The sequence below is a fragment of the Rhodobacter ferrooxidans genome (genome assembly GCF_000176015.1).
In the GTDB taxonomy this organism is placed as follows: Bacteria; Pseudomonadota; Alphaproteobacteria; order Rhodobacterales; family Rhodobacteraceae; genus Pseudorhodobacter_B; species Pseudorhodobacter_B ferrooxidans.
This window is the reverse complement of sequence record NZ_ACYY01000007.1, coordinates 55,711-110,966: the sequence shown is the minus strand read 5'-3', so window position 1 is coordinate 110,966 and position 55,256 is coordinate 55,711. Positions and strand designations below refer to the sequence as shown.

Annotated in this window: 53 protein-coding genes, 2 tRNA genes and 1 riboswitch (2 of these 56 only partly in view); of the genes, 15 read left to right on the top strand and 40 right to left on the bottom strand. The window is 66.7% G+C overall.

Features of this window, described 5'->3' with window-relative positions:
• Positions 1 to 1,818, bottom strand: partial view of a hypothetical protein gene (locus RSW2DRAFT_RS18260; RefSeq protein WP_008029518.1) — the 5' portion only. The gene continues 543 nt to the left of window position 1, outside the view; 1,818 of the gene's 2,361 nt are visible here — the first part of the coding sequence; its start codon is at positions 1,816 to 1,818; the stop codon falls past the left edge of the window.
• Between the two features lie 138 nt (positions 1,819 to 1,956).
• Here RSW2DRAFT_RS18260 and RSW2DRAFT_RS07230 point away from each other — a divergent pair, with 138 nt between their 5' ends.
• Entirely contained in the window at positions 1,957 to 2,640 is a 684-nt protein-coding gene (locus RSW2DRAFT_RS07230; protein ID WP_008029516.1) for a thiamine diphosphokinase, read from the top strand.
• Between the two features lie 180 nt (positions 2,641 to 2,820).
• Positions 2,821 to 4,191, top strand: coding sequence for a polysaccharide pyruvyl transferase family protein (locus tag RSW2DRAFT_RS07225; protein ID WP_008029515.1), 1,371 nt, complete (start codon positions 2,821 to 2,823; stop codon positions 4,189 to 4,191).
• A gap of 280 nt (positions 4,192 to 4,471) precedes the next feature.
• Here the strand turns inward: RSW2DRAFT_RS07225 and RSW2DRAFT_RS07220 are convergent.
• The 8 genes from RSW2DRAFT_RS07220 to RSW2DRAFT_RS07185 form a co-directional block, all read right to left on the bottom strand.
• Positions 4,472 to 4,546 (bottom strand) — tRNA-Glu (locus RSW2DRAFT_RS07220).
• Between the two features lie 73 nt (positions 4,547 to 4,619).
• Positions 4,620 to 6,365: a single-stranded-DNA-specific exonuclease RecJ gene (gene recJ, locus RSW2DRAFT_RS07215; RefSeq protein ID WP_008029513.1), complete on the bottom strand. Its 1,746-nt coding sequence runs from the start codon at positions 6,363 to 6,365 to the stop codon at positions 4,620 to 4,622.
• 176 nt (positions 6,366 to 6,541) lie between these two features.
• Entirely contained in the window at positions 6,542 to 7,507 is a 966-nt protein-coding gene (glpX, locus tag RSW2DRAFT_RS07210; protein ID WP_008029512.1) for a class II fructose-bisphosphatase, read from the bottom strand.
• An 82-nt stretch (positions 7,508 to 7,589) separates the two neighbouring features.
• Positions 7,590 to 8,876: a homoserine dehydrogenase gene (locus RSW2DRAFT_RS07205; RefSeq protein WP_008029511.1), complete on the bottom strand. Its 1,287-nt coding sequence runs from the start codon at positions 8,874 to 8,876 to the stop codon at positions 7,590 to 7,592.
• Between the two features lie 92 nt (positions 8,877 to 8,968).
• Complete coding sequence (locus RSW2DRAFT_RS07200; RefSeq protein WP_008029509.1) at positions 8,969 to 9,256, bottom strand: hypothetical protein; 288 nt, start codon at positions 9,254 to 9,256, stop codon at positions 8,969 to 8,971.
• A gap of 120 nt (positions 9,257 to 9,376) precedes the next feature.
• Entirely contained in the window at positions 9,377 to 10,933 is a 1,557-nt protein-coding gene (locus RSW2DRAFT_RS07195) for a trimethylamine methyltransferase family protein (protein ID WP_008029507.1), read from the bottom strand.
• A 120-nt stretch (positions 10,934 to 11,053) separates the two neighbouring features.
• Entirely contained in the window at positions 11,054 to 11,749 is a 696-nt protein-coding gene (locus tag RSW2DRAFT_RS07190; protein WP_008029506.1) for an HAD family hydrolase, read from the bottom strand.
• A gap of 57 nt (positions 11,750 to 11,806) precedes the next feature.
• Positions 11,807 to 12,088, bottom strand: coding sequence for a DUF3572 domain-containing protein (locus RSW2DRAFT_RS07185; protein ID WP_008029504.1), 282 nt, complete (start codon positions 12,086 to 12,088; stop codon positions 11,807 to 11,809).
• Between the two features lie 135 nt (positions 12,089 to 12,223).
• On the opposite strand from RSW2DRAFT_RS07185, the gene RSW2DRAFT_RS07180 reads away from it, so the two are divergent.
• The gene (locus RSW2DRAFT_RS07180; protein WP_008029500.1) at positions 12,224 to 13,600 is read left to right on the top strand and encodes a diguanylate cyclase; all 1,377 of its coding nucleotides are present in this window, start codon (positions 12,224 to 12,226) and stop codon (positions 13,598 to 13,600) included.
• A 31-nt stretch (positions 13,601 to 13,631) separates the two neighbouring features.
• Here the strand turns inward: RSW2DRAFT_RS07180 and RSW2DRAFT_RS07175 are convergent, their stop codons facing one another.
• The 4 genes from RSW2DRAFT_RS07175 to RSW2DRAFT_RS18255 form a co-directional block, all read right to left on the bottom strand.
• A complete protein-coding gene (locus RSW2DRAFT_RS07175) occupies positions 13,632 to 14,138 on the bottom strand; it encodes a periplasmic heavy metal sensor (RefSeq protein ID WP_008029499.1) in 507 nt (168 codons plus the stop codon).
• 2 nt (positions 14,139 to 14,140) lie between these two features.
• Positions 14,141 to 14,488, bottom strand: coding sequence for a hypothetical protein (locus RSW2DRAFT_RS07170; protein ID WP_008029498.1), 348 nt, complete (start codon positions 14,486 to 14,488; stop codon positions 14,141 to 14,143).
• A gap of 1 nt (position 14,489) precedes the next feature.
• Complete coding sequence (locus RSW2DRAFT_RS07165; RefSeq protein ID WP_040671777.1) at positions 14,490 to 15,089, bottom strand: RNA polymerase sigma factor; 600 nt, start codon at positions 15,087 to 15,089, stop codon at positions 14,490 to 14,492.
• A gap of 78 nt (positions 15,090 to 15,167) precedes the next feature.
• Positions 15,168 to 15,740, bottom strand: a complete 573-nt coding sequence (locus tag RSW2DRAFT_RS18255) for an EF-hand domain-containing protein (protein WP_008029494.1) — start codon at positions 15,738 to 15,740, stop codon at positions 15,168 to 15,170.
• Positions 15,741 to 15,921: 181 nt separating this feature from the next.
• On the opposite strand from RSW2DRAFT_RS18255, the gene RSW2DRAFT_RS07155 reads away from it, so the two are divergent.
• Positions 15,922 to 16,680 carry a hypothetical protein gene (locus RSW2DRAFT_RS07155; protein WP_008029492.1) on the top strand — a complete coding sequence of 253 codons (759 nt, stop codon included), beginning with the start codon at positions 15,922 to 15,924 and terminating at the stop codon, positions 16,678 to 16,680.
• 39 nt (positions 16,681 to 16,719) lie between these two features.
• Positions 16,720 to 17,397 (top strand): NUDIX hydrolase, encoded by a 678-nt coding sequence (locus tag RSW2DRAFT_RS07150; RefSeq protein ID WP_008029489.1) that lies wholly within the window; start codon positions 16,720 to 16,722, stop codon positions 17,395 to 17,397.
• A gap of 76 nt (positions 17,398 to 17,473) precedes the next feature.
• Here RSW2DRAFT_RS07150 and RSW2DRAFT_RS07145 read toward each other — a convergent pair whose 3' ends face one another.
• The 5 genes from RSW2DRAFT_RS07145 to RSW2DRAFT_RS07125 form a co-directional block, all read right to left on the bottom strand.
• Complete coding sequence (locus tag RSW2DRAFT_RS07145; protein ID WP_008029487.1) at positions 17,474 to 18,370, bottom strand: fatty acid desaturase; 897 nt, start codon at positions 18,368 to 18,370, stop codon at positions 17,474 to 17,476.
• A gap of 72 nt (positions 18,371 to 18,442) precedes the next feature.
• Complete coding sequence (locus RSW2DRAFT_RS07140; RefSeq protein WP_008029484.1) at positions 18,443 to 18,790, bottom strand: hypothetical protein; 348 nt, start codon at positions 18,788 to 18,790, stop codon at positions 18,443 to 18,445.
• A 9-nt stretch (positions 18,791 to 18,799) separates the two neighbouring features.
• Entirely contained in the window at positions 18,800 to 19,318 is a 519-nt protein-coding gene (locus RSW2DRAFT_RS07135) for a lipocalin family protein (RefSeq protein ID WP_008029483.1), read from the bottom strand.
• Positions 19,306 to 19,872, bottom strand: coding sequence for a hypothetical protein (locus tag RSW2DRAFT_RS07130; protein ID WP_008029481.1), 567 nt, complete (start codon positions 19,870 to 19,872; stop codon positions 19,306 to 19,308). Before RSW2DRAFT_RS07130 ends, RSW2DRAFT_RS07135 begins: the two co-directional genes overlap by 13 nt.
• A gap of 70 nt (positions 19,873 to 19,942) precedes the next feature.
• Entirely contained in the window at positions 19,943 to 20,980 is a 1,038-nt protein-coding gene (locus RSW2DRAFT_RS07125) for an aldo/keto reductase (RefSeq protein WP_008029479.1), read from the bottom strand.
• A 106-nt stretch (positions 20,981 to 21,086) separates the two neighbouring features.
• Between RSW2DRAFT_RS07125 and RSW2DRAFT_RS07120 the strand changes: the two genes are divergently transcribed.
• Positions 21,087 to 21,737, top strand: a complete 651-nt coding sequence (locus RSW2DRAFT_RS07120) for an ImuA family protein (protein WP_008029478.1) — start codon at positions 21,087 to 21,089, stop codon at positions 21,735 to 21,737.
• A 66-nt stretch (positions 21,738 to 21,803) separates the two neighbouring features.
• Complete coding sequence (gene metG, locus RSW2DRAFT_RS07115; protein ID WP_008029476.1) at positions 21,804 to 23,522, top strand: methionine--tRNA ligase; 1,719 nt, start codon at positions 21,804 to 21,806, stop codon at positions 23,520 to 23,522.
• A gap of 24 nt (positions 23,523 to 23,546) precedes the next feature.
• Here the strand turns inward: metG and RSW2DRAFT_RS07110 are convergent, their stop codons facing one another.
• The gene (locus RSW2DRAFT_RS07110) at positions 23,547 to 24,395 is read right to left on the bottom strand and encodes a sugar phosphate isomerase/epimerase family protein (protein ID WP_008029474.1); all 849 of its coding nucleotides are present in this window, start codon (positions 24,393 to 24,395) and stop codon (positions 23,547 to 23,549) included.
• 248 nt (positions 24,396 to 24,643) lie between these two features.
• Here RSW2DRAFT_RS07110 and cysK point away from each other — a divergent pair, with 248 nt between their 5' ends.
• Positions 24,644 to 25,618 carry a cysteine synthase A gene (gene cysK, locus RSW2DRAFT_RS07105; RefSeq protein ID WP_008029472.1) on the top strand — a complete coding sequence of 325 codons (975 nt, stop codon included), beginning with the start codon at positions 24,644 to 24,646 and terminating at the stop codon, positions 25,616 to 25,618.
• A gap of 4 nt (positions 25,619 to 25,622) precedes the next feature.
• Here the strand turns inward: cysK and RSW2DRAFT_RS07100 are convergent, their stop codons facing one another.
• The 14 genes from RSW2DRAFT_RS07100 to RSW2DRAFT_RS07040 form a co-directional block, all read right to left on the bottom strand.
• Entirely contained in the window at positions 25,623 to 26,156 is a 534-nt protein-coding gene (locus RSW2DRAFT_RS07100) for an NADH-quinone oxidoreductase subunit B family protein (RefSeq protein ID WP_008029470.1), read from the bottom strand.
• A 10-nt stretch (positions 26,157 to 26,166) separates the two neighbouring features.
• Positions 26,167 to 27,678, bottom strand: a complete 1,512-nt coding sequence (locus RSW2DRAFT_RS07095; RefSeq protein WP_008029468.1) for a hydrogenase large subunit — start codon at positions 27,676 to 27,678, stop codon at positions 26,167 to 26,169.
• 9 nt (positions 27,679 to 27,687) lie between these two features.
• Positions 27,688 to 29,139 carry a hydrogenase 4 subunit F gene (locus RSW2DRAFT_RS07090; protein WP_008029466.1) on the bottom strand — a complete coding sequence of 484 codons (1,452 nt, stop codon included), beginning with the start codon at positions 29,137 to 29,139 and terminating at the stop codon, positions 27,688 to 27,690.
• Entirely contained in the window at positions 29,136 to 29,798 is a 663-nt protein-coding gene (locus tag RSW2DRAFT_RS07085; protein ID WP_008029464.1) for a hypothetical protein, read from the bottom strand. The genes RSW2DRAFT_RS07090 and RSW2DRAFT_RS07085 overlap by 4 nt, the downstream gene beginning before the upstream one ends.
• Positions 29,798 to 30,760, bottom strand: coding sequence for a respiratory chain complex I subunit 1 family protein (locus RSW2DRAFT_RS07080; protein WP_008029462.1), 963 nt, complete (start codon positions 30,758 to 30,760; stop codon positions 29,798 to 29,800). Before RSW2DRAFT_RS07080 ends, RSW2DRAFT_RS07085 begins: the two co-directional genes overlap by 1 nt.
• Positions 30,751 to 32,763, bottom strand: a complete 2,013-nt coding sequence (gene hyfB / locus RSW2DRAFT_RS07075; protein ID WP_008029459.1) for a hydrogenase 4 subunit B — start codon at positions 32,761 to 32,763, stop codon at positions 30,751 to 30,753. The genes RSW2DRAFT_RS07080 and hyfB overlap by 10 nt, the downstream gene beginning before the upstream one ends.
• Positions 32,750 to 32,920: a hypothetical protein gene (locus tag RSW2DRAFT_RS17905; protein WP_156790664.1), complete on the bottom strand. Its 171-nt coding sequence runs from the start codon at positions 32,918 to 32,920 to the stop codon at positions 32,750 to 32,752. The genes hyfB and RSW2DRAFT_RS17905 overlap by 14 nt, the downstream gene beginning before the upstream one ends.
• A gap of 113 nt (positions 32,921 to 33,033) precedes the next feature.
• On the bottom strand, positions 33,034 to 34,545 hold the full coding sequence (locus RSW2DRAFT_RS07070) for a DHA2 family efflux MFS transporter permease subunit (RefSeq protein WP_008029457.1): 1,512 nt from the start codon (positions 34,543 to 34,545) through the stop codon (positions 33,034 to 33,036).
• Positions 34,546 to 34,557: 12 nt separating this feature from the next.
• Positions 34,558 to 35,646: an HlyD family secretion protein gene (locus tag RSW2DRAFT_RS07065; protein WP_008029455.1), complete on the bottom strand. Its 1,089-nt coding sequence runs from the start codon at positions 35,644 to 35,646 to the stop codon at positions 34,558 to 34,560.
• Positions 35,643 to 36,128, bottom strand: a complete 486-nt coding sequence (locus RSW2DRAFT_RS07060; RefSeq protein WP_008029453.1) for a MarR family winged helix-turn-helix transcriptional regulator — start codon at positions 36,126 to 36,128, stop codon at positions 35,643 to 35,645. The genes RSW2DRAFT_RS07065 and RSW2DRAFT_RS07060 overlap by 4 nt, the downstream gene beginning before the upstream one ends.
• Before the next feature lie 97 nt (positions 36,129 to 36,225).
• Positions 36,226 to 36,301 (bottom strand) — tRNA-Ala (locus RSW2DRAFT_RS07055).
• A gap of 72 nt (positions 36,302 to 36,373) precedes the next feature.
• The gene (gene trxC / locus RSW2DRAFT_RS07050; protein WP_008029452.1) at positions 36,374 to 36,820 is read right to left on the bottom strand and encodes a thioredoxin TrxC; all 447 of its coding nucleotides are present in this window, start codon (positions 36,818 to 36,820) and stop codon (positions 36,374 to 36,376) included.
• Positions 36,821 to 36,870: 50 nt separating this feature from the next.
• The gene (locus tag RSW2DRAFT_RS07045) at positions 36,871 to 37,191 is read right to left on the bottom strand and encodes an AzlD domain-containing protein (RefSeq protein ID WP_008029450.1); all 321 of its coding nucleotides are present in this window, start codon (positions 37,189 to 37,191) and stop codon (positions 36,871 to 36,873) included.
• The gene (locus RSW2DRAFT_RS07040; RefSeq protein ID WP_008029449.1) at positions 37,181 to 37,903 is read right to left on the bottom strand and encodes an AzlC family ABC transporter permease; all 723 of its coding nucleotides are present in this window, start codon (positions 37,901 to 37,903) and stop codon (positions 37,181 to 37,183) included. The genes RSW2DRAFT_RS07045 and RSW2DRAFT_RS07040 overlap by 11 nt, the downstream gene beginning before the upstream one ends.
• A 100-nt stretch (positions 37,904 to 38,003) precedes the next feature.
• On the opposite strand from RSW2DRAFT_RS07040, the gene RSW2DRAFT_RS07035 reads away from it, so the two are divergent.
• Positions 38,004 to 38,663, top strand: coding sequence for a glutathione S-transferase family protein (locus tag RSW2DRAFT_RS07035; protein WP_008029446.1), 660 nt, complete (start codon positions 38,004 to 38,006; stop codon positions 38,661 to 38,663).
• A 61-nt stretch (positions 38,664 to 38,724) separates the two neighbouring features.
• Here RSW2DRAFT_RS07035 and gcvP read toward each other — a convergent pair whose 3' ends face one another.
• The 5 genes from gcvP to gltX form a co-directional block, all read right to left on the bottom strand.
• The gene (gene gcvP, locus RSW2DRAFT_RS07030) at positions 38,725 to 41,565 is read right to left on the bottom strand and encodes an aminomethyl-transferring glycine dehydrogenase (protein ID WP_008029445.1); all 2,841 of its coding nucleotides are present in this window, start codon (positions 41,563 to 41,565) and stop codon (positions 38,725 to 38,727) included.
• A gap of 4 nt (positions 41,566 to 41,569) precedes the next feature.
• Entirely contained in the window at positions 41,570 to 41,929 is a 360-nt protein-coding gene (gene gcvH, locus RSW2DRAFT_RS07025; RefSeq protein WP_008029444.1) for a glycine cleavage system protein GcvH, read from the bottom strand.
• A gap of 10 nt (positions 41,930 to 41,939) precedes the next feature.
• Positions 41,940 to 43,064: a glycine cleavage system aminomethyltransferase GcvT gene (gene gcvT, locus RSW2DRAFT_RS07020; protein ID WP_008029442.1), complete on the bottom strand. Its 1,125-nt coding sequence runs from the start codon at positions 43,062 to 43,064 to the stop codon at positions 41,940 to 41,942.
• A 151-nt stretch (positions 43,065 to 43,215) separates the two neighbouring features.
• A riboswitch (glycine riboswitch) is annotated at positions 43,216 to 43,317 on the bottom strand.
• A gap of 74 nt (positions 43,318 to 43,391) precedes the next feature.
• Positions 43,392 to 44,714: an MATE family efflux transporter gene (locus RSW2DRAFT_RS07015; RefSeq protein WP_008029439.1), complete on the bottom strand. Its 1,323-nt coding sequence runs from the start codon at positions 44,712 to 44,714 to the stop codon at positions 43,392 to 43,394.
• A 121-nt stretch (positions 44,715 to 44,835) separates the two neighbouring features.
• On the bottom strand, positions 44,836 to 46,161 hold the full coding sequence (gene gltX, locus RSW2DRAFT_RS07010) for a glutamate--tRNA ligase (RefSeq protein ID WP_008029438.1): 1,326 nt from the start codon (positions 46,159 to 46,161) through the stop codon (positions 44,836 to 44,838).
• A gap of 83 nt (positions 46,162 to 46,244) precedes the next feature.
• On the opposite strand from gltX, the gene RSW2DRAFT_RS07005 reads away from it, so the two are divergent.
• Both RSW2DRAFT_RS07005 and RSW2DRAFT_RS07000 read left to right on the top strand, forming a co-directional pair.
• On the top strand, positions 46,245 to 46,667 hold the full coding sequence (locus RSW2DRAFT_RS07005; RefSeq protein WP_008029436.1) for a metallopeptidase family protein: 423 nt from the start codon (positions 46,245 to 46,247) through the stop codon (positions 46,665 to 46,667).
• 76 nt (positions 46,668 to 46,743) lie between these two features.
• On the top strand, positions 46,744 to 47,670 hold the full coding sequence (locus RSW2DRAFT_RS07000) for an MBL fold metallo-hydrolase (protein ID WP_008029434.1): 927 nt from the start codon (positions 46,744 to 46,746) through the stop codon (positions 47,668 to 47,670).
• A 38-nt stretch (positions 47,671 to 47,708) separates the two neighbouring features.
• Here RSW2DRAFT_RS07000 and RSW2DRAFT_RS06995 read toward each other — a convergent pair whose 3' ends face one another.
• Complete coding sequence (locus RSW2DRAFT_RS06995; protein WP_008029430.1) at positions 47,709 to 48,305, bottom strand: NAD(P)H-dependent oxidoreductase; 597 nt, start codon at positions 48,303 to 48,305, stop codon at positions 47,709 to 47,711.
• 333 nt (positions 48,306 to 48,638) lie between these two features.
• Between RSW2DRAFT_RS06995 and RSW2DRAFT_RS06990 the strand changes: the two genes are divergently transcribed.
• Positions 48,639 to 49,619: a 1-phosphofructokinase family hexose kinase gene (locus RSW2DRAFT_RS06990; RefSeq protein WP_008029428.1), complete on the top strand. Its 981-nt coding sequence runs from the start codon at positions 48,639 to 48,641 to the stop codon at positions 49,617 to 49,619.
• A 67-nt stretch (positions 49,620 to 49,686) separates the two neighbouring features.
• On the opposite strand, the gene RSW2DRAFT_RS06985 is transcribed toward RSW2DRAFT_RS06990, so the two are convergent.
• Positions 49,687 to 51,345, bottom strand: a complete 1,659-nt coding sequence (locus RSW2DRAFT_RS06985) for an NAD+ synthase (protein WP_008029426.1) — start codon at positions 51,343 to 51,345, stop codon at positions 49,687 to 49,689.
• A 159-nt stretch (positions 51,346 to 51,504) separates the two neighbouring features.
• Here RSW2DRAFT_RS06985 and RSW2DRAFT_RS06980 point away from each other — a divergent pair, with 159 nt between their 5' ends.
• The 3 genes from RSW2DRAFT_RS06980 to RSW2DRAFT_RS06970 form a co-directional block, all read left to right on the top strand.
• Positions 51,505 to 52,983: an MORN repeat-containing protein gene (locus RSW2DRAFT_RS06980; RefSeq protein ID WP_008029423.1), complete on the top strand. Its 1,479-nt coding sequence runs from the start codon at positions 51,505 to 51,507 to the stop codon at positions 52,981 to 52,983.
• A gap of 328 nt (positions 52,984 to 53,311) precedes the next feature.
• A complete protein-coding gene (locus RSW2DRAFT_RS06975; RefSeq protein ID WP_008029421.1) occupies positions 53,312 to 54,889 on the top strand; it encodes a 2-isopropylmalate synthase in 1,578 nt (525 codons plus the stop codon).
• 312 nt (positions 54,890 to 55,201) lie between these two features.
• Positions 55,202 to 55,256 carry the beginning of a rod shape-determining protein gene (locus RSW2DRAFT_RS06970; protein ID WP_008029419.1) on the top strand. The gene runs 983 nt beyond the window's last position, so 55 of the gene's 1,038 nt are visible here — the first part of the coding sequence; its start codon is at positions 55,202 to 55,204; the stop codon falls past the right edge of the window.

Genomic DNA, 55,256 nt, shown 5'->3' with positions numbered 1-55,256 from the left:
CCCGAGGTCGCTGCGATAGGGGTCCATGCGGGCGTCTTCGGACTGCGCCGGGGCACCACCGGCACGGCGGTCGGCGATGGTGGCGATCACCGCCGCTTTCAGATGCGCGATGGCCGACAGGCGGCGGCGGTTTTCCGGGCCTGCCATTTCGGTATTGGTCTGCGCGATCAGCCGGTTGACGGCGGCATCACTGGCGGTTTCGTCCAACTGGTCGGCGGGGGCCGCGGGACGCACCGGCCGCACCGGCGACACCGGACGGGCTGGCAACACAGGACGGGCTGGTACCACCGGCGCCAGGTCGCGTTCCAGTTCCGCGAGTTCGCGTTGCAGATCGGCCTCGGCCTCGGCCGACAGGGTGGCGGCGTCGGCTGCGGCTTCGGGCGCGGGGTGTTGCGCGGGTGCAGCGGCTTCAGCGACGCGCGCTGCCGGTTCGGCGCGGCGGATCTTGATCACCCGGGCGCGGGCGCGCTGGGCCTTTTCCGAGATCTCGGGTTTGGCATCCTCCACCGGGGCGGCAGGGACTGCGGCTTCGGCGGGGCCGGCATCAAGGGCGGCCAGATCTTCCATATCCTCGGCGGCGATGGCTTCGTCCATGGCTTCGACCGGGGCAGTTTCCGCAGCAAGCGCATCTTCGCCGGGCAGCAGGTCGGCGGCCAGATCGACGGTCGTCACATCCTGCGCCACCACCAGATCGGCGCTGTGGTCGATGCCGTTTTCGGGGTTCAGATCGGGCAGATCGGGGCCAAGATCGTCGGGAGCATAGGCTTCGGCGTCCAGATCGTCAGCGTCCAGATCGTCAGCGTCCAGATCATCCCGGTCGGCATCAGTCCAGCTTTCGTCCGGCCAGTTGCCTTCGGGCATATCGTCTTCCGGCCAATCGGCATCGGCCAGATCACCGGCGAATTCGGCGGGGGCCTCGGCTTCGGCCAGGGCATCGCCGCTGGTCTGCGCAGGCGCCATCAGCACACCAAGGCTGGCCAGCAGGGCGGCGTCATCGTCGGCAGCGGTGGGCGCAGCCTCAACTTCCACAGCCATCGGAGCGGCCTCGGCAGGCAGATCGGCAAGCGCGGGCAAGGCCTCGGCAACCTCGGGGTCTGCTTCGGCCAAGGCTTCGACCTCGGCGGGCACTTCTGCGGCGAACTCCTCGGGCAGCGCCTCGTCGGCGGCCAGCATGTCCTGCAACTGGGCGGCGTCTTCTTCCGGCAGCGCAACCGGCGTGGCCTTCAGATCATCCAGCGCAAAGCCGCCGTCTGCGAAATCGGCGGGTTCAGCGATGTCGGCGGCGTGCTGGTCTTCGCTATAGTCGGTTTCCGGGGCAGCCACGGCGGCGGGGGTGGCCTGGGCCACAGCATTGCGGATGCGCAAAAGCTTGGCGGCCACACTGTCGGCAATCGCGGTTTCCGTCGCAGTCGGCTGCGGATCAGCGAGGGTCGGCGCCGGCATGATTGGCGGCAGGGCGGTCTGCGTCGGCGGTGCCTCGAAGACCGGGGTTTGCGGCGCAGCCAGACCCGGTTGAACCCCCAGCCCGGCCCGCGGCACCGGTGGCGCTTCGGGGGCCAGATCGTCCCCGGCGCGCAGGATCACGCCATTGTCCTGAATCTTGGCCTCGACCCGGCGGTGAATCTCGCGCTCGGCGATCTTGTGCAGCATCGCGGCGTCGGGCGTCGGCGGCTCTGCCCCGAAGTAGCGGTCTTCGGCAGCGAGGTCACGGAAATACTCGGCGATGGCCTTCATCGTGTTGAAGGGGTCGTCAAACCCCTCCAGGGTGCACGAAAAAGTGCCATAGGACACCGTAAGGATTTTACTGGCTCCGATCATCGGATGCTCGCCTTCTACAAACTCTGGCCTTCAGATGACCCCTGATTGTGTTCAATTCCATGGACAGATAGGGGTAATTTGAAGGATTGATTATGTCCCGCGGCCCGGCACTTTGCCTTAATTGAGAACAGTATCCGCATGAATCACCCGATTGTCGAATCTTCTGAGGGGGTGACGCTGCTGGCGGGCGGACCTTTGCGGCGGCGCGATCTGGCGCTGGCGCTGGCGCGGGCACCAAGGCTGGTGGCGGCGGATGGCGGGGCAGACCGGGCGCTGGCGGTGGGGCGGCGGCCCGAGGCGGTGATCGGTGACATGGACAGCCTGACGCCGCAGGGCCGGGCGGCGCTGGCGGGGCGGCTGCACGAGGTGCCGGAACAGGAGAGCACCGATTTCGACAAGGCGCTGCGCAGCATTGCGGCCCCCTTCGTGCTGGCCTTGGGCGTGGCGGGCGGACGGATCGACCATGAGCTTGCGGTGCTGAACGTGCTGGCGCGCCGTCCCGACCGGGTGTGCCTGTTGATCGGGCCGGAAGATGTGGTGTTTCACGCACCCGCCACGGTGACGCTGGCCTTGCGGCCCGGCGACCGGCTGTCGCTGTTTCCGCTGGCGCCGGTGACCGGCGAAAGCGACGGGCTGCGCTGGCCGATCAAGGGGCTGCGCTTTGCGCCGGGCGGGGTGATCGGCACCTCGAACGAAGTGACCGACGGGCAGGTGCGCCTGCGCTTCGACGCGCCGGGGATGCTGGTGCTGCTGCCCAAGGCGCGGCTGGACGCGGCGCTGGAGGCGCTGGTGCCGGGTTGGCGCAAGGCTGCCAAGCACTGACCGCTTGCGGTGGATGGGCAACCCGCGCGGGATTTGCGGATTGTCCGGTCGTTTCCTGCCGTGCACAGCGGCGCAGCGGCTTTGGCCTCATTGAGGGGTCAGCGGCGACCTGATATGCAGAAGCCTGATCGTCGCCGTGCGGCCAGAGCTTCCCGCCAGTGACAGCAACAAGGGTGCAAGATGAAAGCGGTTATCCTGAATTTCACTGGTGGCCGCGAAAACTGGGGATGCCAAGCCACCAGTTGGGGGCTGCATGGCTTCCTGATCCGTCATCTTTCGCCATTGGGCTTGCGGGATCTTTCGGTCGTGCCCTACCCGCCACGCCACTGGATCGACAACGTGATCGAGCGCAAGCACAAGGCCCGGATTGCGGCGATCCAGACGGCTGCTGCCCCAACTGAAGATGATCTGCGCTTTCTGGAAAAGCTCGCAGCCAGGCGGTTCGGCGCGATGCTGAACCGGGTGCGGGACGCGGACGTGGTTTTCTTTCAGGGCGAAGGCACCATGGGCCCTTCAAGGCTGTTTGGGCGGTTGAACTTCTTCACCCTGCCGCTGCTTGCCCGCCACCTTTACGGCAAGCCGGTGTTCAGCCTCAACCAGTCCTTCGTGGTCGATGGTCCCGCAGCGGCGATCAAGGCCGGCACGATCTTCGGCAGCTTCGACATGGTGGCTCTGCGCGAATCCCGCTCGTATGCGCTGGCCCGGTCGCTGGGTCTTGACGCGGCACTTTTGTGCCCGGACATGGCCTTTGTGGCACCCGAGGCCGACAAGCCGCTGCCCGGACGTCCGATGAAGCCCGGCTATTTCTGCATTACCGGGTCGGCGGCACTGTCCAGATATGACATCGGGGCCTATCTGGCGGGCCTGAAACGCATCGCCGATGCGCAAGGGCTGAACCCGGTCTTTGTCTATTCCGCCGCCGGTGACCGCGCGCTTTACGACAGCGCCATCGCGGCCTGGGGGCCGGGATCGTGCGCGGTGATCTCGTCGCGCGAGGTGGCGGACTACCGGGGGCTGCTGCCGGTTCTGCGCGGGGCTGCCCTGGTGGTGGGCGGGCGCTATCACACGACAGTGGCGGCGCTTTCCCAGCACACGCCGGTCATTCCGACCGCCGGCAATTCCCACAAGTCCGAGGGGCTGTCGGCGCTTCTTGGAATGAATTTGACGGTCGTGGACCACGACCGGCCCGAGGCACTGGCCGCCCGGGCCAAGGAACTCCTGGCCGACCGCGACGCCACGCAAAGGCAGGTGGCTTCGGGAGTGGCGCGGGTGCGGACGCAGATCGACGGTTTCGGGGCCTATCTTGCGGCCGCAGTCAAGGCCCGGCTTGAAGGCAACCCGATGCCCCTGCCGCCGCCCGAGTTGCAGCCGATGCCCGAGGCCCAAAGCAGCACCGCCAGCAACGACGCGGTCTATCGCGGGCGCGGCGGCTCCGGTCTCAAGCGACGGCTCCACCCCACGGATGTCCTGCGCGCGGTCGAGGACATGCACCGACGCCTGTCGCTGCAGCATAACCTTGCCGTTTACGACGTGCCGACACAGCGGTTCTGAACCCGGGACGGGCCGCAAAACACCGCGACGCCACTGCGGCGGCAGATATGGCGCTTCGTGCCCTTGCTGAACCGAAGCGAGACGGCGCAGTTTCAGTTGGTCCCGTCAGAACGGGCCAGGCTTTTTGTGGTCGTCGCCGGAGCGCCGTTGGACGAGACAGGAAGAAACGGCAGTGAAGCACGGCCAAGAAACTCAACGCCAGCCGGCGGGAAAACGGCGGGCTGCGGAAACGGGTTTTCTTGAGTTTTTGTTCAACATCCAAAATTGAGATGTATCGAAGTGGCAGCCCGTAGGGGAGTCGAACCCCTCTTACCAGGTTGAAAACCTGGTGTCCTAACCGATAGACGAACGGGCCACACGTCGGTGCGGGGGTGTCTAATTCGGCAAGGGCTGACTCGCAAGAGGGAAATTGCGCAAAGCCGCTTTTGTCAGGCGCGGGCGGCGTCTTCCAGGCGCAGTTGCACCTTGTTGCGGCCGCCATAGCTGTTGATCTCCAGCCGCCCGGCGAGGTGGAACCGCGCGGCACCGGGGTTCTCCAGCATTGGTCCCAACGGGCCGTCGAAGGCGCCGAAGGCCACGGCTTCCAGTCTGGCGCCCAGCCCGTCGCTGAAGCTCAGCCGCAGGTGGCTTTCGCCCATCCGCCGGGCCGAAACCGCCTGATCGGCAAAGGCGAAACGCGGCGCGGGGCTGGCGGCACCGTAAGGCCCCGCCGCCTCCAGCTGCTCGACCAGCGCCATGGTCGCGGCACCGGGCATCAGCAAGCCGTCGATGCGCAGATCGGCGGGGCCGCCCTGCCCTGCCCCCTGCTTCGCCAGCAACGCGCCCAGCCGTTCCATCGCCGGTTCAAGCTGCGCGCGCGAAAGGCTTAGCCCCGCCGCCATCTTGTGACCCCCACCCCGGCCGATCAGGCCTTCCGAGGCCAGCCGCTGAATCGCCGCCCCCAGATCGACGCCCGAGACCGAACGCCCCGAGCCCTTGCCCTCGTCGCCGTCAAAGCCGATCACCACGGCGGGGCGGTTGGCGCCCTCTTTCAGCCGCGCCGCCACAATGCCGACGACGCCCGGATGCCACCCTTCGCCCGCCGCCCAGACCAAGGGGCCATCAAAGCCCCGCGCCTCGGCCTGCGCCAAAGCAGAAGCCCGCACCGCAGCCTCGATCTCGCGGCGTTCGGTGTTCAGCACGTCCAGCCGTTCTGCCAGCGCCGCCGCCTCGTGCGGGTCGTCGGTGGCAAGCAGCCGCGCGCCGAGGTCAGCCGCCCCGATCCGCCCGCCGGCATTGATCCGCGGCCCCAGCAGGAACCCCAGCGCATAGGGCGTCGGCGCCTGATCCATCCGCGCCACATCGGCCAGCGCCTTCAGCCCGATCCGTTCGCGCCGCGCCATCACCCGCAGGCCCTGCCGCACGAAGGCGCGGTTGACGCCCAACAGCGGCGCCACATCCGCCACTGTCGCCAGCGCCACCAGATCGAGCATCGCCATCAGGTCCGGCCCCGGCGTGCCCTCGGCCCGCAACTGCCGGTTGGCCTCGACCAGCAGCAGAAACACCACCGAGGCGGCGCAGAGATGGCCAAGACTGCCATCCTCGTCCTGCCGGTTGGGGTTGACCACGGCAAGGGCCGGCGGCAGGGTTTCTGCCCCCAGATGGTGGTCCAGCACCAGCACATCCGCCGCTTTCGCCGCAGCGATCGGCTCGTGCGAAAGCGTACCGCAATCGACGCAGATGATCACATCATGCGCCGCCGCAAGGGCCGCCATGGCGGGGGCGTTGGGGCCATAACCCTCGTCGATGCGATCGGGGATATACAGCGTCGCCCCCTGCCCCATGGCGCGCAGCCAGACCAGCAGCAACGCCGCCGAGGCGCCGCCGTCAACGTCATAATCGGCAAAGACCGCGATGCGCTGGCGCGCCTTCACCGCCTGCACGAACCGCGCCGCGGCCTTGCCCATGTCGCGCAACGACAGCGGGTCGGGCAGCAGATCGCGCAGGCTGGGGGCAAGATAGGCCGCCGCCTCGCCCGGCGCCACGCCGCGCTTGACCAGCGTGTGACACAGGGCCAGCGGCAGATGTGTGACCTGCGCCATCGCCTCGGCCAGCCGGTCCTGCTCGGTCCCAGGACCGACCCAGCGCCGACCGGTGGCCGAGGCCTCGACATTCAGGAACGCACGATTGGTCATGCCCCCAGATGCCGCAGCGCGGGCCGCTCTTCAAGCCCTTCCGGGGCTTTCATCGCTTTCTCCTTTGCGCAAATATCCCCGCCGGAGGCTCTTGCTTCCGACACAGACGCTCCGCGGGGGACATTTTTCCAGAGAAGAAAGCGAAGACGGCGGTCACGCCGGATGAGCGGCGGAAATCACTTCACCGGGCTGCGGTAGGTCATCCGCCGCACCGAGCCGGTTTTCGAGCGCATCAGCAGGGTTTCGGTGGTCACCCAGCCCGGTTCGCGCTGGATGCCGGCCAGAATAGAGCCTTGCGTGACGCCCGTGGCGGCAAAGATCACGTCCTTGGTCACCAACTCGTCGCGGCTATAGATCCGGCCCAGATCGGTGATCCCGGCCCGCCGTGCCCGCGCGCGTTCATCGTCGTTGCGGAACAGAAGCTGGCCATACATCTGCCCGCCCATGCATTTCAGCGCCGCTGCCGCCAGCACGCCTTCGGGTGCGCCGCCCGAGCCCATGTACATGTCGATGCCGGTCACTTCCGACTCGGCGCAATGGATGATCCCCGCCACGTCGCCATCGGTGATCAGCCGGATCGCCGCCCCGGTGGCGCGCACTTCGTCGATCAACGCCTCATGGCGCGGCCGTTCCAGAATACAAACGGTGATGTCCGATGCCTCGCAGCCCTTGGCCGCTGCCAGCGCCAGCACCCGCTCGGTCGGCGACATCGCCAGCGTCACCACGTCCTTGGCAAACCCCGGCCCGATCGCCAGCTTTTCCATGTAGACATCCGGCGCATGCAGCATCGAGCCGCGCGGCGCCATGGCGATCACCGTCAGGGCGTTGGGCATGTCCTTGGCGGTCAGCGTGGTGCCTTCCAGCGGGTCAAGTGCTATATCCACCGCCGGGCCATTACCGGTGCCGACCTCTTCACCGATGAACAGCATCGGCGCTTCATCGCGCTCGCCCTCGCCGATCACCACCACACCGGCGATGTCCAGCAGGTTCAACTGTTCGCGCATGGCGTTGACGGCGGCCTGATCGGCGGCCTTCTCGTCGCCATGGCCGATCAACCGGGCCGACGCCAGGGCTGCCGCTTCGGACACCCGCGCCAGGCCCAGAGACAGCATACGGTCGAGAAATTCCTTGGCGTCGGTCATGGGGCGTCCTTTGGGTGTGATGATTCGCCCCCCTCCTAACGCGCGCCCCCCCGTTGCCGCAAGGATGGTCGCGCTAACGGCGTCAGACTTCCTCGATGCGCAGCGCCACCGGCTGGCCCACCAGCACGCCGGTAGCAGCAAACAGGCCCATGGCATGATTGATATCGTCGCGGGTGGCCTTGTGGGTGACGATCAGCACCGGCGCCTGCGCGCCCTCGTGGCCATACTGCCGCATCCGGTCGATCGAGATCCCGGCCTCGCCCAGCGCCGTGGCGATCTTGGCCAGCGCACCGGGTTTGTCCAGCAGCACCATGCGCAGATACCAGGGCGCGGGGGTGGCGGTATGGGCGGCAATCGGGGTGGCAAGGCGGGTGGCGGGCACGCCGAAGGTCGGCATCCGTACGCCGCGGGCAAGGTCTATCACGTCGCCCATCACCGCACTTGCGGTTGGACCCATGCCCGCCCCCGGGCCGCGCAGCACGATCTGGCCCACCGAATCGCCCTCCAGCACCACCATGTTGGTGCCGCCCTGCAACTGGCCCAAGGGGTGACTGTCGGGCACCAGGCACGGCGTCATCCGCTGCTCCAGCCCGCGCCCGGTCATCTGCGCCACCCCCAGCAGCTTGATGCGGAAGCCCATGTCGGCGGCGTGGCGGATATCGTCGATGGAAATCGCACCGATGCCCTCCAGTTCCACCGCGTTGAAACTGACCTTGGTGCCAAAGGCGATGGCCGCCAGCAGCGACAGCTTGTGCCCGGCGTCGATGCCACCGACGTCCAGATTGGGGTCGGCTTCCAGATAGCCCAACTGCCGGGCTTCCTCGAACACCACATCGTAAGGCAGGCCCGCCGACTGCATCCGGGTCAGGATATAGTTGCAGGTGCCGTTCATCACCCCCATCACCCGGCGCATGGCGTTGCCGGCAAGGCCTTCGGTCAGCGCCTTGATCACCGGGATGCCGCCGGCCACCGCCGCCTCGAACCGGATCACCCGACCCGCGGCTTCGGCCGAAAGCGCCAGCGCATGGCCATGATGCGCCAGCAGCGCCTTGTTGGCGGTGACCACATCTTTTCCGGAAGCAATCGCCGCTTCGGTGGCCAGCCGCGCCGCCCCTTCCGATCCGCCCATCACCTCGATGAACACATCAATATCGTCGCGCCGCGCCAGAGCCACCGGGTCGGCCTCCCAAGCATAGCCCGACAGGTCGGCGTCGCGGTTGCGCGTGCGGTCACGGGCCGAGACGGCGGTGATCACGATGGGGCGACCGGCGCGGGCGGCGATCAGATCGGCATGGGCCTGCACGATCTTGACGACGCCGATGCCAACCGTGCCAAGACCGGCAAGACCAAGACGCAAGGGGGCAGCCATCACTGATCTCCAAACCTGTGCCCGCCACGGCGGCGGGCGTCGCCGCGGGTGTTAGCCGTTTGCGCCGCGGCTTGCAACGCGAGGATAAGCGGTCAGGCGGTGCCGCGGGCGATCACCGCGGCCAGATCGGCGCGGGTGGCGGGGTCTTTCACCGCCCCGCGCATCGCCGCCGCCCGCGCCCGCAACGCCGCGGCCCGGGCGGCGACCGAGGCGCCGATCTGCGGCGTGATCACCCCTGCATCGGCCTGCGCCACCAACTGATCCAGCGGCAGGATCACCGGCACAGGCCCCAAGGCCACCGGGCTTGGCCCAAGGTCGGGGGTCTGGCCGCAGGCGGCTAGGGTCAGGCTGCACAACAGGATGAGGCGGACAAACGGCATGGGCAACCTGCGAAAGGGTTGGCCGACCTTAGCCCCACGGCCCCTGCCCCGGCAAGGGCCAGCGCCTGTCAGGCAAAAGTGGAAAGCGGTTTTGCCGTCCGACAGGCGAAGAATCGCAAGCTAGAAGTCGGTTGGTGCGCCGCCCTCTTGCTTGCGCCGCGCGACGAAGCGTTGCAACTCCTCGCGGTGATCCTCGTTCATCGCGGGGGCCTCGAATTCCGCGATGATCTGTTTATACAGCCGGTGCGCCCGCTCCACCGTCCACACCGCGCCGTCGATCTGCCAGGCCTCGTAATTGCGCCAGTCCGACACCATCGGCGCATAGAAGGCCGTGGCATAGCGGTCCTGGGTGTGCTGGCAGCCGAAGTAATGCCCGCCGGGGCCGACCTCGCGGATGGCGTCCAGCGCGATGTCATCATCCGCCGTGGCGGTGATCGAAGGCTCGAAATAGCGCTGGATCATCTGCAGGATCTCGCAATCCATGATGAACTTTTCAGGCGAGGCGATCAGCCCGCCCTCCAGCCAGCCCGCCGCGTGATAGACCATGTTGGTCTGGCTTTGCACCGAGGCCCAGAGGCTGTTGGAGGTTTCCCACATCGCCTGCCCGTCGGGGATATTGGCGGCACAAACCCCCGAGGACCGCAGCGGCAGCTTGTAGAACCGCGCCAATTGCCCGGTCATCTGGGTGGCGCGCATGTATTCCGGGGTGCCGAAAGCCGGGGCGCCGGATTTCATGTCGACGTTCGAGGTGAAGGTGCCGATCATCACCGGGCAACCCGGCTTGATGTATTGCAGCAGGGCAATGGCGGAAAGCCCCTCGGCCAGGCTGAGTGCCACCGCCCCCGCCATCGTCACTGGCGCCATGGCGCCTGCCAGCGTGAACGGCGTCACCACCACCGGCTGCCCCCGCCGCGCCAGCCGCATCGCGCCATCCAGCATCGGGTAATCATGCTTCAGCGGCGAAACCGAGTTGATGTTGGTATACATCCGCGGTTTGGCATCAAACTCGGCGTGCGTCAGGCCACCGGCGATCCGCACCATCTCCATCACATCCTCGACCCGCTCGGCGCCAAGGCTGTAGGCATGCACCACCTTGTCGGTCAGCGTCAGCTTCTCATAAAGGCAGTCCAGATGCCGCACCGAAGGGTGGATGTCGATCGGCTCCACCGGATAGCCGCCAGCCACATGGATGCAGTTGAAATACTGCGTCAGCTTGATGAATTCCTTGAAGGTCTCGAAATCGCCCGACCGCTTGCCGCGCTCCATGTCCCAGGCGTTGGGCGGGCTGGAGACGTTGACGAACACCATGTGCCGACCACCCAGGATGATCTCGCGCTCCGGGTTGCGCGGGGTGATGGTGAATTGCGCGGGCGCGCGCGCCAGCATCGCCATCACGAAGGTCTCGTCCATCCGCACATTGGTGCCGTTGACGATGCAGCCCGCCTGTTTGAAAATCGCCACGGCATCGGGGTGCAGGATCTCGATGCCGATCTCGGACAGGATGCGCATCGCCCCGCGATGGATCGCCAGCACGCCATCGGCATCCAGCGGCTCGGTCGGGCGGTCGGTGTTGACCGGGATGCGCCAGGACATCTGGTCCAGCACCGCGGTTCCGGCGCGGGTCTTGTGCCCGGCCCGGCCACCAGAGCGGCGCTTGCGGTTGGTGTCGTCGTTCATCGCTGGCCCCTTGTCCGCCCCGGCGGTCTGCGCCCGGTTGGCTACAGGATGGACGAAAGGCCACGGCGTTGGACAGTTTGTGCGCGACGCAAAAGCGTCGTTTTTCGGGTGACGCCGAGTTTAGCGGGCGCCCAGCCCGTCGATCCAGCCGCCCAGCGCCGCAATGTCGGGCAGCACGGCATCGGCATGCGGCGCCAGTTCGGCGGCCCCGGCGATGCCGGTCAGCACCGCCACGCAGCGCATCCCGGCAGCGCGACCGGCCTCCATGTCGTGCCGGCTGTCGCCCACCATCACCACGCGGGCCGGATCAAGCTGCATCTGCCGCGCAAAGGCCAGCAACATGCCAGGGCCGGGCTTGCCGCCATGGCCCGAGTCGTAACCCGCCACATAGTCGAACAGACCGGCCACGCCATGATTGGCCAGATGCTGCCGCGCCGCCGCCTCGGCATCGTTGGTGGCCAGCCCCAGCGCCAGCCCGCGGGCGCGCAGATCGCCCAGCACGGCCAACAGCGGCACCGCCTCGGCCATTGGCGCGCTGACGGCCAGATCGTTCATCCGGTCGGTCAGCGCCTGATGGTCGCGCCCCGGCAGGAACGGCAGCAGCCGGGCGGCGATTTCATGCGCCGTGGCACCGATCACCGGGCTATGGGGTGCGAAATCGCGGGCCTGCGGGTCATAGCCGATGGCTTCGGCCATCTGTGCTGAATGAGCCTCGTTGCGCGCCAGTTCCGCCAGCAGCCGCGCCGACCAGTCGGCCCAGCTCAGGCGAAAGTCGAACAGAGTGCCGTCCTTGTCGAAAATCACGCCATCAATCATCGCGGCCCCCGGTTGCGCGGGCCAGACTGCCGCCTTGGCGGGCGGATTGCAACCGGATCAGGTCCAGTTGATCTGCTGCCCCCCCGGCAAGGCGGCGCGGGCCTGCATCGGCGCGTCATAGCGCAGGCTGCAGGCGTCGCAAAACGCCACCACCCAGGCATCGTCCATCAGCAGGAAATCCAGCACCGCCGCCAGAAAGGCCGGATCGGTGGCCCCGCGCCGCAAATCGTCGCTCGCGGCCCCGCTGGCGTTCAGGAACAGCGGCAACACCTCTTCGTGACCGGCGATCCAGCTTAAGGCCTGCAAGGCCAGCGTTTCAGCGGTTTCTTGCCGATTCATGCAGTTATCCCCAGAGTTGCCCCGGATTCCTCACCAGAAACTGACGGACGTATTAACATACGGAAAGGAAATCTTAACTAGTTCCGGATCAAACTGCCGTAGAACTAACCTAGGGTAAAGCGGGCATCATCGGCCATGGTTGGCAAAATCCTCATAGTTGACGACGTTGCGACCAATCGCATCGTCTTCAAGGTCAAGCTGGGGGCGGCATGCTATCAGCCGATTCTCGCGGCTGACGGGGAAAGCTGCCTGCGGCTGGCGCACGAGGCGGCACCCGATCTGATCCTGCTGGACCTGATGCTGCCCGACCTGACGGGGATCGAGGTGCTGACCCGGCTGCGCGCCGATCCGGTGACCTGCGACATTCCGGTGGTCATGATCTCGGCCAGTCAGGACGAAGACGCGCGGCTGGCGGCGCTGGCGGCGGGGGCCGACGATTTCCTGACCAAACCGATTGACGATCTGCTGCTGCTGGCGCGGCTGCGCAACCTGCTGCGCGCCCGCGAGGCGGTGACCGAACTGGGGCCGCGCGGCACGCATCTGCACGCGTTGGGCCTAGCCGAGGGGCGGGCCGATTTCGTCGGGCCGGGCTGCGTGGCACTGGTGGCCGAACGCACCGAAACCGGGATGCGCTGGCGCAAGGATCTGACCGGCGTGCTGCATGACTCGGTTCTGGTGCTGTCGCGCGAGGCGGCGCTGGTCGAGGGCGGCAATGGTGCGGCCCCCGACGTCTTCGTGATCGACGCCGATCTGGGCGGGCCGGGTGGCGGCTTGCGGCTGATGTCGGAACTGCGCAGCCGGGCTGCCACCAAACATGCGGCGATCTGCATCGTGCGGCCGGTGGTCTCGGTGGAATCCACCGCCATGGCCTATGACCTGGGTGCCAACGACGTGTTCAGCAGTGCGGTCCCGCCGCGCGAAATGGCGCTGCGGTTGCGCACCCTGCTGCGGCGCAAACGGCTGGCAGATACCATGCGCGCCTCGGTGCAGGACGGGCTGCGGCTGGCGGTGATCGACCCGCTGACCGGGCTTTACAACCGCCGCTATGCCTTGCCGCAACTGGCCGCCATTGCCGAACGGGCGCAGGAAGCCGGTCAGGGTTTTGCGGTGATGGTGATTGATCTGGACCGCTTCAAGGCGGTGAACGACCATTGGGGCCATGCCGCGGGCGATGCCGTGCTGGTCGAAGTGGCCGAAAGGCTGACCGAAAACCTGCGCAAGACCGACCTGCTGGCCCGGATCGGCGGCGAGGAATTTCTGGTGGTTCTGCCCGACAGCGACCTGACCGACGCCCGCGCCACCGCTGAACGGCTGTGCGCGGTGATGCAGGAACGCCCGATTCAGGTGCAGGGCGGCAGCCTGTCGGTGACGGTCTCGATCGGGCTGGCGATCAGCAACCCGGCGCGGCAAGTCGAGCCGGTGGCCGATATCGTGGACCGCGCCGACCGCGCGCTGATGCTGGCCAAGGCCAATGGCCGCAACAAGGTGACGATCAGCCGCTCGGCGGCGTGATCGTTTTCCTGCAAATGCAAAGACTTGCGGCTCAGGGTTTGGGCGGCTTGATCCGGCGCAGGCCACGCTCCAGCCGGTCGGCAAAGCCGCGGCGCGCCTCGGGCGTCATGGCGGCGATGTGATCGGCCATCAATTGCTGCCCCAGCGCCAGCGTTTCCGCCGTGCGCTGGTTCTGCCGCTCCATCGCCGTGGCAAGCCTGGCTGCGTCGAACGGCTCGGCCCGCAGCACCTCCAGCAACTCGGCAAAATCGGCGCGGCGGTCGCGGCGGGCAGCGCGGAAATCCGGCATCCGGGCAAAGAACGCCCGGCGCAGGGCGGCGCGGTCGTCGGGTTCGAGGGCCTCGGTGAACGGGCCAAACCCCGGATCACGCAGCATCGCGTCGGGTCGGCCATGCCCGGTCAGCAACGCCCCACCAATCATGCCGGCAATCCCGAGGTTTATCGCCAGCGATACCGCCAACGCAATCCGCAGCCAGCGGCTGGAGGTGGCGGGAACCGGGGCCGGATTGGGCGGGGTCGGGTTTGCGGTGTCGGCCATGCTCAGCCCTCCGTCAGAAAGTCGTCGATGCTGGGGAACAGCTCGACCTGATCCACAGCGGTGTCCTGCCACAGCACCTCGGTCAGCGCGGTCAGCGGTGCGGGCTGCACAAGGCCGAAGAACAGCCCGGCAAGGGTGGCGCTGCCCAGACCCGCCAGCCCGGCACCGCCACCCACCGCCGCCACCAGCACCGACCAGAAGCCTTTGGCCGGGGGGGCACGCCGCGGCGAAGCCGGCACCGGCTGGTTGTCCAGCGCGTCCTGCAACACCCGCGCCATCAGGGCGGGCGAGGCGTCGGGCGCATCGGCCCGGGCCATGGCAAACAGATCGTCCAGATCCTGCGCGTCCATCTCAGTCGCCTTCCTCATATCCCAGATCGGCCCGCCGTCCGGCCAGCAAGGCCGCCAGCGCCCGTTTGCCGCGCGCGGTCAGACTTTCGACCGCCTCGACGCCGATGTCCATCACCTCGGCAATCTCGGGGTTGGTCAGCCCCTCGATATGCCGCAACACCACCGCCTGACGCTGCCTGTCGGGCAAGGCGGCAAGGGCGGTTTCCAGCGCCGACAAGCGCTGCGCCTCGATCAGCCCCAGCACCGCGGCGGGGGCGGCGTCGGCCACCTCGGGCGCGTCGTCCAGCGCAGAAGTACCGCGGCGTTGCCGGGCGCGCAGCCGGTCGGTGCACAGGTTGGTCACCACCCGGTAAAGCCAGGTCGAGACCCTGGCCTCGCCCTGCCGCCAGTCGGGCGCCACTTTCCACAGCCGCAGCATCGCCTCTTGCGCCATGTCCTCGGCCTCGGCCCGGTCGCCCGACAGCAGCCTTGCGGCATAGCCCAGCACCCGCGGCGTCAGCCGCAGCGTCAGGGCACGCGCCGCCGCACGGTCGCCATTGGCATAAAGCACCAGAAGCGCTTCGTCCGAGGCTTCCAAAAGGGCGTCAAAGGGCATCGTCATGTTGCCTTTGGCTTAGCTGCAAACCGGTTGCCCGGCAATCCTGCCCTGCCCGGCTTGCACCGGACAGAGCGTTTTCACTCAGTTGTTGCCGAAGTTGAACCAGCGGTGGCCGCGGCGCATGTGATCGCCCATGTCGCCGTTCATGTCGCCCATCATGTCCCGCCCCATCTGGCCTTGCTGCATCCGGGCCTGCGCGGCCTCCATCTCGGCCTTGCTGATGGCACCATCCTTGTCGGTGTCCAGCATCGCCAGCATCGGCGCGGGGGCCGGACGGGTGGCCATCTCTGCCGCCGTCAGCAGGCCGTCGCCATCGCTGTCCAGCCGCGCCACCATCTGCTCGGCGCGCTGGGTGGCACGGGCCTGCATCTGTGCCAGGTCCATCGCCGCGAGTTCGGCCACGCTCATCTTGCCATCCTTGTCGGCATCGGCGGCCGTCACCTGCGCCGCATGATGCGCGGTCAGTTCGGCTTGCGTGACCTTGCCATCCTTGTCGGCGTCAATGGCATCAAAGTTCAGCGCCAGCATCGGGCCACCCATCATCTGGGGGCCACCAAAGTTGCCGCCACGGCGGTCGGCCAGGGCAGCGGTGGACAGGGCGGTCGCGGTCACGGCGGCCAGGGTAAGCACGGTCAGAACGGATTTCTTGGTCATCTTGCTCTCCGGGTCTGGGGGGGCGCGGCACAGGTCTGTGCGGCCTTGTGAAGATGAAACGCCGCAGGACGGCGGTTCCGTCGCGAAGCTTGTGGAATAGCGTGGCAGGGGGCCAGGGGCTTTACTTGACCCCGACGCCATGCGATTTGCGGCAAGCAAGTCAAAGGGAGGGGTCGGGCGGATGGCCGCGGAACGGATGATGCGGAAATTCGTGGTGTCGGCGCCGCGCAGCGGGCTGAACTGGCTGCGGTTCTGCGTCGAGGATCTGACGGGTATCAAGACCCCGGGCATTGATCTGCTGATCGCGGGCGCACCGGGCGGTGAAGTGGCGTTCCGCCGCTCGCATGATGCGTTAAGCTGGTCGCGATCGAAGAAACCGATCGGGCCGTGGGAGACCATTGATCCGGCGGATACCGCGGGCGACAAGGTGCTGCTGTTGCTGCGCGACCCGCTGGAGATTTTCGTGCGGATGGCGCATGGCAGCTTTCGCCGCTTTCGCTGCTATCCGGCCAATATCCGGTTCTATGCCTCGGCGGTCAGCACCGACAAGCGACTGTGTTACTACGAGGATCAGGTGGCCGATCCGGCGGTGATGGTCGCCAATCTGGAGTTTCTCGACATCACCCCGGCGCCCGGTCGCCCCCGCCCCGATCTGGCGATGGTCAGCGCCCGCTGGGCCGAGATGGGCCGCGCCAGCCGCGGGCTTTATTCACGCAACCAGTCCGGCAGCGGCGGGGCGCAGACCGCGGCCAATCCGAAAGACTTCGGCTTTCACCAGCGCAAGCTGACCGAGGCGCAGAAGCGCCGGGTCTGGCGGTTTCTGGACCAGCGGCTGACGCCTGCGGAACTGGCGCTGCTGGACCGCTATCGCCCGGCGGGCGGCGTGCCTGCGCCCAGCCTGCTGGAGCGGCTGACCGACCGGGTGCGGATGTTGATCTGAGGGGCCGCTGCGGCCCGGCCTTGCAAACGCGAGAGAATGATGCCTGAAACCGCGCCGCCTCGCCCGATCCGCCCCGCCGCCACCGTTGTGTTGCTGCGGCACGGCGCGGGCGGGCCGCAGGTGCTGATGGGGCAGCGCGGGTCGGCGGCGGCGTTCCTGCCGTCGAAATACGTGTTTCCCGGCGGGGCGGTGGAGGAAGGCGACGCTGCGGTGGCGCTGGCCGGCCCTTTGCCCGCGGTCTGTGCGGCGCGGCTGGCGGGGGCTGTGCCGGGGCCGGAGACGCTGGCCGCCGCAGCGATCCGCGAGTTGTTCGAGGAAACCGGGCTGGCGCTGGGGCGCCCCGGTGCCTGGCCGGGTGCTGCGCCCGCGGGCTGGCAGGACTTTGCCGCGCGCGGCCTGTTGCCGGTGGCCGACGGGATGCACTTCCTGTTTCGCGCCATCACCCCGCCCGGTCGGCCCCGGCGCTTTGATGCGCGGTTCTTTCTGGTCGATGCCGCGGCGGTGGCGGGGGATCTGGACGATTTCTCGGTCGCCTCGGACGAGTTGTCGCATCTGCACTGGATCGGGCTTTCGGAGGCGCGGGCGCTTGATCTGCCGTTCATCACCGAGGTGGTGCTGGCCGAGGTTGGCGGCTGGTTGCGCGATGGGCCATCGGTCGCTGGCGTGCCGTTCTTCGACAATTCCGGTGCCGAGCCGCGGTTTCGGCGGTTGCTTTAGGGTTTCGCCGTCGGGTTGGCGGGGCGGGCGGGTGCCTCCGGCGGGGGTATTTGCGCAGAGAAGAATCCGGGACCGTCTAGGAACGCGGATACAGCGGGTGCGGCACCGGGTCTTTGGCGCGCAGCAGGTATCTGGCGAAAATCTCGGCGTAGCTGCGGTAGCGGTAGCCGTCGTTGTGGCGCTGGTAATGCTGGGTATTGGCGGCATAAAGGCCGGGCAGGTCATACCAGGGCACGGTGGGGTGCATGTGGTGCACGACATGCAGGTTGTTGTTCAGGAAAAGCAGCGCCAGCGGGCCGCGATCCTCGATGATCACGGTGCGGGCGCGCGGCAGGGCATGGGCGCGGTGTTCCAGAAAGGTGCGGATCTTCAGCAGGGCGTGGCCGATCCAGGCGGCGGCAAGGTAGCCCCAGCCCGACATCGCCGCCGGGATGATCCACCAGACCACCAGCGCCACGCCTGCCAGATGCAGCAGCCAGTCGCGGATCACCGCGCGGTCGCCCTTGCGGATCAGCGCCAGTTCGGCCTTCAGCCACAGCGCGTTGCCCAGCAGCGGGCCCAGGGTGATGCGGCCCAAGAGGGTGTTGTTCAGCCGCAGCAGCAGTTTCGCCGCCGGGTGCAGCCGGTCCCAGACCGCCGGATCGAGGTAGTTCGATTCCGGGTCGTCATAGGGGTCGGTCAGGATCGGGTCGTGGTGATGCGCCAGATGGGTGTCGCGGAACCGCCCGTAAGGCACCGTCAGGGTCAGGCCGGGGAACACCAGAGCGGCGTTCAGGGCGCGGTTGGCGAAGGGGTGGCCGTGCAGCGCCTCGTGTTGCAGCGAGCAGAACTGGGCGATGGCGATGCCGGTCAGGATGATGCCCAGCAGCGGCGAAAGCTGCGTGCCCCAGGTGGTACCGAAAATCCACAACGCATAGGTCGCGGCCAGCAGGCCGAGTGTCTTGGTCTCGAATACCGGGGCGCGGGCGGACATTCGGCGCAGATCCTTGCAAGCAATGCGGCAGGTCTAGCAGGTTCGCGTGCGGCGGGCCAGAGAATGTGCGGCTCAGCCGGGGCAGCGGCTGTAGCGCAGCGGCGCACCGGAGCCAGCCCAGATCCACAGCGCATCCGGGCCTTCCAGCAGCATCAGCCTTGGCAGGTCTGCCATGCCGTCTTCGGTCTTGCAGCGGAGTTTGTGCTGCCAGGCCTGCATCGGGCCGATGGCGGTGATGTCATGCAGGGTGCAGCGTTGCTGCGGGCTGACGGCTTCGGTCGCGGTCAGGGTATAGCTGCCTTTGCCGGGGCTGGCGCAGGCGGCGGGGTCATAGGCCCAGGTGCCCTCCCAGGGGTAGGTTTGTTGCGCCAGGGCCGGGGCGGCGAAAAAGCCGAAAAGTGCGAAAATGACAAGTTTCATCGCAAATCCTTAGCGGAATACCTGCAATTTGCGCAGATCATAGCCGCCCCAGTCCAGAATCTCGCGCGCGGCTTTCAGGCGGTCGGCGGGCAGTTTGCCGTCGCGGTTCAGGATGAAACCGAAGGCGCCCGAGGGCGTGCCGATCACCAGCGTGCGGTAGTCGGTATCGACCCAAAGCACCCACCACGGCTGGCCGATCCCCGCCGGATCAGCGCCGGAAAGCTGCATCCGCCCGGTCTCGATGAAACCGACCCTGCCGGTATAGGCCACCGGCTGGCCGGACAGGCAGAGGTTGGCAGTCAGGCTCAGGCCCGCGGCAGTCGGGGTGAACTGCGCCTGCCCGGACTGGCATCCGGGGGCACCATTGGGGGCGAAGGCGGCGACCTGCGTCCAGGTGCCGGTCAACCGCTCGGGCTGGAAAACGGCGTTGGAATAGAGGCCAATGCCCGCGTCGCGGTAGCTGGTCTGGGTGGCGGGCCGGGCGCAGGCGGTCAGGGCCAGCGCGGCGATCAGGATCAGTCGATGCACAGCGTCACCTTTCGGCCATCGTTCTGCAGGATGTCGTTGCAGCCGAACATCGGGGTGATCGGCGCGCAGGAGTTGGAGCGGGCAAGGCAGAAACCCTCGCAATCGCTTTCCTTGCGGCATTGCTTGCCGCCGTCGCGGGTGCGCTTGACGCAGGCCTTGCCGCCGCTGGACCCGGCGGTGGCATAGGTGCCGCCCTTGCGCTCGCAGGCCAGTTGGTCGGGGGATTTTGGCGGCGGTGGGGGCGGGGCGGCTTCGGCCTCGGCGGCGGGGTCGGTGGCGGGGTCGGTGGCGGCGTCAGCCGATGCTTCGGCGGCAGGTTCCGCAGGAGCTTCAACGGCGGGGTCGGCGGCGGGTTCAGCGGTCGTTTCGGCGGTCGTTTCGGCGGCAGGCTCCACAGCCGCCTCGGTCACCGGAGCGGCATCAAGGCTGGTCACTTCGATCGCCGCGCCGGTGATCGGGTTGCCCTTGGCGGGCGCATCCCCCGATTTGCCGGGCAGCGCAAGCTGGCAGGCGGCAAGCGCCAGAACCATCAGCAGGGGCAACAGGCGGGGCATCGGCATCCCTAAAACCGGGCGAAAGCGGCTGGCGCCAGAGGACCCCAATGCCGCGGCAAGCGCAAGGGGCCTAGAACGGCGCCGGGTGGGCGCGGTGGAGGGCGTCGATCGCCTCCAGCACCTCGGGCGACAGCGTCACCTCGGCCGACCCGAGGTTGACCTTCAGTTGCGCCAGCGTCGTCGCACCGATGATCGGGATGCAGGGGAACGGCCGCGCGCGGCAGAACGCCAGCGCCATCTGGTTGGGGTCCAGCCGCGCCTCGGCCGCGAGGCCCAGATAGGCCGCCACCGCCGGGAACACCTGCGGCGTGATGCGGCCGCTCAGCGACGGCACAATGGCCCGCCGGGTGCCCTCGGGGATCACGTCACCGGCGTATTTGCCCGACAGCAAGCCACAGGCCAGCGGCGAGAACGCCAGCAGCGGCAGGTCTTCCTGCACCGAAAGCTCGGCCCAGTCGGTGTCGAACTGCCGGCACAGCAGCGAATATTCGTTCTGGATGCTGGCCATCCGCGGCAGCCCCGCCGCATCGGCCAGCCGCAGCCATTGCGCCGCCCCCCAGACGGTTTCGTTGGAAATTCCCAGCGCCCTGATCTTGCCTTGCGCCACCGCATCCTGCGCCGCCGCCAGCACCTCGGTCATATGTGCCAGCGTGGTGTCGCGGCTGGCCTTTGGGTGGTAATTCCAATTCTTGCGGAAGTGATACGAGCTGCGGTTGGGCCAGTGGATCTGGTAAAGGTCGATATAGTCGGTGTTCAGCCGCCGCAGCGAGGCGTCCAGTGCGGCGCGAAAGCTGGCTCCGGTCAGCGGCGCGCCCGCCCGCAGCGCCGCATTGCCGCCCCCCGCCACCTTGGAGGCCAGCACCACCTTGTCGCGCGGCTGGTCCGCGAACCAGGTGCCGATGATGGCTTCGGTATTGCCGACGGTGTCGGCGCTGACCGGGTTGACCGGATACATCTCGGCGGTGTCCCAGAAATTCACCCCGTGATCGAGCGCCATCGCCATCTGCTGATGGGCTTGCGGCTGGGTATTCTGGGTGCCCCAGGTCATCGTGCCAAGGCACAGTTCCGACACCATGATGCCGGTGCGGCCAAGCGGAAGGTGTTGCATCGCAGGCTCCTGACGGGTTCTGACCAAGCTTAGGCCAAGGCCGCGCAGAGGCAAGCGCGAAAGCGGGCGGGTTGAGAACATTTGCGGAACATGGCAGGATGCCGCCATGCCGACTCAGCTTGCCCCCTTGCACGGCCCGAAGGCCCGCCCGATGCAGCCGCTGCCCGGCGGGCTGGCGCTGCTGCGCGGTCGGGTGCATGAATTCTGCGGCATGGCGCGGCGGTCGCTGGCGGCGCTGCTGCTGGCGGAAAGCTCTGGGCCGGTGCTCTGGATCAGCCCCGGCTGGCAGCCCGAGCGGCTGTTTCCCGATGGCCTGCGCCATTTCGCCGATCCGGGGCGGCTGATCTTTGCCCAAGCGCGCCGCCCCGAGGATCTGCTGTGGGCGGCCGAGGAATCGTTGCGATCCGGTGCTGTGCCGCTGGTGGTGGTGGACCTGCTGACGCCGCCCGGCCTGACCCCGGTGCGGCGGCTGCATCTGGCCGCCGAGACCGGCGCCGAGGCCGCGCATCATGCCGGGCGCGCGGCCCCCTTGGGCATCCTGATGACGCCGGGCAATGGCGGGGCGCAGGGGGTGGAAAGCCGCTGGCAGTTGACATCGGTGCTGACCGCCGACCCCGGCCTGTCGGGCGCCGCCACCACCGGCGCATGGCAGTTGACCCGGCTGCGCGCCCGGCTGGAGCCGCCCGCCGCCTGGACCCTGCTGCGCGACCGCGCCGGCCGCTGCGGGCTGGAGCCGCGCCCGGGTGGGTTGGGCTAGGCGGGTGCTGGCCCTCGCCGCAAGCTTGGGCTAAAGAAGGCGCATCAGCACAGCAAGAGGCGCGCAATGGCACGGATCCTGATCACCTCGGCCATTCCCTATATCAACGGGATCAAGCACTTGGGCAACCTGGTGGGCAGCCAGTTGCCTGCCGATCTGTATGCCCGCTACTGCCGCGCCCGTGGCCACGAGGTGATGTTCATCTGCGCCACCGACGAACACGGCACGCCCGCCGAACTGGCCGCCGCCAAGGTCGGCAAGCCGGTCGAGGCCTATTGCGCCGAAATGCACGAGGTGCAGAAGGAAATCGCCGCCGGTTTCCGGCTGTCGTTCGACCATTTCGGCCGGTCTTCATCAGCCCGCAACCACCGGCTGACCCAGCATTTCGCCGGTGCCCTGGCCGACAACGGGCTGATCGAGGAGGTCAGCGAAAAGCAGGTGTTCTCCATCACCGACAACCGCTTTCTGCCCGACCGTTATATCGAGGGCACCTGCCCGAACTGCGGCTATACCCGTGCCCGCGGCGACCAGTGCGAGGAATGTACCAAGCAGCTTGACCCCACCGACCTGATCAACCCGCGCTCGGCCATCTCCGGCTCCACCGATCTGGAGGTGCGGCAGACCAAGCACCTTTACCTGCGCCAGCGGGCGCTACGGGGCAAGCTGGAGGCGTGGATCGACAGCAAGACCGACTGGCCGATCCTGACCACCTCGATTGCCAAGAAATGGCTGAACGACGGCGACGGTTTGCAGGACCGCGGCATCACCCGCGACCTGCACTGGGGCGTGCCGGTGAAGCGCGGCGAGGCCGACTGGCCGGGCATGGAAGGCAAGGTGTTCTACGTCTGGTTCGATGCGCCGATCGAATACATCGCCGCCACCGCCGAATGGGCCGACGCGCATGGGTTGCCTGATGCCGCCTGGCAGCGCTGGTGGCGCACCGATCTGGGTGCGGATGACGTGCGCTATGTGCAGTTCATGGGCAAGGACAACGTGCCGTTCCACACCCTGTCTTTCCCCGCCACCATCATGGGCTCGGGCGAGCCGTGGAAGCTGGTCGATTACATCAAGTCGTTCAATTACCTGAATTATGACGGCGGCCAGTTCAGCACCTCGCAAGGCCGCGGCGTGTTCATGGATCAGGCCTTGTCGATCCTGCCCGCCGATTACTGGCGCTGGTGGCTGCTGAGCCACGCCCCGGAATCCTCGGACAGCGAGTTCACCTGGGAGAATTTCCAGGCCTCGGTGAACAAGGATCTGGCCGATGTGCTGGGCAATCTGGTCAGCCGCGTCACCAAGTTCGCCCGCGCCAAGTTTGGCGAAACGGTGCCCGCAGGCGGCAGTTTCGGGCCGCGCGAGCAGGCGCTGATTGACGATCTGACCAGCGGCCTGCGCGCCTATGAAGCCTGCATGCAGGCGATGGAGGTGCGCAAGGCCGCCGCCGAATTGCGCGCGCTTTGGGTGGCGGGCAACGAATACCTGCAGAACGCCGCGCCCTGGACCGTGGTGAAAACCGACCCCGAGCATGCGCAGGCGATGGTGCGGTTGGCGCTGAACCTGATCCGGGTCTATGCGGTGATCTCGCAGCCCTTCATCCCCGATGCGGCGGCCAGCATGATGGCGGCGATGGGGTCCGACGACTGGGCCTGGCCCGACGACCTGGCGGCATCCTTGGCTGCCCTGCCCCCCGGCCATGCGTTTTCGGTGCCCGAGGTGTTGTTTGCCAAGATCACCGACGAATCCCGCGCCGACTGGCAGCAGCGGTTTTCCGGCATCCGCGCCTGAGCCCCGCCCAGCCCGGCAGACGGCTCAGATCAGCCGATACTGCCGGGCCTTGTTGCGCAGGAACGGCAGGCCCTTGTCCATCACCGCCTGAAAACTCTCGGCCACCGGCCGCCAGACCGCCAGCCCATAGCCCAGTTCGGGCGGCATGTTGATAAAGCTTTCCATCGCCAGCCCGCCCTTGAAACCGACGGCGGCCAGCGTGGCAAAAATCTCGTCCCAGTCCACCGTGCCCTCGCCCGGCGTGCCGCGGTCGGATTCCGACAGATGGACATAGCGCAGATGCTCGCGCGCATCGAGGATGCCGTTGCCCGCGCCCTTTTCCTCGATGTTCATGTGATAGGTATCAAGGTGGATGAAGATATTGTCGGCCCCCACCTTCTCGATCATCCACTTGGCCTGCCAGCCGGTGTTGATCAGATGGCTTTCGTAGCGGTTCACCGGCTCGATCCCGAAGGCCAGCCCCAGCTTTTTCGCGTGTTTCGCCGCCGCCGCCAAGGCACGGGCGACATTGTCATATTCCGCCATGGTCGGCGGCAGGCCGCTGCGCTCGCCGATGCCGCCATAGGTGACACCCGACAGTGCCTCGCAGCCCATCGCGGCGGCAGTGTCAAGGCTGCGGCACAATTGTTCGATCGCCCCCTCGGGGTTGACCGAAGCCCAGTTCTGCTGCGGCAGGCCCAAGGACGCCACCGCCCGCAGCCCGTGCTTTTGCAGCAGCGCGCGGGTGTGCGGGGCATCGACAATCGCGGTGTTCAACAGCGCGATCTCGATGAAATCCATCTTGTAGGCGGCGGCAGCGGGAATGGTTCTCTCGGCCCCCGCCCGGTCCCATTGCATGGTCCACATGCTGGTATGAACGCCAAACCCTTCCATCAAAGCCTCCCTTGCCTTGCCGCGCCCCACGGGCCCCTGCGCAACTGAACCAGCCCCGGCCCGTTCTGGCAAGCGGCCTGCGCAGAACAATCGCCCGGGGCGGGGCATTGCGGCAGATCATTGTCATCGGGCGATGCCGCTGTGCAGCCAAACGGTCTTTCCGCCTTGCACGGTTGAAATCCCGCTGTCCGATGCCGCCGGTTTGCGGCAAGATCAGCGCCACCCCGTCCGCCTGTGCAGGAGCCGTCATGTCCAACATCTTCTCCGACAACGCCCAAACCATCGGCCGCACGCCGCTGGTCCGGCTGAACCGCATCACCGATGGCGCTGCGGCCACCGTGCTGGCCAAGATCGAGGGCCGCAATCCGGCCTATTCGGTGAAATGCCGCATTGGCGCTGCGATGATCTGGGACGCCGAAAAGCGCGGGCTGCTGGGCCTCGGCAAGGAACTGGTCGAACCCACCTCGGGCAACACCGGCATCGCGCTGGCGTTTGTGGCGGCGGCGCGTGGCATCCCGATCACCCTGACCATGCCGGAAACCATGTCGGTCGAACGCCGCAAGCTGCTGCTGGCCTACGGCGCGAAACTGGTGCTGACCGAGGGCGCCAAGGGCATGAAGGGTGCCATCGACAAGGCCGCCGAAATCGCCGCCTCGGACCCGAAATATGTGCTGCTGCAACAGTTCCAGAACCCGGCCAACCCGGCGATCCACGAGGCCACCACCGGCCCGGAAATCTGGGAAGATACCGATGGCGGCATCGACATTCTGGTGGCGGGGGTCGGCACCGGTGGCACCATCACCGGCATCTCGCGCTTCATCAAGAACACCAAGGGCAAGAAAATCACCTCGGTCGCCGTCGAGCCGGCGGGCAGCCCGGTGCTGACCCAGACCCGTGCAGGTGCGCCTGTGCAGCCCGGCCCGCACAAGATCCAGGGCATCGGCGCGGGCTTTGTGCCCGGTGTGCTGGACTTGTCATTGGTCGATGCCATCGAGCAGGTCAGCAACGAGGAGGCCGTGGCCACCGCCCTGCGGCTGGCGCGCGAGGAAGGCATCCTTGCCGGGATTTCCTGTGGTGCGGCCACCGCCGTGGCGCTGCGGCTGGCGCATAACTTTGAAAACGCAGGGAAAACCATCGTGGTGATCCTGCCGGACAGTGGCGAGCGTTACCTTAGTTCCGTGCTGTTCGAAGGCATGTTCGACGCCAGCGGCACCCCGGCCTGAGGCGTCAGATGCCGCTGCGCGCGGTGCCTGCCCGTTCGATCAGCGCCAGCAGGCCTTGCAGCAGGGCGGTCGGGTTGGGCGGGCAGCCGGGGATGTGCAGATCGACCGGCAGCACCGCCGCCACGCCGCCGACAATCGCGTAAGAGCCGGCAAAGCAGCCGCCGTCCCGGGCGCAGTCGCCGCAGGCCACCACCCATTTCGGCTCGGGCGTGGCGGCATAGGTGCGCTCCAGCGCCTCGGCCATGTTGCGCGTCACCGGCCCGGTGACCAGCAGCACATCGGCATGCCGCGGCGAGGCCACGAAATGCAGCCCGAAGCGTTCCAGATCGTAATAGGGGTTGGACAGCGCGTTGATCTCCAACTCGCAACCATTGCACGACCCGGCATCGACCTGCCGGATCGACAGGCTGCGCCCCAGCCGCCGGTAGGCCGCGAATTTCACAGCCTCGCCCAGTTCTTCCACCGCCAGCGGATCGACCTTCGGCGCCTTGTCGGTCAACGGCCGGCGCAGCAGGCCTTGCAGCAGGAAATTGTGCATCAGCGGCGCCTCACAGGTCGTGCCCGGAATACGAGCAGTTGAAGGATTTGTTGCACAGCGGGAAATCCGCGATGATGTTGCCTTCGATCACCGCCTCCAGCAGCGGCCACTGGAACCACGAGGGGTCGCGCATGTGGCAGCGCAGCACGCGGCCCTGCGCGTCCAGTGTCAGCCAGACCAGCACATCGCCGCGAAAACTTTCGACCAGCCCCAGCCCCTCGCGCTGCTCGCCCACAGCGGGTGGTTCGGCGTAAATCGGCCCGTCCGGCAGGCGGTCAAGGATTTGCGTCACCAACGCAAGGCTTTGGAAAACCTCGTCGATCCGCTGCCAGACCCGGGCTGCCACATCGCCATCGCTGCGACCCGGCACCTTGAACTCCAACTGGTCATAGGGCGCATAGGGCAGATTGCGGCGGGTGTCGAAATTGCGGCCAGAGGCGCGGCCAACGTGGCCCCCGGCACCGAAGCGCCGCGCCAGATCGGGCACCAGCTTGCCGGTGGAAACCACCCGGTCCTGCAACGAGGTGGTGTCGTCGAACAGCGCCACCAGCGGCGGAAAGGCCTTGGCGATACCCGCCACCAGCGCCCGCAGGCCCGCCACACCTGCCGCGTCCAGATCGCGCGAAACCCCGCCCGGCAGGATGCCGTCGCGCATCATCCGGTGGCCGAAGGCGGCATCACAGGCCCGCAGCACCTGCTCGCGCAGCACCGAGCAATGCGCCAGCATCAGCGCAAAGGCCGCATCGTTGCACACCGCCCCCACATCGCCCAGATGGTTGGCCAACCGCTCCAGTTCCGCCATCAGCGCCCGCAGCCACAGCGCCCGCGCGGGCACCTGCGCCCCCAGCGCCGCCTCGGCCGCCTGCGAGAACGCCCAGGCATAAGCCACCGTGCTGTCGCCCGAGGTGCGTCCGGCCAGTTCGACCCCGCGCGCCAGGCTGGCCCCGTGCATCAAGCTGCCGATGCCCTTGTGCACATAGCCCAGGCGTTCCTCCAGCCGCACCACGGTTTCGCCCTGCACGGTAAAACGGAAATGCCCCGGCTCGATGATGCCCGCGTGCACCGGCCCCACCGCCACCTGATGCAGACTGTCGCCCTGCACCGGCAGAAAGGCATAGGGCGGCTGCGGCACCGCAGGCCCCGCCTCGCCCATCGGATGCGAAAGCAGCCAGCGGCCGTGGTCCAGCCAGGGCCGCGCCTCGGCGGCGCCTTCGGCCACCAGCCCGAAAAGATCGCAGGCCGCCCGCTCCAGCCGCTGCGCCGCCGGGTGAAACAGCCCGATCGAGGGGAAATGCTTGCTGCGGCAGAACAGGGAAACCACGCCGAGCTTGCCCAGCGCCTCGTCCAGCAGCGCCATATAGACATGGTTCTTGCTGCCCCACAGGCTCAGCAGCGTCAGCTTGCCGCCGGCCAGGTCTTCGGCAACCTGGGTCCATTGGGTGCGCGACAGGCTGGCCCTTGGCATTGGAGCGGCGCGCAGCATGGCGGCGTCGGTGTCGATGATGTGATGGATACCCGTCATCCCGCCCCCCTAGCCCAACAACCGCGCCACAGCCTGAAACCACGCCACCATCGGCCCCGGCAACCAGATCCCCGCCATCAGCACCAGCGCCATATGGGCAAACAGCGGCAGATAAGACGCCTCCGACGGTTTCAGCGACCCGGTGGGTTCTCCGAACAGGAACCCGGTCAACCGCAACAGCAGCGCGCCGAAGGCCAAAAGCAACCCCAGCACCAGCAGCAGCGCCAGCACCGGATGCACGGCAAAGGTCGAGGTCACCACCAGAAACTCGGACATGAACACCCCGAAAGGCGGCATGCCCGCAATCGCCAGCACCCCTGCGGCCAGCTCCCAGCCCAGCAGCGGATGGCTTTGCGTCAGCCCCTTGATGGCCGAGATCTGCTGACTGCCCTTGATCTGCGCAATGTGCCCGACGGTAAAGAAGATCGCGGATTTGGTCAGGCTGTGCATCACCATGTGCAACAGGCCGGCAAAATTCGCCAGCGGCCCGCCGATGCCGAAGGCAAAGACGATGATGCCCATATGCTCGATCGAGGAATAGGCAAACAGCCGTTTGATGTCGCGCCGCCGATACAGCATCAGGGCGGCAAAGATCAGCGACACCAGCCCCATGGCGATCATCAAGGGGCCGGGGTCAAGGGCGGTGGCATTGGCAGTCATCAGCATCTTGAAGCGCAGCACGGCATACAGCGCCACGTTCAGCAAAAGCCCCGACAGCACCGCCGAAATCGGCGTCGGGCCTTCGGCATGGGCGTCGGGCAACCAGGCGTGCAAGGGGGCAAGCCCGACCTTGGTGCCGTAGCCCAGCAGCAGGAAAATGAAGGCAAGGTTCAGCAGCGAGCCGTCGAACTTGCCCGCATTGGCCAGCAGGCTGGTCCAGACCATCGCCGCCTGCCCCTCGCCCAGCACCGGCTGTGCGGCAAGATAGACCAGAATGGTGCCGAACAGCGCCAGGGCGATGCCGACGCTGCCGAGGATGAAGTATTTCCACGCCGCCTCCAGCGCCTCGGCGGTGCGGTAGATGCCGACCATCAGCACGGTGGACAGCGTCGCCAGTTCCACCGCCACCCACATCAGCCCGATATTGTTGGACAAAAGCGCCAGGTTCATCCCGAACATCATCATCTGATACATGGCGTGGTAGAACCGCAGATAGACCGGCGTCAGCCGCCCGGTCTCCAGCTCATGTCCGATGTAGCTGGCCGAAAACGTCGAGGCGGTGAAGCCGACAAAGGTGTTCAGCACGATGAAGACGATGTTCATCTCGTCCACCAGCAGATAGGTGCCGGGGGGCGGGGCGGTGCCCCAGAACAGCGAAAATGCCGCCCCGAAGGTGATCAGGCACGCCAGCATGTTCAGCCGCGCCGACCACACATAGCCGGGCAACACCGCCAGCACCGCCGCGGCCAGCAAGGGCGTGCCGACAATGATGGCAACCGGATTGGCCAGGAGACCGTTCATTCCTGATCTCCCCGAACGTCTTCCAATGCGGTGATATCAACGGAATCAAACCGCTCGCGCAGCCGGAACAGGAAGACCCCGATCACGATGAAGGCCACCAGCACCGAAAATGCCACCGATATTTCCACCACCAGTGGCATGCCCTTGGCCCCCGCCGCCGCCAGGATCATGCCGTTTTCCAGCGACATGAAGCCGACCACCTGGCTGACCGCATTGGAGCGCGTCACCATCATCAGCAGGCCCAGCAGCACCACCGACAAGGCAAAGGCCAGGTCTTCCCGCGCAAAGGCATCCGCTGCCGCCGTGACCTTCAGCATCAGCACGATCGACAGCGCCGACAGCCCGATGCCCGCCAGCATGGTCAGCCCGATGCCGACCACGGTTTCCACCTGCCGCTGGATGCCCAGTTGCAACACGATCCGCCGCAGCGCGATCGGAATGATGACCGCCTTGAAGATCAGCGCAATCGCCGCCGTCACATAAAGATGCGGCGCATCCTGTTGATACGCCTGCCAGGCCACCGACAGCGACAGCACCAGCGCCTGCAAGGCGAACACCTTCAACAGCGCCAAGAGCCGGTCCTGATAGATCATCATGAAGCTGACCAGCAACATGCCGCCCGCCAGCAGATGTGCGATGTCAAAGGCCAGACCTTCCATCACAGGCTCCTCGACACGAACAGCAAGAGCGTGCCCAGCAGCGACAGCATCAGCGCCACGCCGATGAAGTTCGGCACCCGGAACACCCGCATCTTGGCAATCGAGGTCTCGAAGATCGCCAGCACCACGCCGCCCAGTGCCAGTTTGCCGCCATAAAGAGCCATCGCCACAAGGTAGGCCGATAGCCCCGCCCCGCTGTCGCTGTTCACCAGCCCCCAGGGCAGGAAAATGCAGCCGATCAGCGAGATATACAAAAGCAGCTTCAACGCCGCCGCGATCTCGATCATCGCCAGATGGCGGCCGGAATATTCCAGCACCATCGCCTCGTGCACCATGGTCAGCTCAAGGTGGGTTGATGGATTGTCCACCGGGATGCGGGCGTTTTCCGCCAGCGCCACGATCACCAGCGCCACCAGCGCCATGCCCAAGGACACCCGCAGCCCGACCGCAGGCGAGGCCATGTATTCGGCCACGGTGGAAAGCTGCGTCGAGCCTGCCACCAGCGCCAGCGAGAACACCGTCAGCATCATCGCCGGTTCCGCCAGCGACGAGATCATCATCTCGCGGCTGGAACCGATGCCGCCAAAGCTGGTGCCCACATCCATCCCCGCCAGCGCCAGAAAGAACCGCGCCGAGCCCAGCAGCGCCACGATGGCGATCAGATCGGCGGTCCAGCTGAAATGCAGCCCGGTGGCAAAGGTCGGCACCAAGGCCGCCGCCACCCAGGTCGCGGCAAAGATCAGATACGGCGCCACCCGGAACAGCCACGAGGCGTTGTCGGCCAGCACCACCTGTTTGCGCATCAGCCGCAGCAGGTCGCGGTAGGGCTGGATCAGGCTGGCACCGCGCCGCCGCATCAGCCGCGCCTTGACCTTGCGCACCAGCCCCAGCAGCAACGGCGCCAGCGCCACCACCAGCAGCATCTGCACGAACTGGATCATCAGGGCGGCGACTATTGCCATAGCATCAACCCGATCAGCAGCAGGATCAGCAGCCCGAACACCAGCGAAAGGTAAAGCCGGATGGTCAGGAATTGCAGCCGGTCCATCCGCGTCGCCACCGCGCCCACCAGCCCGGAAATCGGCAGATAGATCACCTGCCAGACCAGATCGGCCACCCGCACCACCAGCCGCGCCGGGCGGCGGTCGCCGGGTTCCGGCATCTCGACCCGCTCGCGCGCGGCCAGCAGCGTGCTGCCCAGCACCCGCCGCAACGGCTGCGCCATGCCGCCGGCGCTGTATTGCGTCATCGTGCTGGCATCGGGAAAGCCGCAATCCCAGGCAGGCGCGCGGCGCAACTGCCGCGAGGCAAAGCGGTGCACCGCCCAGGACGCCGCCGAGGCGCAGAACGCCACGAAGATGAACACCAGAAAGCCGTTGTAGGAACTGCGCGCCTCGGCAATCGGCACGATGGTGAACAGCGATTCATTGGCCTGCACCGGCAGCCGCCCGCCGATCACCGCCTGCACCACCGGCGCCATCGCATCCAGCACCACGCCGGGGAAAATACCCGCCAGCACGCAGATCGCTGCCAGAATCCCCATGGCGGTCAGGCTGAAGCGGTCCACCTCGACCGCCGATCCTGCCGCATCGCTGCGCGCCCGGCCAAGAAAACCCACGCCGTAGATCCGCACGAAAGCCGCCGCCGCCAGCGCCGCCGCCAGTGCCAGCCCGCCACCCGCCGCCGGGATCATCAACTGCAACCCCGATTGCGGGATGCCGGGGCTCATCAGCACCGCCTGAAACAGCAGCCATTCCGAGGCAAAGCCGTTCAGCGGCGGCAGCGCCGAAATCGCCAGCACCCCCACCAGCATCAGAAACGCCGTCACCGGCATCCGGTGGATCAGCCCGCCCAAGCGGTCCAGATCGCGCAAGCCGGTGGCGTTCAGCACGGCACCCGCCCCCATGAACAGCAGGCTCTTGAACGCCATGTGGTTGAAAATGTGGAACAAGGCCGCCGAGAACGCCAGCGCCGCCGCCGCCGTCAGGCCATTGGCGCGGAACGCCAGCGCCAGGCCCAGGGCGGCAAAGATCACCCCGATATTCTCGATGGTGCTGTAGGCCAGTGCGCGCTTGATGTCGGTCTCCATCATCGCCAGCAGGATGCCCAGCACCGCCGTGGCAGCGCCAAGGAAGATCACCACCGGCGCCGCCCACCACTCCAGCGGCCCCAGCAGGTCGAACACCACGCGGATGAAACCGTAAAGCGCCACCTTGGTCATCACGCCGCTCATCAGCGCCGAAACATGGCTGGGGGCAGCCGGATGCGCCAGCGGCAGCCAGACATGCAGCGGTGCGAGGCCCGCTTTCGACCCCGCCCCCAGCAGCATCAGCCCCAGCACCACCGCCACGATCAGCGGACTGCGCACCGCCCCGCGCATGGCATCAAAGCCATAGCCGCCATCTGCCCCGGCCAGCAGACCAAAGGCCAGCAGCAAGGCCATGGTGCCGAACCCCGCCATCACCAGATAGACATAGCCCGCCGTGCGGGTGTCCTCCTCTCGGTGATGCGTCAGCACCAAGGCCCACGAAAGCAGCGACATCACCTCCCAACTCAGCAGGAAGGTGTAGGCATCGTCGGCCAGCAGCACCAAAGCCATGGCCCCCAGGAACGGCGGATAGAACGCCAGCACCCGCAGCGGCGCGTGTTCGTGGCGACCGTAACCGATGGCGTAAAGGCTGGTGATGCTGCCGCCCAGCCCCAGCACCACCAGAAAGAAGGACGACAGCAGGTCCAGCCGCAGATGCGCGCCAATCCAGGGAAGCCCGATTGGCAACACCAGCGCCGAGCCTGACGCGGGCCCGGCAAGCGCCACCAACCCGACCAGCGCGAAGCCGGCGCACAGCAGCGCCGCTACTGCATAGACCACGGCCGACAGCCAGGGTTGCCGCTGCAAGACAACGGCCAGCGGCCCCAGCACCAGCAGGCAGGCCGCCAGCAGAACCGACACGTCAACCGCGGCCATGCAAAACTCCGCCGCAGATGCCCAGTGCCGGCGGCGCAGCACCGCAATGCCGACCGGAACAGGCGTGACGCAACTTCACAACTTCGCTGCGGGCATCCCGGCCCGGGGCAGCGAACAGGTCTTTTGACAGCGTTTCAATGCCGTAAATCTTGTCCATTACCGATTCGTCTATACCTGTGCCCAGGCAAAGAAAAGTGGCGTCACGGACAGATCGCCGCATCCATTTCCACGATAATTGCGGCGGAAGGTGCGTCGGGTCGGCCGGCAGCGTCAGTCAGCCAGCGCCATCGACGCCTTGGCCACACCAAAGGCCGGGGGCTTTTGCAGCAGCAACGCCAGCGGAATCGCCGCCAGCGACACCAGCATCATCAGCTTGAAATCGTCGATATAGGCCACCATCAGCGCCTGAATGTTCACCAGCCCGTCGATCTGCGCCAGACTGGTGCCCGAAAGCAGCCCCTGCACATTCGGGTTGTAGGGCGAAATCAGCGCCCCCAGTTCCACGTGGTTGATCTGCAGATTGCGCGCCAGCATCACCGACACCACCGAAATGCCGATCGACGAGCCGATGTTGCGCACCAGCGAGAACAGGCTGGTGGCATCGGCGCGGAACGCAGGCTCGATGGTGGCGAAGGCCACGGTGGACAGCGGCACGAACACCAACCCCAGCCCCAGGCCCTGAATGACCCCCGACCAGATGATCAGGCTTTGCCCCATCTGCGGCGTGAATCCGGTCATCAGATACAGCGACCAGGCGGTCAGCAGCAGCCCGGTCACCACCAGCGCCCTTGCGTCGATGTATTTCATCACCCGCCCGACCAGGATCATCGAGGCCATGGTCCCCACCCCGCGCGGCCCCATCACCAGCCCGGTGGTGATGGTCGGATAGCCGTAGATCCGCGCCAGCATCGGCGGCAGCAGCGCCAGACTGGCCAGCAGGATGATGCCGATCACGAAGATGAAGATCAGCCCGGTGACGAAGTTGCGGTCGGCAAACATCCGCGGGTCCAGAAACGGCTTGTCGCTTTGCAGGATATGCAGGGTGAACACCCAGAAGCCGCTGAGCACAAGGAACAGGTAAATCCAGGTCTCGGTCGCCTCGAACCAGTCCACCTCGCCGCCACGGTCCAGCATCAGTTGCAACGCGCCAATGGCAATCGACAGCATGGCAAAGCCGAAGAAATCGAACCGCCGCGGACGCTTGATGGCTTTGGGCAGGTAGGCCCAGCACCCCAGCACCGCCACGATGCCCACCGGCAGGTTGATGAAAAACACCCAGCGCCAGTTGTAATATTCGGTCAGCCAGCCCCCCAGCGTCGGCCCGATGATCGGCCCGACCATGATGCCCGCCCCCCACATCGCCATCGCCTGCCCGGCCTTCTCGCGCGGGTTGATGTCCAGAAGGAAGGTCTGCGACAGCGGCACGATGGCCGCGCCGAACAGGCCCTGAAACAGCCGGAACGCCACCATGCTGGGCAGGCTCCACGCCAGACCGCAGGCCATCGAGGTGAACACGAACCCGATGATCGAATACAGGAACACCTCGCGCTTGCCGAAGCGGTCGGCCAGCCAGCCGGTCACCGGCGTCATGATCGCCGCCGCCACGATATACGAGGTCAGCACCCAGGTGATGGTATCCTGCGAAGCCCCCAGCGAACTGGTCATCGCCGGCAATGCCACGTTGGCGATGGTGGTATCCAGCACCTGCATGATGGTCGCCAGCATGATCGACAGCGTGATCAGGCCGCGGTGCGGCACCTCGACGAAACCGGCATCAGCCATGGCAAGCCACCGTCACCACAGGCCGCGCCCCGGCCCGGTGGTCACCGTGACCGAGGCGCTGAGGCCAGAGGCCAGCCCCAGCGAGGCCGCGTCATCGTCAAGCTGCAACCGCACCGGCACCCGTTGCGTGACCTTGACCCAGTTGCCGGTGGCGTTCTGCGCGGGCAGCACCGAAAACTCCGACCCGGTGCCCGCGCCGATGGCCTGCACGGTGGCCGCCAGCCGCACACCGGGGTGCAGGTCGAACTCGACCTCGGCCGCCTGACCCACCTTGATGTCGCCCAACTGGGTTTCCTTGAAATTCGCCTCGACCCAGGCATCACTGGTTTCTACCAGCGCAAACAACGAAGCCCCCACCGCCACGCGCTGCCCGACCTTGAACGACGCCGCCTGAGAGATGATGCCATCGGCGGGCGCCTTCACGGTGGTCAGCGCCAGATCATAGCTGGCAGCATCGCGCGCCGCCTGTGCCGCCATGACCTGCGGCAGGCTGTCCACCGCCGCGTCAGGATCGCCGTTCAGCGCCACCAGCGCCGCCGCCACCCCCTGCTCGGCCAAAAGCCGCAACTCCTCGGCCTTCTGTGCCGTGTGCCGCGCGGTATCCAAGGCCGCAGTCGCCGCAGCGCCCCGGTCCGACAGCGACTGCTGCCGCGCCAGTTCGCTGGCCTGATAGCTCGCTTCGTCACTGGCAACCCGCGCCTGCATCTGCGCCTGCGCATAGGCCAGCTTCAACTGCTCGCCGCTCAACCGCGCCGCCGCCAGTGCTGCATCGGCGCGGGCCAAAGCCAGCCGGTAGGGTTCTGGATCGACCTGAAACAGCACGTCGCCCGCCTTGACGGTCTGGTTGTCGGTAATATTCACCGCCACCACCCGCCCGGCCAGATCCGAGGTGATGGCAATCCGCGCCTGATGCAGGTTGGCGTTCTCGGTGGTCTCGCTCGCCCCACCCAGCAGCCACCAGCCGCCCGCCGCCAGCAACAGCGCCACCGGCAAGGCCAGCATCAGCGCCCGGCGCTGGCGCGGCTTGGCGGAAGTGACCTGCAGGCTCGCGGGGGTCGCCGCATCGGGTTTCAGGTCGGCTGCGGGGGTAGCGGCGTTCATGCTTCGATCTCCGGCGAATTCCGGCAGATGCCATCGGCACCCGACACGGCAAGATTGGTGACAATGGTGGCCAGCCCCGCGACCAGCGCCGCGCGTTCCGCCGGCGACAGCCCGGCAAGGGCCTGATCATAGACCGCATCAGCCATCGCACGGATATTGTCACGCGCCTGCAAGGCCTTGGCGGTGGGCACGACGACCCGCACCCGGCGATCCAGCGGGTCGGCTTCGCGCATCACCCAACCGGCGCGTTCCATCCGGTCCAGCAGCCGCGACACCGAAATCGGCTCGATCTCCAGCAGATCAGCCAGCCGCGACTGCACCGCCCGCCCCTCGCGGCTGACATGCAGCAACAGCCGCCATTGCGCCGAAGACAGGCCCAGCGCCTCGCTGCGTTGCTCGAATCGTTTGCGCATGGCGCGGGCGGCATCGTGCAGCAGCAGGCCGAGGCTGGGGGAGTCGGGGCTGGGGGAATCGCTTTTCATAAGCCTGATATACTATAAGCCTGCTTATCATTCAAGCCAACCAAAGCGCCGGGTGGCAGATTTCTGCACCGCGGCGCGATCAGTCAGGAAAGGGAAATGGTGGAGCAGATCGGGATCGAACCGACGACCTCGTCATTGCGAACGACGCGCTCTCCCAACTGAGCTACTGCCCCACACTGGCGCGGGGTTTGGCCGAAGCGGGCGGAATTGTCAAGCACCCGCGCGGGCTGCGCGCGGGTGAAAATTCAGTGCAGCCCCGGCAGGTTGCCGCGCACGAAAGCGGCAATCTCGGCGGCCGGGCGGGCACCGGCAAGCCGCGCCACCTCGCGCCCCTTGTCATACAGGATCAGCGCCGGGATACCGCGGATTCCGGCCCGCTGCGACACCTCGGGGAAATCCTCGGTGTTGATCTTGGCAAAGCGCACGACCGGGGCCAAGGTCTTGGCGGCCTTGGCAAATTCCGGCGCCATCATCCGGCAGGGGCCGCACCACGGCGCCCAGTAATCCACCAGCAGCGGCAGGCTGTCGCCACGGGTGGCCTTGTCATGCACCTTAGGGTCAAGCTCGGCCACCCGGCCATCGGCCAGCGCCTCGCCGCAACTGCCGCATTTCGGCCCGGCGGACAGCTTGTCGCGCGGCACCCGGTTGGCCTGGCCGCAGGTGGCACAGGTCAGTTTCACGGCGTCATCCATGGCTGCCTCCATTACATTCCATTACCGGAATATATGGGAGGCCGCCGCCGTCAGACAAGGGCGAACACCGCGCCATAAACCGCCGCCCCTGCGAGGGTCGCCTGCACCACCGACCGACGCCAGGCAAACACCGCGACCACCGCCAGCACCCCCGCGCCCAAGGGTGCCATCTTCGCCCAGTCGCCGGACACCATCGGCAGCACCGAGGCCACGAAAAGTGTCGCAATCGCCGCAGGCCCGGTGGCCGCCAGAAACCGCGCCAACACACCTTCGGGGGCCTGCCCCGACAGATCGAGCTTGGTCGGCAGAAACCGGAACGCCCAGTTGCACCCCCCCACGATCAGCGCCAGCATCAGCAAGCTACCGTCCATCGCCCGCCCCCCGTGCCAGCCCCAGCACCCCGGTCAGCGCCCCCGCCACCATGCCGCCCAATATCCCCGCGGTCGAGGATACCGCCAGCGTCAGCCCCACCGTCACCGCCCCGGCAATCGCGATCACCGGCAGTTGCGCCCGGGTCAGGATCGACAGCAGCAAGGACAGGAACAGCGCGGGCAGCATGAACCCCAGCGCCGCATCCAGCACCGGCCAGCCCTCCAGCGCGCCGCCACCGGCGAAGGCCCCCACCGCCGTGCCGGAAATCCACGCCGCATAAGCGCCGATCCCCAGCCCGAACATGAACGGCTCGGAAAACCCCGCCTTGCCCCGCGCCATCGCCCCCAGCGCCGCACCGAACACCTCGTCGGTCAGCCCGAAAGCCCAGGCCCAGGCATGCCTTGTGCGCGCCCCCGCCCCGGCGCGTTTCAGCAAGGCCGGGCCATACAGCACGTGGCGCAGGTTCATCGCCACCAGCGTGAAGGCCGACACCAGCAACGGCGCACCGCTGGTGATCAGCGCCAGCGCCAGAAACTGCGCGGCGCCTGCATAGATCACCACCGACAGCATCACCGCCTCGGCCTCGGTCAACCCGGCGCGGGTTGCCGCCACGCCAAAGGAAAACGCGATGGGAAAATAGCCCATGGCAATCGGCAGGGCCTGGTTCAGCCCGGACAAAAAGCCCGGCGGGTTGGTGGCGCGGTCACTCATGCCGCCAGTCCCTAGCTGCCCCTGCCTGCCCTGTCAAAGCCCCGTCCGCTTGCCAGCTTTGGCAAACCATGCCACCCTTGCCGCAATGGAAGGTTCAGCGATGCCCCTTGCCCTCTACGGCCATCCGTTCTCGTCCTACACCCAGAAGGTGCTGATCGCGCTTTACGAAAACGCCCTGCCCTTTGCGTTTCGCTGCGTCAGCCCCGACCATCCCGCACATACCGCCGACTGGCTCCGGCGCTGGCCGTTGCGGAAGTTCCCGCTGCTGCTGGACGGTAACCGCGCGGTGGTGGAAACCAGCATCATCATCGAATACCTGCAGCTGCGCCATCCCGGCCCGGTGCGGCTGATCCCCGATGACCCAGAGGCGGCGCTGGAGGTGCGGTTTCTTGACCGGTTCTTCGACCTGCATGTGATGGATGCCGCCCAACACGCGGTGAACGGCGCGATCACCGGCAATCCGGTCAAGCGGGCCGAGGGGCTGGCGCTGTCGATCGAGAAACTCGACCGCGCCTACCTTTGGGCCGAGGGCCATCTGGCAGGCCGCACCTGGGCCGCGGGCGCGGATTTCAGCCTGGCCGATTGCGCCGCCGCCCCGTCGCTGTTCTACGCCGACTGGGTCCATCCGATCCCCGATGCCTGCCCCACCCTGCGCGCCTACCGGGCCCGGCTGCTGGCACGCCCCGCCTTCGCCCGCGCGGTCAACGAGGCGCGACCCTTCCGCCACCTGTTCCCGCTGGGCGCACCCGACCGCGACTGACGGCCGGGGCACCCAGCGAAGAGGAACCGCAGGGCACCGATGAGCGCCCCGCGGCTTGCGGTCACTCTGCCGCCGGAGCATAGCTTTCCACCGGCGGGCAGGTGCAGGTCAGGTTGCGGTCGCCCCAGACGTTGTCCACCCTCCCCACCGGCGGCCAATACTTGTCCTCGCGGAACGAGCCGGGCGGGAAGCAGCCCTGCTCGCGCGGGTAGGCGCGGGTCCAGTCGGCCACGAGGTCTTCCACCGTGTGCGGCGCGTGGCGCAGCGGGCTGTCGTCGCTGCTGATCTCGCCACGCTCCACCGCCGCAATTTCCGCCCGGATCGCCAGCAGCGCGGTGATGAAGCGGTCGATCTCGGCCTTGGTTTCGGATTCGGTGGGCTCCACCATCAGCGTCCCCGCCACTGGCCAGGACATGGTCGGCGCGTGAAAGCCGTTGTCGATCAACCGCTTGGCGATATCATCGACCGTCACGCCACATTCGGCAAAGGGCCGGGTGTCCAGAATACACTCATGCGCCACCCGGCCACGGTTGCCCATGAACAGCACGGCATAGGCCCCCTGCAGCCGCGCCGCGATGTAATTGGCGTTCAGGATCGCCACCCGTGTGGCCTGTGTCAGCCCCGGCCCGCCCATCATCAGGCAATAGGCCCAACTGATCAGCAGGATCGAGGCGCTGCCGTAAGGTGCCGCCGAAACCGGCCCCTCCTCGCCGCCGGTTTCCGAATGGCCCGGCAGATAGGGCGCGAGATGGCCCTTGACACCGATCGGCCCCATGCCGGGACCGCCGCCGCCATGCGGGATGGCAAAGGTCTTGTGCAGGTTCAGGTGACTGACATCGCCGCCGATCTCGCCGGGTTTCACCAGCCCGACCATGGCATTCATGTTGGCGCCGTCGATATAGACCTGCCCGCCGTGAGCATGGGTGATCCGGGCAATCTCGCGCACGGTTTCCTCGAACACGCCATGGGTCGAGGGGTAGGTGATCATGCAGGCCGCCAGATTGTCGCCCGCCGCCGCCGCCTTGTCGCGGAAATCGTCAAGATCGACGTCGCCGTTGGGGGCGGATTTCACCACCACCACCTGCATCCCCGCCATCTGCGCCGAAGCCGGGTTGGTGCCATGCGCCGACACCGGAATGAGGCAAACCGTGCGATGCGCCTCGCCACGCGACCGGTGCCAGGCCTGAATGGTCAGAAGGCCCGCATATTCGCCCTGCGCGCCGGAATTCGGTTGCAGGCTCATCGCGTCATAGCCGGTGATCTCGCACAGCTTTTCCGACAGATCGCTGATCGCCTCGTGGTAGCCCGCCGCCTGGTCGCGCGGCACGAAGGGGTGCAGGCTGCCAAACTCGGGCCAGGTGATCGGCATCATCTCTGCCGCCGCGTTCAGCTTCATGGTGCAGGACCCCAAGGGGATCATCGCCCGGTCCAGCGCCAGATCGCGGTCGGAAAGCCTGCGCATGTAGCGCATCATCTCGGATTCCGCCCGGTTCATGTGGAACACCGGATGGGTCAGATAGTCCGAGTGCCGCAGCATCGACGGCGGAAAGCCCAGCCCCACCTTGTCGGGCGCCTCCTCGGAAATCCCGAAAGCGTCCAGCACCCGGGCAATCACCGCGCGGTTGGTGGTCTCGTCCACCGAGATCCCCACCCGGTCGCGCCCGACCTTGCGCAGGTTGATGCCGCGCATCCTTGCCGCGGCCAGAATACCCGCTTGGCCCACCCCGACCTCGACGGTGATGGTGTCGAAAAACGCCTCGGGTGCCACCTTGGCCCCGGCCATCTTCAAGGCCATCGCCAGCCGCACCGCCTTGAAATGCACCCGCTCGGCAATCGCGCGCAGGCCCTTTGGCCCGTGGAACACCGCGTAGAAACTGGCCATCACCGCCAGCAAGGCCTGCGCCGTGCAGACGTTCGAGGTGGCCTTTTCGCGGCGGATATGCTGCTCGCGGGTTTGCAAGCTTAGCCGGTAGGCCTGATTGCCACGGGCGTCGATCGACACCCCCACCAGCCGCCCCGGCATGCCGCGTTTCAGATCGTCGCGGCAGGACATGAAGGCCGCATGCGGCCCGCCATAGCCCATCGGCACGCCGAAGCGTTGCGCCGAGCCGACCGCGATATCCGCCCCCATCGCGCCGGGGTCTTTCAACAGACACAGCGCCAGCAGGTCGGTGGCAACGATGGCAATCGCCTTTGCCGCATGCAGCGCGGCAATCTGGTGGCTGAAGTCATGCACCTCGCCATAAGTGCCGGGATACTGGAAGATCGCGCCGAAAAACTGCGCGGCGTCCATGTGCAGCGGCGACCCCACCACCACCTCGATCCCCAAGGGATGCGCCCGGGTCTTGATCACGCCGATGGTCTGCGGGTGGCAGTTCTCATCGACAAAGAACGCCCGTGCCTTGGATTTGGCCGAGCGTTCGGCCATGGTCATCGCCTCGGCCGCCGCCGTCGCCTCATCCAGCAGGCTGGCGTTGGCAATCGGCAGGCCGGTCAGATCGGCCACCATGGTCTGAAAGTTCAGCAGCGCCTCCAGCCGGCCTTGAGCGATTTCCGGCTGATACGGAGTATAGGCGGTATACCACGCCGGGTTTTCCAGGATGTTGCGCTGGATCGCCGGCGGGGTGACGGTGCCGTAATAGCCCTGCCCGATCAGGCTGGTCATCACCTTGTTCTTGGCCGCCACGCCACGCATTTTTTCCAGCAGCGCATGTTCGGACAGCGGCGCCCAGCTTAGCGGCACCGCCTGGCGGAACGCATCGGGCACGGTCTGGTCGATCAACTGATCCAGGCTGTCCACCCCCACCGCCCGCAGCATCTGCGCCATCTCGTCGGGCGAGGGGCCGATGTGGCGGCGGTTGGCGAAATCATAGGCGTCATAGTCGGTGGGGGTGAAGGTCATCGGCCTATCCGATCAGCTCGTTGTATTCGTCTTCGTCCATGAATTCGTCCAGCACCGCCAGATCATCGACCCTGATCTTGAAGAACCACGCGGCGCCCATCGGGTCTTCGTTCACCAGGCCCGGATGATCCACCAGCTTGTCATTGACCGCGACAATCTCGCCATCCACCGGTGCCAGGATGTCCGAGGCCGCCTTGACGCTTTCGATCACCGCCACCTCGTCGCCACTGGTGACCATGGTTTCCACCTCGGGCAGTTCGATGAACACCACATCGCCCAGCGCCGTGGCCGCGTGTTCGGTGATGCCGACCACGATCAGATCGCCCTCGACGCGCAGCCATTCATGTTCCGCAGTATATTTCATCGTCTGATCCTCAGCGTTTGTAGGTTGTGGGTTGGAAAGGCAGGGGCACCACGGCGGCGGGCAGGCGCTTGCCGCGCACCTCGCCCAGCAGCGCGGTGCCGGGGGCGGCGTGGCTGGCCGCCACATAGCCCATGGCGATGGGGGCCTCGACCGAAGGCCCGAAACCGCCCGAGGTCACTTCGCCCAAAGGCGTGCCATCGGGGTCGAACAGCAGCGTGCCCTCGCGCATCGGCGCCCGACCCTCGGGGCGCAGTCCGACGCGCAGGCGTTCCGGCCCCTCGGCCAGTTCGCGCAGGATGCGGGCGGCACCGGGGAAACCGCCTTGCCGCGCGCCACCTGTGCGGCGGGATTTCTGGATGGCCCAGGTCAGCCCGGCCTCGACCGGCGAGGTGGTGGTGTCGATGTCATGGCCATAAAGGCAAAGCCCCGCTTCCAGCCGCAAACTGTCGCGCGCCCCAAGCCCGATCGGCGCCACCCCCGGCAGGGCCAGCAGATGCCGCACGAAGGCCTCGGCATGGCGGTTTTCGACCGACACTTCAAAGCCGTCCTCACCTGTATAGCCCGAGCGCGACACCCAAAGATCGCCCATCCCCGAAGGCAGGATGGCGCTGTCCATGAACCGCATCCCCTGCACCGGCACCAGCGTCGAAAGCGCCGCCTCGGCCCCCGGCCCCTGCACCGCGATCAGCGCGCGGTCGGTGACCGGGATCACCTCGGCCACCGCCGACAGATGCGCCTGCATATGGGCGATATCGGCGGCCTTGCAGCCGGCATTGACCACCACGAACAGATGATCGCCGCGGTTGGCGAACATCAGATCATCCAGTATCCCCCCGGTTTCATTGGTGAACATGCCATAGCGCTGCCGCCCCGCGGCCAGCCTCAGCACATCGACCGGCATCAAGGCCTCGAACGCCAGACACAGTGCCTCCATGCTGCCGCGCGGCCGCAGGATCACCTGCCCCATGTGGCTGACATCGAACAGCCCGGTCTGGCTGCGGCAGTGCAGATGCTCGCGCAGCACCCCCATCGGATATTGCACCGGCATTTCATAGCCGGCAAACGGCACCATCTTGCCGCCCAGTTCCACATGCAGCCCCAGCCGGGACAGCCCGGTTTGATCAAGGTCGGTCACGCCGCCCCTCCTCTGTTCCGCCGGAATACGCCCGGCATCGCCCGGACAGGCCAATCCCTGCCCCACGATGCCCCCTCTGTCCTTACCCCGCGAAGGGCGCCTGAGATCGTTATCCCTTCGGCGGGCCAAAACGGCCACTCTCCAGAGTCTCGCTGCCAGAACGGTCCCTTGCGCCTGAGAGTTTACCGGGGCGGTTGCTCCTTCGGCACCAGAACGGGCTTTCGGCCCAACCGGATTCTCCCGATCCTGACGCCCAAACCCTAGCCCGCCGCCCCGCGCGCTGGCAAGGCCCAAAACGGTTGCGACGGGTTGGCCGCCAAATGCGACCTAACGGGCGGCCCTGGCCATCACCCGCAGCGCCAGCCACCACGACAACCCGGCAAACACCACCCCGCCCAGCGCCTGCCCGATCAGCACCCCCGGCGCGCCCCAAAGCTGCCCGGCCCACAGCATGAACGGCACGGTGCCCAGCGTGTTGCGGCCCCAGTTGATCAGGGTCGAGGTGAAGGGCCGCCCCAGGTTGTTGCAGGCGGCATTGCCGACAAAGATCACGCCGTTGAAAAAGAACAGCAGCGTCAGCGGCCCGCAGAACAGATAGACCAGATCGCGGGTCATGCCCTGCGCCTGAAACAGGTTGGCAATCGGCCCGCGCAAGCCGAACAAGACCGCGGAAACCACCCCGATCACCAGCGCCGTGAAGATCAGCGCATCGGTAAACGCCCGCCGCACCCGGTCCATCCTTCCGGCACCGAAGTTCTGGCCGATGATCGGGCCAATGGCCCCCGACAGCGCGAAAATCACCCCGAAGGCCACTGGCGTCATCCGCCCGGCAATCGCCATCCCCGCCACCGCCGCCTCGCCATAAGCCGCCATGGCACGGGTGACGAAAGCCTGCCCCACCGGCGTCGCCACCTGCGCCAGCACCGCAGGCAAGCCGATCGCCATCACCGGCGCCAGATCGGCGCTTACGCTGCGCCAGCTTGGCCGGTCAAACCCGCCGTGATGCTTCAGGATCGGCAACAACGCCATCGCCGCAATCACCACGCGCGAGATCACCGAGGCAATCGCCGCCCCGGTCAGCTCCAGCCCGAAGCCGAAGATCAGCACCGGGTCCAGCGCCGCATTGACCAGCGCCCCCACCACCGTCGCCATCATCGCCCGGCGCGCATCGCCATGACTGCGCAAAATCGCGCCGCCGGTAATCCCCACCATCAGCAACGGCTGCGACGGGATGATGATCGCCAGATAATGCACCGCCAAAGCATGCGTCTCGCCCACAGCCCCCAGCAGGCTGACCAGCGGCGACAAAGCTGCCCAGATCACCGCCGCGAACACCGCCCCGAACCCCAGCCCCAGCAGCAGCCCGTTGGTGGCCTTCTGCCGGGCGATGTCCAGATCGCGCGCCCCCACCGCCCGCGCCACCAGCGCCGAGACCGCAATCGCCATGCCGATGCCGAACGAGGTGGTGAAGAACAGCACCGCCCCGGCATAACCGATCGCCGCCGCCAGTTCCGCCCGCCCCAGCATCGAGATGAAGATCATGTTGATCAGATCGACGGCAAACACCGCCATCAGCCCGACCGAGGAGGTCAGCGACATCACCACCACATGGCGAAACAGGTTCCCCTCCAGAAACCGCGCCCGTGCCATCGGTGCCGCCATGCCGCCCCCCGTTCACGCAATACGGCCCGTAACCGCTTTCATCTGTTCGAAAATATCCTCGGGGGGTCCGGGGGGCAGACAGCCCCCCGGCCTGTCAACAATCCCGACCTCAGCCCTTCGCCCGCACCACCTGCAACAGCGGCATCACATCCGCCATTTCCGGCCCATGCGCCTGACCGGTCAGCGCCAGCCGCAGCGGCATGAACAGCCCCTTGCCCTTGCGGCCCGTCGCTTCCTTCACCGCCGCCGTCCACTGCCCCCAGGTCTCGGCTCCGAACGGCGCCGCGGGCAGCAAGGCCATCGCCTGCGCCACAAACTCCCGGTCTTCCTCGGCAATCACCGGCTCGGCGCCATCGCGGAACAGCGTCCACCAGCCCTCCAGATCGGCCAGCACGGTGATGTTTTCCCGCGCCACCTTCCAGAAATTCCCCGCCAGCGCTTCGGGCACGCCCAGCGCCTTGATCCGCGCCGCCACCGCATCGAACGGCAGCCCCTGCACATGTTGCCGGGTCAGCGGGAACAGATCATCCGAGTCGAACTTGGTCGGCGCCGCGCCGAAACTGGCCAGATCGAAGCCTTCCGCCAACTCATCCAAAGACCCCGCCAGCACCACCGGCTGCGACGACCCCAGCCGCGCCATCAGGCTTAGCAGCGCCATCGGCTCCACCCCCTGCGCCCGCAGATCGCGCAAGCTCAGGGTGCCCAGCCGCTTCGACAAAGCCTCGCCCTGCGGCCCGGTCAGCAAGGAATGGTGCGCAAAGGCCGGGGGCGTGCCACCCAAAGCCTGCATGATCTGGATCTGCGTCGCGGTGTTGGTCACATGGTCTGCCCCGCGCACGATCGAGGTCACGCCCATGTCGATGTCATCCACCGAAGAGGCAAAGGTATAAAGCACCTGCCCGTCGGCGCGGATCAGCACCGGGTCGGAGACCGAGGCGGCATCAATCGAGATCGGCCCCAGAATCCCGTCCGGCCATTCGATGCGGTTCTGATCCAGCAGGAACCGCCAATAGCCCTCGCGCTCGGCCTGCATCGCCGCCTTTTCGGTCGCACTCAGCTTCAGCGACGCCCGGTCATAAACCGGCGGCTTGTGCATGTTCAGCTGCTTCTTGCGCTTCAGGTCCAGCTCGACCGGGCTCTCGAAACATTCATAAAACCGCCCCGCCGCGCGCAACTGATCCGCCGCCTCGGCATAGCGCCCCATCCGCAAGGATTGCTTTTCCAACTGGTCCCAGTGCAGCCCCAGCCAGTCCAGATCCTGCATGATGCCATCGGCATATTCCTGCTTGGACCGCTCCTGATCGGTGTCATCCAGCCGCAGGATGAACTTGCCCCCGGCCTTGCGGGCGATCAGATAGTTCATCAGCGCGGTGCGCAGGTTGCCGACATGGATATAGCCGGTGGGCGAAGGGGCAAAACGGGTGACGGTGGTCATGGCGGACTCCTGAGATCGGCCTGCTCTTTCACAGGCGGCACAAAATGTCCATATCAGGGGAAGGCCACGAAAGGGACTGCGCGATGACCGAACCCGAAGCGCCCGACTGGAGCGACCTCGCCGCCCCAGATGCCGCCCTGATCGAGCAACTGGCACATGGCGCGATTGCCAGTCTGCCCGAACCCTACCGCGCCGCCGCCACAGCCATCAGCCTGCGGATCGAGGATTTCCCTTCCGAGGAAATCATGGCGGCGATGCAGATCGAAGACCCGTTCGAACTGACCGGGCTTTACGAGGGCACGCCCCTGACCGAAAAGTCGGTGATGGACCAACCGCAGCAGCCCGACGTGATCTGGCTGTTCCGCCGCCCCATGCTGGACGAATGGCTGGAACGCGGCGACATCGGGCTGGCCGACATGGTCACGCATGTGCTGGTGCACGAACTGGCGCATCACTTCGGCTGGTCGGACGACGACATCGCCAGCATCGACCCGTGGTGGGAATAGGCTTCACCGGGATGTGAGCGGACAAATGCCGCCACCGGCCTAGCTTTTTGCGATCATCCGCAACAGGAGGACCGCCATGACAGCCCCGCTTTTGTCGCGCCGCCAGGCCCTGCTGGGCGCCGCTGCCCTGCCGCTTGCTGCCAGCCTTGCCCCCGGTATGGCCCGGGCAGGAGCGCCGATGCTGGGGCCGATGGGGCCGCAGATCAACCGCTTTGCCCTGGGCGGCTTCGAGGTGACCACCCTGCTGGCGGGCAGCCGCGCCGGTGACAAGCCGCAGGAAACCTTCGGGCTGAACGTCGATCCGGCGGAATTCGCCCGGGTTTCGGCCGAAAACTTCATTCCCGCCGACAAGACCCGCAACTTCTTTACCCCGACGCTGGTGAATACCGGCAGCGAGCTGGTGCTGTTCGACACCGGCCTTGCCCCCGAAGCCATCACCGGCGTGCTGGCCGCCGCCGGGGTGACGCCGGATCAGATCGACCTGGTGGTGATCACCCACATGCACGGCGACCATATCGGCGGGCTGATGGGGGCGGCGGGGCCGACCTTCGCCAAGGCCCGCTATGTTGCAGGCTCGGTCGAGCACAACCACTGGATGGCCGCCGCCAACGAGAATTTCGACAAGAACGTGCGGCCCCTGAACGACCAGATCAGCTTTGTCGAGGATGGCGGCAGCGTCGCCCCCGGCATCACCGCGATGGCGGCGTTCGGCCATTCGCCGGGGCATTTGGGCTTCATGCTGGAAAGCAACGGCGCGCAACTGGTGATCACGGCGGATACCGCCAACCACTATGTCTGGTCGCTGGCCTATCCCGATTGGGAAGTGCGCTTTGATGCCGACAAGGCGGCGGCAGCGGCAACCCGGCGCAAGATGCTGGGGATGATTGCCGCCGACAAGTTGCCGTTCATCGGCTATCACATGCCCTTCCCGGCGCTGGGCTACATCGAGGCGCGCGACAGCGGTTTCCGCTATGTGCCAGCCAGCTATCAGTTGATGCTGTAAATCGGGCGGGGCGCTGCAACGCCCCGACCGCAATCGGCTCAGGCGGCGAGTTTTGCCGCCATGGTGACAAGCCGGGTGGCCTGATGGCCGATGGCGGCCTTGGCCGCGTCGTCAAACGCCGCCCCTTGGGTGTGGCTGTAGCCATAGGGGTTGCCGCCCGCCGCAAACACCGCCGGATCGGTAAATCCGGGGGCCACGATCACCGACCCCCAATGCAGGAAGGTGGTGTAAAGCCCCAGAATGGTGGCCTCTTGCCCGCCATGCACGTTCTGCGCGCTGGTCATGGCGCTGACCGCCTTGTTGGCCAAGGCCCCGGTGAACCACTGGCCGCCCAGCGTGTCGATGAAGGCGCGCAACTGGCTGGGGGCGCCGCCAAAGCGGGTGGGGGCGGAAAACAGATAGGCATTGGCCCATTCCATGTCGGCAGGCGTCGCCACCGGATGGGCGGCGGCACGGGCGACCTGCGCTTTCCAGCCGTCCTGACTGTTCACCACCGCCTCTGGGGCGGTTTCGGCGATGCGCAGCAGGCGCACTTCGGCACCGGCGGCCCGCGCCGCCTCGGCGGCGATTTCGGCCATGGTCTGATTGGTGCCGTAGGTCGAATAGAACGGGATGGCGAGTTTGACGGTGCTCATGGCAGTCTCCTGAAGATTGATACCTGCAATATAGAGTCGCGCAGACCGTCGCACCATGGCGCAGAATGAGCGGCCTGCTGTGCGCCAACGCACCGAACCGGGCCTCCCTGCCCCGGTGTTGCCCCCGCCGCCCGCGCAAGGTCGGGCTTTGCATCGGATTTTGTCTAGCGCTAACATAAGGCGACGAAAGACTCGCAGATCGACGAAAGCCCTTGATCTTGTTGCAGGCGGGGCCAATGTGGCCGGGCTTGCAGCAAATCCCGAAGGTCGGCCCGGATGCCGACCAGAACGGCAGCCGCCCCGTTGCTGCCGACCGCATGAAAGAGACCCGACGTGTCGCAGATACCGATCCTGACCATCACCATGAACCCCGCCCTCGACATCGCCACCGAAGTGGCCGAGGTCACCGCTGGCCCCAAGCTGCGCTGCTCGATGCCGCAGGTGGACCCGGGCGGCGGCGGCATCAACGTCAGCCGCGCCATTGCGGCGCTGGGCGGCAGCAGCCGCGCCATGGTGGCGCTGGGCGGCACCACCGGCATGCGGCTGGCGCTGCGGGTGGCGCATGTCGGCATCGCGCTGGACGCCTTTGCCGCGCCGGGCGAGACGCGGCAAAGCCTTGCGGTGACCGAAACCAGCACCGGCCGGCAGTACCGCTTCGTGCTGCCGGGCGAGAAATGGCTGCACACCCAGATCGATTCCATTCTGGAGCGGATTTCGGTGGCGGCGTTGCAGGGCGGCTTCATCGTGCTGTCGGGCAGCATGCCGCCCGGGGTGCCTTCGGATTTCGTGCACAGCCTGGCCGGGCGGATCGACCTTGCGCAATTGCTGGGCGAACAGGCCGGGCACAAGCCGCGGCTGGTGGTCGATACCTCGGGCGCGCCGCTGGAACGGCTGATCTCCGAGCCGACCGAGGGCCTGCACACCCTGCGGATGGATGACGAGGAGGCCGAGGAAATCGCAGGGTTCGCGCTGACCGAACGCAAGGATACCGCCGATTTCGCCTCGAAACTGGTGGCCGCCGGGGTGGCGGAAAACGTCATCGTGGCCCGCGGGGCCGATGGCTCGGTGCTGGCCAACAAGTCGGGGCGGATCTTCGCCAATGCCGCCAAGGTGACGGTGGTCAGCAAGGTTGGCGCGGGCGACAGTTTCGTCGGCGCCTATGTGCTGGCGCTGGCCGAGGGCAAGAACATGGAAAAGGCGCTGGCGCGCGGGGTGGCGGCGGCTTCGGCGGCGGTAATGACCGAGGCCACCGACCTGTGCCACCGCGACGACACCGAACGGCTGCTGCCGGAGTGCAAGGTGATCAAGGTCTGAGGCGGTGCTCATCCCTTCCTGACGGTCGGTCTTCGCCTGCGATGACCGCCCGCAAGGAAGGGAAGAGCTACCCCCCGCCGCGCCAGCGGTTGGCAATCGGGTAACGCCGGTCCAGCCCGAAGGCATGCGGCGTCAGCCTTGTGCCCGGCGCCGCCTGATAGCGCTTGTATTCGCTGACATACAGCAACTGCTCCACCCGCTTCACCACCGCCAGATCATGGCCCTGCGCCACGATCTCGGCCACCGATTGCTCGCGGTCCACCAGCCCTTCCAGAATGGCATCCAGCACCGGATAGGGCGGCAGGCTGTCGTCGTCGCGCTGGCCCTCGCGCAGTTCCGCCGATGGCGCCTTGGAGATCACCCGCTCGGGGATCACCGCGCCCGTTGGCCCCAGCATCCACGGCCGGTGGTTTTCGTTGCGCCAGCGGCAGGTCTCGAACACCCTTGTTTTATACATGTCCTTGATCGGGTTATAGCCGCCGTTCATGTCGCCATAGATCGTGCAATAGCCGACCGCCATTTCCGACTTGTTGCCGGTGGTCAGCAGCATCGCGCCGGTCTTGTTGGAAATGGCCATCAGCATCAGCCCGCGCAACCGGCTTTGAATATTCTCCTCGGTGATGCCGGGAGCGGTGCCGGCGAAAAGCGGCTGCAGCGCCGCCCCCACCGCCGCCTGCGCCCCGCCGATCGGCACGGTATCCAGACGGCAGCCCAGGTTGCGCGCCACCTCGCCCGCGTCCTGCAACGAATGGGCGGAAGTGAAGCCCGAGGGCAGCATGACGCAGCGCACATTCGCTGGCCCGATGGCATCAGCGGCGATGGTGGCGACGATGGCGCTGTCAATGCCGCCGGAAAGCCCCAGCAGCACCTGTTTGAAGCCGGTCTTGGCCAGATAATCCCGCAAGGACAGCACGCAGGCGCGGTAGTCCGCCTCCCATATCCGCGGGATCGGCGTCAGATCGCCGGGAACCGCCTGCCAGCCCTGCGGTCCGCGGGTAAAATCGACCTGCACCACCGCATCGTCGAACTGCGGCATCTGCAGCGCAATCTGCCCGCCGGGGTTGACCACGAACGACGCGCCGTCAAACACCTGATCATCCTGCCCGCCGGTCATGTTCAGATAGACCAGCGCCAGCCCGGTTTCCGCCACCCGCGTCTGCATCAGCCGCACCCGTTGCAACGGCTTGCCGCGGTGGTAGGGCGAGCCGTTGGGGATCAGCAGGATATCGGCCCCGGCAGCAGCCAGCGCCGCCGTCACGTCCGGGTGCCAGGCATCCTCGCAGATCGGGATGCCCAGCCGCAGCGGCCCGACCGTGACTGGCGCCCCCACTTCGGCGGCCGCGAACACCCGCTTTTCGTCGAACACCCCATCGTTGGGCAGATGGTGCTTCAGCACGGTGGCGGCCACCCTGCCGCCAGCCAACACGTAATAGCCGTTGTAAAGCTGGCCGTCCTGCACCACCGGCCCGCCGATACCCAGCGCCGGACCAGTCGCGCAGTCCACCGCCAAGGCCTGCACTGCCGCCATTGCCGCCGCCACGAAGCTGGGCTTCAGGATCAGATCCTGGGTCTGATAGCCGGTGATGAACATCTCTGGCAGCGCCACCATCTGCGCGCCCGCAGCATGGCCCTGTGCCCAGACGTCGCGGGCCAGGGCGGCATTGGCGGCAATCGCCCCGACCGTCGGGTTCAGTTGTGCCAGTGTCAGGCGGAACGTCTCGGCCATGGGATGCCTCTTGCTCGGACGGGCTGTGCTTTGCTTCTAGCAGTTTGGCGGGCAAGGAAAAGCCGATTGCGGTACGGGCGCTTGTCTCTGTCGGGCGGCAAAGTTAGTTTGACGACAAATTGCGGCAACGGCTGCAACCAGAGGCAAGGGGCCAATCAGATGCGGGTGATCAAGGCGGGTATGCGGCAGGCGGTGCGGGCGGGCCTTCTGGGGCTGGCGCTGGCCGGGGGCGCGAGCGGCATCGCCATGGCGCAGGACGACGGCGAGGTGGTCATCAAGCAATACGAGGATGGCAGCGTCTATGAGGGCACCTTCCGCGACGGCCGCCAGCATGGCACCGGCAGCTACCGGCTGCCCAACGGCTATGAATACACCGGCGAATGGGTGGATGGCGAGATCAAGGGCCAGGGCATCGCGCGCTTTCCCAACGGCTCGGTCTATGAGGGCCAGTTCGCGCTGGGCAAGCCCGAAGGTCAGGGCAAGATCACCTATCCCGATGGCGGCAGCTTCGAGGGCACCTGGGTCGATGGCCAGATGACCGGCAAGGGCGTGGCGCGTTATGCCGATGGCTCGGTCTATACCGGCGATGTGGTCAACGCGGTGCGCCAGGGTCAGGGCGTGCTGGTCAGCCCCGATGGCGCGCGCTACGACGGCGCTTGGGTCAACGGCGTCAAGGATGGCACCGGCAAGATCACCTACGCCGATGGCACGGTTTACGACGGCACGCTGGTGGCAGGCCAGCGCGAGGGCACCGGCACCCTGACCATGCCCGAGGGCCTGACCTATGTCGGCCCCTGGTCGGGTGGCCAGATCAACGGCACCGGCAAGCTGACCCAGCCCAACGGCGACATCTACGAAGGCCCCTTTGTCGATGGCCAGCGCCAGGGCAAGGGCCGCGTCAGCTATGGCAACGGCGCCAGCTACGACGGCGAGTTTCTGGATGACAAGCGCCATGGCGCGGGCATCTATCGCGGCGCCGATGGCTATGTCTATGAAGGCAATTGGGTCGAGGGCCGGATGCAGGGTCAGGGCAGCCTGACCTATGCCGATGGCTCGGTTTACGTTGGCGCCTTTGCCGCCGATCTGGCCGAAGGCAAGGGCAAGATCACCTACCCCGATGGCTCCACCTACGACGGCGACTGGAAGGCCGGGGTGATCGAGGGCAAGGGCCGCGCCACCTATGCCGACGGGCGGATTTACGAGGGCGACTTCAAGGATGCCAAGCCGCATGGCACCGGCACCATGACCCTGCCAGACGGCTATCACTACGAGGGCGACTGGCTGAACGGCGTGCGCGAGGGTCAGGGCACCGCCACCTATCCCGATGGCTCGGTCTATGTGGGCAGCTTCGTGGCGGGCCTGCGCGAAGGGCCGGGGCGGATCACCATGCCGGATGGCTTCAGCTATGTCGGCCCGTGGAAGGCCGGCCAGATCGACGGCACCGGCATCGCCACCTATGGCAACGGCGACGTCTATGAGGGCGGCTTTGTGCAGGGCAAACGCCAGGGCCAGGGCGTGCTGCGCTATGCCACCGGCCAGCAAACTGCGGGCGAATGGGCGGGTGGCCTGCTGATTACCCCTGCCCCCGCGCCTGAACCAGCCCCGGCTGCCCCCGAGGCTGCTCCGGTCGAAAACTGAAAAAGCCCGCGGCAGCACGACGTTTGCCCAGGCTTTCTTCTCTGTTCAAGTATCCCCGCCGGAGGCACCTGTGGTGCGGCCCGGAGCCTCCGGCGGGGATATTTTCAAACAGATGAAGCCGAATTTCCGGCTTTCCTTTCCCGAAACTGGCCGTATAGTCCGTTCCCATGACACGGGCTCGCATCATATTCCGCGACAACCGGGCTTTTTGCCTGCGCAACACCCGTGCGCTGCTTCTCCTTAGCCGCCTCTGAGCGTGCCCTTGGGTGCGACCGCTCGGAGGTGACTTGCGCCCACGGATGAAGCCAAAGCAAAACGAGAGATCACCATGACCGACAAATCCAAACAGGATCGCGTCCTGATATTCGACACCACCCTGCGTGACGGCGAGCAATCGCCCGGTGCCACCATGAGCCATTCCGAAAAGCTGGAGATCGCGGCCCTGCTGGACGAGATGGGGGTGGATATCATCGAGGCGGGCTTTCCGATCGCCTCGGAAGGCGATTTCGAGGCGGTCAGCGCCATTGCCAAGATGGGGCTGAACGCGGTGATCTGCGGGTTGGCACGCGCCAGCACCAAGGACATCGACCGCTGCTGGGAAGCGGTGCGCCACACGCGGCAGCCGCGCATCCACACCTTCATCGGCACCTCTCCCACGCACCGCGCCATTCCCAACCTGAGCATGGCCGAAATGGAGACGCGGATCCACGACACCGTCAGCCATGCCCGCAACCTGTGCGACAACATCCAGTGGTCAGCGATGGATGCCACCCGCACCGAGCATGATTTCCTGTGCCGCACGGTGGAAATTGCCATCAAGGCCGGCGCCACCACCATCAACATCCCCGACACCGTGGGCTACACCGCGCCGCGCGAAAGTGCCGAGATCATCACCATGCTGCTGAACCGGGTGCCGGGTGCCGACAAGGTGATCTTCGCCACCCATTGCCACAACGACCTCGGCATGGCCACCGCCAACGCCCTGGCCGCGATGCAGGCGGGCGCGCGGCAGATCGAATGTACCATCAACGGTCTGGGCGAACGCGCGGGCAACACGGCGCTGGAAGAGGTGGTGATGGCGCTGAAAGTGCGCAACGACATCATGCCCTACCGCACCGGGGTCGATACCACCAAGATCATGAACCTCAGCCGCAAGGTGGCGACGGTTTCGGGTTTTGCCGTGCAGTTCAACAAGGCCATCGTCGGCAAGAACGCCTTTGCGCACGAAAGCGGCATCCATCAGGACGGCATGCTGAAGAACGCCGAAACCTTCGAGATCATGCGGCCGCAGGATATCGGGCTGGCCGACACCTCGCTGGTGATGGGCAAGCACTCGGGGCGTGCCGCGCTGCGGATGAAGCTGCGCGACCTGGGCTTTGATCTGGCCGACAACCAGCTGAACGACGTGTTCGTGCGCTTCAAGGCCTTGGCCGACCGCAAGAAGGAAGTCTATGACGACGACCTGATCGCGCTGATGCAGGACCAGGGCACCCATGCCGCACATGACACGCTGCAACTGAAGCGGCTGCGGGTGGTTTGCGGCACCGAAGGCCCGCAGGAAGCCGAGCTGACCATGGCGATCGAGGGGGTTGACCACGCGATCGACGCCACCGGCGACGGCCCGGTGGATGCCAGCTTCAACGCGGTGAAGATGCTTTATCCGCACGGCGCGCGGCTGCAACTGTATCAGGTGCATGCCGTCACCGAAGGCACCGACGCGCAGGCCACGGTGAGCGTCCGGCTGGAGGAGGACGGGCGCATTGCCACCGGCCAATCGGCGGATACCGACACCGTGGTGGCATCGGTGAAAGCCTATATCAACGCGCTGAACCGGTTGATCGTGCGGCGCACCAAAAGCGCTCCGGGCGAGAATGTGAAGTCGGTCAACTACAAGGACGCCTCCTGAACAGCAGCACCGCGATATATTTTCGCAGGGGTCTGCTGATTTTGGTCTGACCGACCAAACCAGAAGGATCGAACATCGGGGCGGCGGCGGAACTTCAGTTTCGCCGCCGCCCCTTTCATTTTCGAACCTTTCCGGCCCGGCCCGCTGCCCGGTTCCGCCCGCGAATCCGGTTGCTTCACGGCGAATTGCGCCAAAGCCTTCGGGCAAGGCTCTTTCCCTTCCCAGGCCATATCCCTATAAGAAACCGCCCGCCTCACCCCCTTGAGTCGCGGGGGAATATCGTTTTTTCGTGCAGCACAGGATTGCCCAGCCATGTCGATACTTTCAGGCCTTTTCTCGTCGGATATGGCGATCGACCTCGGCACCG

Bases quoted from the DNA above. Each gene is read 5' to 3' on its own strand.
- RSW2DRAFT_RS07230 (WP_008029516.1), top strand. From the start codon at position 1,957: ATGAATCACCCGATTGTCGAATCTTCTGAGGGGGTGACGCTGCTGGCG.
- RSW2DRAFT_RS07225 (WP_008029515.1), top strand. From the start codon at position 2,821: ATGAAAGCGGTTATCCTGAATTTCACTGGTGGCCGCGAAAACTGGGGA.
- recJ (WP_008029513.1), bottom strand. From the start codon at position 6,365: ATGACCAATCGTGCGTTCCTGAATGTCGAGGCCTCGGCCACCGGTCGG.
- glpX (WP_008029512.1), bottom strand. From the start codon at position 7,507: ATGACCGACGCCAAGGAATTTCTCGACCGTATGCTGTCTCTGGGCCTG.
- RSW2DRAFT_RS07205 (WP_008029511.1), bottom strand. From the start codon at position 8,876: ATGGCTGCCCCCTTGCGTCTTGGTCTTGCCGGTCTTGGCACGGTTGGC.
- RSW2DRAFT_RS07200 (WP_008029509.1), bottom strand. From the start codon at position 9,256: ATGCCGTTTGTCCGCCTCATCCTGTTGTGCAGCCTGACCCTAGCCGCC.
- RSW2DRAFT_RS07195 (WP_008029507.1), bottom strand. From the start codon at position 10,933: ATGAACGACGACACCAACCGCAAGCGCCGCTCTGGTGGCCGGGCCGGG.
- RSW2DRAFT_RS07190 (WP_008029506.1), bottom strand. From the start codon at position 11,749: ATGATTGATGGCGTGATTTTCGACAAGGACGGCACTCTGTTCGACTTT.
- RSW2DRAFT_RS07185 (WP_008029504.1), bottom strand. From the start codon at position 12,088: ATGAATCGGCAAGAAACCGCTGAAACGCTGGCCTTGCAGGCCTTAAGC.
- RSW2DRAFT_RS07180 (WP_008029500.1), top strand. From the start codon at position 12,224: ATGGTTGGCAAAATCCTCATAGTTGACGACGTTGCGACCAATCGCATC.
- RSW2DRAFT_RS07175 (WP_008029499.1), bottom strand. From the start codon at position 14,138: ATGGCCGACACCGCAAACCCGACCCCGCCCAATCCGGCCCCGGTTCCC.
- RSW2DRAFT_RS07170 (WP_008029498.1), bottom strand. From the start codon at position 14,488: ATGGACGCGCAGGATCTGGACGATCTGTTTGCCATGGCCCGGGCCGAT.
- RSW2DRAFT_RS07165 (WP_040671777.1), bottom strand. From the start codon at position 15,089: ATGACGATGCCCTTTGACGCCCTTTTGGAAGCCTCGGACGAAGCGCTT.
- RSW2DRAFT_RS18255 (WP_008029494.1), bottom strand. From the start codon at position 15,740: ATGACCAAGAAATCCGTTCTGACCGTGCTTACCCTGGCCGCCGTGACC.
- RSW2DRAFT_RS07155 (WP_008029492.1), top strand. From the start codon at position 15,922: ATGGCCGCGGAACGGATGATGCGGAAATTCGTGGTGTCGGCGCCGCGC.
- RSW2DRAFT_RS07150 (WP_008029489.1), top strand. From the start codon at position 16,720: ATGCCTGAAACCGCGCCGCCTCGCCCGATCCGCCCCGCCGCCACCGTT.
- RSW2DRAFT_RS07145 (WP_008029487.1), bottom strand. From the start codon at position 18,370: ATGTCCGCCCGCGCCCCGGTATTCGAGACCAAGACACTCGGCCTGCTG.
- RSW2DRAFT_RS07140 (WP_008029484.1), bottom strand. From the start codon at position 18,790: ATGAAACTTGTCATTTTCGCACTTTTCGGCTTTTTCGCCGCCCCGGCC.
- RSW2DRAFT_RS07130 (WP_008029481.1), bottom strand. From the start codon at position 19,872: ATGCCCCGCCTGTTGCCCCTGCTGATGGTTCTGGCGCTTGCCGCCTGC.
- RSW2DRAFT_RS07125 (WP_008029479.1), bottom strand. From the start codon at position 20,980: ATGCAACACCTTCCGCTTGGCCGCACCGGCATCATGGTGTCGGAACTG.
- RSW2DRAFT_RS07120 (WP_008029478.1), top strand. From the start codon at position 21,087: ATGCCGACTCAGCTTGCCCCCTTGCACGGCCCGAAGGCCCGCCCGATG.
- metG (WP_008029476.1), top strand. From the start codon at position 21,804: ATGGCACGGATCCTGATCACCTCGGCCATTCCCTATATCAACGGGATC.
- RSW2DRAFT_RS07110 (WP_008029474.1), bottom strand. From the start codon at position 24,395: ATGGAAGGGTTTGGCGTTCATACCAGCATGTGGACCATGCAATGGGAC.
- cysK (WP_008029472.1), top strand. From the start codon at position 24,644: ATGTCCAACATCTTCTCCGACAACGCCCAAACCATCGGCCGCACGCCG.
- RSW2DRAFT_RS07100 (WP_008029470.1), bottom strand. From the start codon at position 26,156: ATGCACAATTTCCTGCTGCAAGGCCTGCTGCGCCGGCCGTTGACCGAC.
- RSW2DRAFT_RS07095 (WP_008029468.1), bottom strand. From the start codon at position 27,678: ATGACGGGTATCCATCACATCATCGACACCGACGCCGCCATGCTGCGC.
- RSW2DRAFT_RS07090 (WP_008029466.1), bottom strand. From the start codon at position 29,139: ATGAACGGTCTCCTGGCCAATCCGGTTGCCATCATTGTCGGCACGCCC.
- RSW2DRAFT_RS07085 (WP_008029464.1), bottom strand. From the start codon at position 29,798: ATGGAAGGTCTGGCCTTTGACATCGCACATCTGCTGGCGGGCGGCATG.
- RSW2DRAFT_RS07080 (WP_008029462.1), bottom strand. From the start codon at position 30,760: ATGGCAATAGTCGCCGCCCTGATGATCCAGTTCGTGCAGATGCTGCTG.
- hyfB (WP_008029459.1), bottom strand. From the start codon at position 32,763: ATGGCCGCGGTTGACGTGTCGGTTCTGCTGGCGGCCTGCCTGCTGGTG.
- RSW2DRAFT_RS17905 (WP_156790664.1), bottom strand. From the start codon at position 32,920: ATGGACAAGATTTACGGCATTGAAACGCTGTCAAAAGACCTGTTCGCT.
- RSW2DRAFT_RS07070 (WP_008029457.1), bottom strand. From the start codon at position 34,545: ATGGCTGATGCCGGTTTCGTCGAGGTGCCGCACCGCGGCCTGATCACG.
- RSW2DRAFT_RS07065 (WP_008029455.1), bottom strand. From the start codon at position 35,646: ATGAACGCCGCTACCCCCGCAGCCGACCTGAAACCCGATGCGGCGACC.
- RSW2DRAFT_RS07060 (WP_008029453.1), bottom strand. From the start codon at position 36,128: ATGAAAAGCGATTCCCCCAGCCCCGACTCCCCCAGCCTCGGCCTGCTG.
- trxC (WP_008029452.1), bottom strand. From the start codon at position 36,820: ATGGATGACGCCGTGAAACTGACCTGTGCCACCTGCGGCCAGGCCAAC.
- RSW2DRAFT_RS07045 (WP_008029450.1), bottom strand. From the start codon at position 37,191: ATGGACGGTAGCTTGCTGATGCTGGCGCTGATCGTGGGGGGGTGCAAC.
- RSW2DRAFT_RS07040 (WP_008029449.1), bottom strand. From the start codon at position 37,903: ATGAGTGACCGCGCCACCAACCCGCCGGGCTTTTTGTCCGGGCTGAAC.
- RSW2DRAFT_RS07035 (WP_008029446.1), top strand. From the start codon at position 38,004: ATGCCCCTTGCCCTCTACGGCCATCCGTTCTCGTCCTACACCCAGAAG.
- gcvP (WP_008029445.1), bottom strand. From the start codon at position 41,565: ATGACCTTCACCCCCACCGACTATGACGCCTATGATTTCGCCAACCGC.
- gcvH (WP_008029444.1), bottom strand. From the start codon at position 41,929: ATGAAATATACTGCGGAACATGAATGGCTGCGCGTCGAGGGCGATCTG.
- RSW2DRAFT_RS07015 (WP_008029439.1), bottom strand. From the start codon at position 44,714: ATGGCACGGGCGCGGTTTCTGGAGGGGAACCTGTTTCGCCATGTGGTG.
- gltX (WP_008029438.1), bottom strand. From the start codon at position 46,161: ATGACCACCGTCACCCGTTTTGCCCCTTCGCCCACCGGCTATATCCAT.
- RSW2DRAFT_RS07005 (WP_008029436.1), top strand. From the start codon at position 46,245: ATGACCGAACCCGAAGCGCCCGACTGGAGCGACCTCGCCGCCCCAGAT.
- RSW2DRAFT_RS07000 (WP_008029434.1), top strand. From the start codon at position 46,744: ATGACAGCCCCGCTTTTGTCGCGCCGCCAGGCCCTGCTGGGCGCCGCT.
- RSW2DRAFT_RS06995 (WP_008029430.1), bottom strand. From the start codon at position 48,305: ATGAGCACCGTCAAACTCGCCATCCCGTTCTATTCGACCTACGGCACC.
- RSW2DRAFT_RS06985 (WP_008029426.1), bottom strand. From the start codon at position 51,345: ATGGCCGAGACGTTCCGCCTGACACTGGCACAACTGAACCCGACGGTC.
- RSW2DRAFT_RS06980 (WP_008029423.1), top strand. From the start codon at position 51,505: ATGCGGGTGATCAAGGCGGGTATGCGGCAGGCGGTGCGGGCGGGCCTT.
- RSW2DRAFT_RS06975 (WP_008029421.1), top strand. From the start codon at position 53,312: ATGACCGACAAATCCAAACAGGATCGCGTCCTGATATTCGACACCACC.